The organism is Marinobacter sp. F3R08 (assembly GCF_018860425.1).
Lineage (GTDB): Bacteria > Pseudomonadota > Gammaproteobacteria > Pseudomonadales > Oleiphilaceae > Marinobacter.
Genome location: NZ_JAHKPI010000014.1, coordinates 1,251,510 through 1,301,068, shown reverse-complemented (window position 1 = coordinate 1,301,068; position 49,559 = coordinate 1,251,510). Strand labels below are relative to the sequence as shown.

The following is a 49,559-nucleotide window of genomic DNA, read 5'->3' as shown; positions in this document are numbered from 1 at the left end:
GGCCGGCACCCTGAGGCAGATGATCCATGTACCCGGCAAACTGTTTTCGGTCAATCCGGTAACGGCCGAAAATGTTCCGAACCTGTTCGCCCGAAATGAACGGGTTGTTTGCATCTTCGACACCGAATCCGGCCCCATGGCCCTGGTGCTGGTCGGCGCCATGATCGTTGGCAGCGTGGAAACCCGATGGGCCGGCGTTGTTGTGCCCGGCAGCAAACAGGTTACCTCCACCAGCTATGAAGGCGAGCAGGCCATAGCGTTCGCAAAGGGCGAGGAAATGGGCCGATTCCGCCTTGGCTCCACCGTCATCATGGTTCTGCCCAAAGGCGCCGTTAGCTGGAACAGCGACCAGGTGGCGGGCAAAGTCGTTCGCATGGGCGAGGCATTTGGCGCTCTGGCCTGATCACGATCGTTCGAACGGAAACGCCAGAACTTCGTCAATGTTCTCAACCCCGAGCTTTAGCATAAGCAAACGATCCAGTCCGAGTGCTACACCTGAGCACTCGGGCAATCCTCGCTCAAGCGCAGCGAGAAAGGCCTCATCGAGCTCCATTTCAGGCTTCCCTGAGCGCCTGCGTTGTGCGTTGTCGGCTTCAAATCGCAACCTTTGCTCCGCCGGATCGGTCAGTTCCCAATAGCCGTTACAGAGTTCCAGACCATCAACATAAAGCTCAAAGCGATGAGCCACTTCATAACCATCCAACTGCGACGTCTTTGCAAGTGAAGCCTGTGACGCCGGGTAGCCGGTTATGAACACGGGCCGATCCCGCCCAAGATTTGGCTCAACAACAAAGCTCATTAGCAGATCCAGACAACCATCCCGGCCAAGGCTCGCCAATTGCTCTGGCTCCAGCCACTTCTCGCAGCGTTGCGCCAGTTCGCGATCGGTTGCCGAAAATGGATCAATACCTGCCCAATACACCAATGCGTCACGATACTGGATGATGCTGGGCCGCTGGCACTCCAGCCAGCCACAGACCAGATCCGAGACCTCCTCCATGAGCATCACATCATCATAATCAACCCGATACCATTCCAGCATGGAGAATTCAGGATTGTGGCGACGCCCCTGCTCCCCATCGCGGAACACCCGTGAAACCTGGTAAATGGATCCACAGCCCGTCGCGAGCAGCCGCTTCATATGATATTCCGGGGACGTCTGAAGCCACCCCCCGGTCCGGGAGCCGACAGCAACCTGCGCATGTATGCCATCAAGATGGACGTCGGTGACGCCACACCTGCCAATTATCGGTGTCTCGACCTCCAGCAGCCCCTTTTTCGCAAAAAAGCCGCGCACAAAAGCAAGCTGTTGCGCACGGCTCTTTAGGGCAGCCTGCGAGGCAGCGGGCTGCCAGACAGGTTGACAAGTCATGACTCGATCAACTGCTCTTGACCCGGTTCATGTATTCACCGGAGCGGGTATCAACCTTGAGCACTTCGCCGATAGTGATAAACAGCGGCACATTGACCACTGCGCCCGTCGAGAGAGTCGCAGGTTTGGAACCACCCTGGGCCGTGTCCCCTTTCATTCCCGGGTCAGTATCAACCACTTCCAGTTCAACAAAGTTGGGGGGCGTCACCGACAGCGGCGAACCGTTATAAAGAGTCACGGTGTAGATATCCTGCTCTTTCAGCCACTTCATGGCATCACCAACCGCCTTCGCATCCGCCGGGTATTGCTCGAAAGAGCCATCTGTCAGCATGAAATGCCAGAATTCACCGTCGGTGTAGAGGTACTCCATGTCCAGATCAATAACATCCGCGGCTTCCAGACTTTCGCCGGACTTGAACGTGCGTTCCCAGACCCGGTTACTCATGAGGTTACGCAGCTTGACGCGATTGAAGGCCTGCCCCTTTCCGGGCTTGACGAACTCGTTCTCAAGAATGATGCAGGGGTCACCATCAAGCAAAACCTTGAGACCGCCGCGAAATTCGTTGGTAGAATATGAAGCCATGAAATGTCCACCTGACAAAATGCTGTTTAGAATTCGAAGGGCGTTATGATACAGCGAACCCCCGCCCGTATAGAAGCCCACCTTTCCGACCATGAACATCGCAGCTGGCAGCAAGTGCTGTCGGAGTCTGTGACATGCCCGGAAGAGCTGCTTCGACGTCTGGAGCTGCCCGCCGAATCATGGCTTTCTGCCGCACAGCAGGGTCACCAACTGTTTTCGATCCGTGTACCTGAACCTTTTCTTGCGCGCATGAAAAAGGGCAATCCTGCAGACCCTCTGCTCCGGCAGGTACTCCCTCTGGCTGACGAAACCGATCACGCACCCGGGTTTGTCAGCGACCCGCTGGAAGAATCAGCAGCCATCGCCACCACAGGTCTTATTCGCAAGTACCGCAGTCGGGCCCTGCTCATGGTAACCGGGCAGTGTGCAGTCAACTGCCGTTACTGTTTTCGCAGACATTTTCCCTACGAGGACCAACGACTGAGTCCAGACGATCGGAAGCGGGTAATTAACACCCTTGCGGCAAGCCCGGAAATCAATGAAGTCATTTTCAGTGGCGGTGACCCGCTTGCGGTCAATGACCGATTGCTAGCTCAGTGGGTAACGGCAATCAGTGGCATACCCCACATACGCAGGCTGCGCCTGCACACACGCCTGCCTGTGGTTATCCCGCAAAGAGTTTGTGACGAGCTCCTGACCTGGCTTTCGGCGACGTCACTTCAGGTCGTGATCGTGCTGCACGTAAACCACCCGGCGGAAATAGACACCGCCACACGCCGGGCCCTGGGACATCTGCGGGCAGCGGGCGTAACGCTGCTTAACCAGAGTGTCATCCTCCGCGGCGTCAATGACTGTCCGTCAGTGCTGGAGCAACTGAGTGAGACGCTCTTTGATGCCGGCGTTCTGCCCTACTACCTGCATGCATTTGATCCGGTGGCGGGTGCCCACCACTACGACGTCCCGGACGAGGAGTCCCGGCATCTGGTTCGTGAATTACTGACCCGGTTACCAGGATTCTTGGTACCCAAGCTGGTAAGAGAAGAGCCAGGCAAGGAATGCAAGACGCCGATCAACCTGTTCCCGTGACAGGCATCCCAAAAAACGACCTGAATTCACTTGTCAAAAATTGTCAACTCATGATCTTCTCGCTTTTTGCGTCTGGTTTGCTACCTTAAACTCCAGTAACGTTTAAGTTAAAAATATGTATTTACGGCGTTTTCCTGACAGGCAACTACACTCGGCAATCGCTATCAGGGTAACTCCCGCAATACCACCTGTGGCCCAGACACTGGCATGCATTCATGGAAGCTAAGACTCTGAAACCTGACCTCCGCGTTCCCGAACAGAAAACAGCCAGCCTGTCTTTCTGTGACACAACACCCAAGGCCTTCCGGGCCTGGATAGGGCAACTGCCAATGGCCAATATCGGCGAGGTATCACGGCAGCTCTACCATGCCATTATCGAACTGAATCATCTCTTTCTGGCGCCGCAGCAACGCATGCAATTCCTGGAGCTTATTCGGGAAAAGATCCATTTCGTGTGTAACGAACTCTCCCGACATTATCTTGGCCTGGCCGTAGCTCTTCCTGAGAAGCAGCGGAAAATCGCCAACCTGGCCCAGGCTCTTCAGTTGCATCTGGCCAGCGGCTACAAACTCTGCGTTCTGGAGTTCATCGACAACGGGGGGGTGGACAAAAATCGCCGTCAGATTGCCACCGCCGCACACCGGGCCATCTCCGAACTATCGGCAACCATCCTGAGGTCACATCAGCTCTATTGCCCGAGTCCTGCTCAAAGTTGGCTGGAGTGCCACCGCCTGTTCCGGTTTGCGCATCGCAACAAGCTCGCCGTGGTTCAGATAGAAGACGATGCTCTTCAGCACCGCCACACCAGTTCGGTCGCCGACAGCTACAAGCGAATTCTCCTGCTCGGCTGCGCGCGGCCCAATCAACTGCGCCAAGCTGAACTTCTGCACGTTTACGAACTGTTCGAATCCTGGACAGACAATACCGAGTGTGGGCCAGATATCGGTGACGACAGCCTGTTCGTGATTAATATGGAACGAGACAATCCGCCACTTTACCGCAGTCTGCTTGAGCAGAGCCCCGGAGATGAAAGCTTTGGTTTTGATACCCGAAAGCTCTCGGCGATGCTCTCCGACACACTCCACGCCCGCCACACCGCCGGCGAACCACCGCACGAGCTGAGGGTGCCGGCAAAGGTAAGCGAGACCTTGCTCACCCATCTAAGTCAGGCGTTGGGCATTCTCGCAAAACGGAACTTCAACCGAATTGCGAGCCAGGGTTCCCTCGAGATTTGCGTCGGCCTGACCGCCGCGCACTACTTCATTGCGGGCGAGAAAACCTTCACTGAATTCGTGAATGGCAACGACGACGGCCACCACGACGACGAGAATCTGTTTGTGCGGTCTTCACGCTCAAAGCAGGATGCCTGGCAGGGTGCCTACGACACAGGCCCCAACGACGAAAAGCTCCACTCTGCCGACACGCCGATCAATTTCAAAGGCCTTTACGGCAACTCTCAAGCGCCTTCCACTGACAGAAATCGGCCACGGTCACATCAATCCCTGCTGATCAACACCAGTCCCGGCGGCTATTGTGTCGGCTGGGAGAGCAATGTCCCTTCCTCGCTGCAGGCCGGCGAGGTTCTGGGCGTTCGCGAGCAAAGCACCCACCCCTGGAGCCTGGCCGTCGTGCGCTGGATCCGTCAGATCAAGAATCAGGGCACCCAGGTGGGAATTGAGCTGCTGGCACCCAGTGCGTCCCCCTGTGGAGTTCGCCTGATTCAGAAAGTGGGCAATAGCAGCGAGTACCTGCGAGGCTTGCTGTTGCCGGAAATCAGCGTAGTTAACCAGTCTGCCACTCTGATTACGCCTCGTCTGCCATTCCAATCCGGCAGCCGCATTTCCCTGCTTCATGATGGCCGCGAAGATCAGGGTCAGCTGTCCCGAAAGGTTTCATCTACTGGCAGTATCAGCCAGTTCGAGCTCAAGTTACAAAATGCCACACCGCTGAATGCTGGAGCGCCGTCGCCGTCATCCGGAGCCAGCGAGGATGAGTTTGACTCGCTGTGGCCATCGCTTTAAGGCCTCAAAACTGAGAAACCGGACGACTACAGAGGGTTGTTATTGATTGAGATCCCCTGCATCATTCAGCGTTAGTGAATGAACCGTGTATCACGAGACGCCCTTCGAATGCAGAAAAAGAACGCGACCGTACACCTGCTGATTCTCGACCCATCACAAAACGATGCCGAATCACTGGTCAGCCTGCTCCGGAACTCCGGCAAGGCCACCCGAGCCCACAGAATCACCTCAGAAGAAGATCTTGAAGAGACGCTGAAAGCCGGAAACTGGGATCTCCTGCTGGCCCGCGATCTGGACCAGGAGTTCTCGGCCGATGACGCCCTGTCCATGATTCGCAGGATGGACAAGGACATTCCGTTTATCCTGTTGACGGAAGAGGAGAGCCGCGAGCGTACTGTCAGCATCATGAAGGCCGGCGCCCAGGGCACCGTGTTGTTCGAGCACACCGACCTGCTTGTACTGACAGTAAATCGCGAACTGATGGCTCTGGAGGAACGCCGGCGGCGACGTATTCTAGAGTCCCATCTTCGGGAGGCGGAACAGCGCTGCCAATTGCTCCTCGAAAGCTCCAAGGACGCTATCGCCTACATCAACGATGGCATGCACATCTACGCCAACCAGTCCTATATGGAGTTCCTCGGCTACGAGGATATCGACGATCTCATCTGCATTCCGGTGCTCGACACGCTTACCGCTGAAAGCCAGACCAAGTACAAAGAGTTCATGAAGTCCTTCAGCGAAAAGGGCGAGGACGGCATGACCATGAACTGCACCGCACGCCGCAGCGATGACCACGAACTGAACGTTACCATGTCAGTTTCGGCTGCCACATATGACGGCGAGACATGCACGCAAATTGTGCTTCAACCGGAGCACAGTGATGCAGAACTGGAAGAAAAGCTGCGTCAGATCAGCAGCCAGGATCTGCTTACCGGCCTTTACAACCGTCAATACCTCATGGACGCCCTGGCCCAGTCCATTGCCAACGCAGGCAAAACGAACGAAACCGGGGCTCTGGCCTACATCGCTCTTGATAACTTCATGAGCATGAAAGGGCAGGTCGGCATCTCCGGCGCAGACCTGCTTCTTGGCGACCTGGCCAAACTCCTTGAGGAACAGACTGGAGAAGAGCTGGCTCTGGCCCGGTTGAGCGATGATGCCTTCAGTCTGTTATCCCAGCCCTGTGATGAAACAACCATGGCTGAGCACGCAGAGCGCATCCGCAAGGCGGTTGAAGATCATCTGTTCGATATCAATGGCCGAACGGTTCAACTGACCGTAAGCATTGGTGTCGCCGCGATTACCGAGAATTCGCCGAAGGCCGAGGAGTTAATGGCCCGGGCCCACAATGCGTCTTCGGAAGTCCGCAAACTCGAAGGCCATTCCCAGGGCAATGGCGTGGTCGTCTACAACCCGGCGGATTTTGAAACACTCGATGAAAGCAATTCGGTGGAAGCGATCCAGAAGGCTCTGGACGAGAACCGCTTCAAGCTCTTGTTCCAGCCTATTATCAACCTGCGTGGTGAAGGTGAAGAGCACTACGAAGCCTTTGTGCGCATGCTCGACAAGGACGATAAGGAAGTCTCGCCCTACGACTTCCTGCCACCAATGGGGCCGAGCGACACCGCGATCAAGATTGACCGCTGGGTTATTCTGCAGACTATCAAACAGCTGTCCAGTCATCGCTCACGAGGCCATGACACGAGACTGTTCCTCAACGTGACAGCCGAGACCCTGCAGGACAAAACCTTCACACCCTGGCTGAGCGTTGCCCTGAAGGCCGCACGACTGCCCGGCGAATCGCTGATCTTCCAGATTCGTGAAGGCGATGCCAACAAGTACATGAAGCAGGCAAAGGACTTCACCAATGCCGTTCATGAACTGCACTGCAAGGTATCTATTGCCCAGTTTGGCTGCGCGCTGAATCCCTTCAATACGCTGAAACACATTGATGCGGACTACGTGAAAATCGATGGCTCCTTCACTGAGGAGGTACAGAAGAGCGATGAGGCCAAGGAGCAGGTCAAAGAAATGGTCGAGAGCCTGCAGGCCAGCGGCAAGCTCACGATCATTCCTCTGGTGGAAAACGCCGCAGTTCTCGCCACCCTGTGGCAGGCTGGCGTGAACTACATTCAGGGCTATTACCTGCAGGCTCCGGTCCCTGAAATGAACTACGACTTCGGCGAAAACTGAGCCTCAACGGCTCAGACGTCGGCATGTCCGATACTCTGATTGGTTTCGCTCTCCCGGAAACCAATCAGGTAGAGAATGGCATCCAACCCGAGCGTGGAAATTGCGTGGCGAGCTGATTCCTTTACCAGCGGCTTTGCCCTGAACGCGACCCCCAGCCCTGCCTGGCTAAGCATAGGAAGATCGTTGGCCCCGTCACCTACGGCAATAACCTGCTCACGCGAAATGTGCTCTTTTTCAGCGATCTCCAGCAGCAACTCTGCTTTCCGATTACCGTCGACAATTTGCCCCGACACCCGGCCAGTCACCTTGCCATCTTCAATTTCAAGCTCATTGGCATAGATGTAATCAATACCCAGTTTGCGCTGCAGATGGCGCGCAAAGTAGGTAAATCCACCCGACAAAATGGCCGTTCGATAGCCCAAGGACTGGAGGCTACGAATCAGATGTTCTGCCCCTTCCGTCATTTTCAACCGGGAAGCAATGCCCTCAAGCACCGTCTCATCCAGGCCTTTCAATAGCGACAGACGTTCCGCAAAACTCTGGCTGAAATCCAGCTCACCTTGCATCGCCCGCTCAGTAATCTCCGCCACCTGCTCCCCGACACCGGCTTCCGCCGCCAGCTCGTCGATCACTTCGGCCTCGATAAGAGTGGAATCCATATCGAAGACCACGAGGCGACGGTTGCGACGAAAGATGGAGTCCTCCTGAAAGGCAATATCCACGTTCATTTCGCCGGCGATATGCAGAAAGTCCGCGCGCAGTTGTTCAAGATCCGAGGGCGTCCCACGGACCGAAAACTCGACACAGGCAATCCGGTTGTCCGCCGCGTTGAGTGAGGGCCTTGCGGATAGCCTCGATATGTTATCGATATTCAGTCCGTGGCGCGCTGTGATGGCGGAAACCCGGGCAATCTGTTCGGCTTTGATATCCCGGGACAGTAGCGTCACGATGTAACAGGCACGATTGCGGGCCTCAGCCCATGACTGGTATTCCTCCTCGCTAATCGGCGCGAACCGGACCTGAAGATCCAAAGAATGGAGCCGGAACAGCAGATCCCGAATGACAGGGGAGGATTGGGATTCATCCGGAATTTCAATCAGGATACCCCAGGTGAGATGATCGTGAATGACAGCCTGGCCAATATCCAGGATCCGTACATCGTAGCGCCCCATGATGCCGGTTATCTCCGACGTCAAACCCGGTTTGTCACGACCGGAGACATTAATCAAAACCAGTTCACTCACTGTCGGCATCCTCATTGTCAGAGCCAGCCTCTTCCTGCGCCCGGGCGGCGGAAGGAATCACCTCAATACCATCAACCCGCTGGAGCCCTCTGGGCAGCTTGTGGCCGCGACGACCCCGCTCACCAAGATAGTGTTCAAGGTCGCTGAATTGCAGTCCCATCTTGCGCTTCCCGGCACGAATCTCCAGTTGGTCGTCTTCGGCAAATACAGCCACTGCAACCACATACTCTTCACGGCTCTGGACACGGGCGGAAGGAATACTAATGATCTTGTTGCCCTTGCCTTTTGCCAGTTCCGGCAATTCGCTCAGCGGAAAGACCAACATACGTCCTTCATTGGATATGGCCCCCAGAAACAGGGTTTTCTCGGTGTTCGGTATGACCACCGGAGACATGATCTTCGCACCCTTGGGTACACTGACCACCGCCTTTCCATTGCGGTTCTTACTGATCATGTCATTGAGTGACGTAACGAACCCATACCCACCGTCAGTTACCAGCAGAGCCTTGCGGGACAAGTCCCCCATCAACAGGCCAGAGAAACCTGCACCCGAGGGCGGGCTTATTCGCCCGGTAAGCGGCTCACCCTGCCCTCTGGCAGAGGGCAGGGTGTGGGCCATCAACGAATAAGCCCGGCCGGTGGAATCCAGGAAAATTGCCTGCTGATTATTGCGGCCTCGTGTCGCCAGGGAGAATCGATCACCGGCTTTGTAGCTCAGGCTTTCCGGTTCGATATCATGCCCCTTCGCTGCGCGGACCCAGCCTTTTTCCGACAGCACGACGGTAACAGGGTCGTTCGAAACCAGATCCACCTCACTGAATGCCCGGGCCTCTTCACGCTCGACAATGGGGGAGCGACGATCATCGCCAAAGGTTTCGGCATCCGCTTTCAGCTCATTCTTGATCAGCTCACGCAGACGATCCTCGGAGCCCAGAATGGATTGGAGCTCATCCCGTTCGGCTGACAGCTCATCCTGCTCACCACGAATCTTCATTTCCTCGAGCTTGGCCAGGTGGCGCAATTTCAATTCGAGGATGGCTTCAGCCTGATCGGCAGACAACCCGAAGCGGGCCATTAACTCGGCCTTGGGTTTGTCTTCCGTTCGAATGATCTCGATCACCTCATCTATATTGAGGTACGCGATGAGCAAGCCTTCCAGAATGTGCAAGCGAGCCAGAACCTTGTCCAGGCGATACTGAAGCCTGCGAATAACGGTGGTGCGCCGAAACGTCAACCATTCAGTAAGGATCTGCTGCAAACCCTTGACGCCGGGGCGACCATCATTGCCAATCACATTGATGTTCACCCGATAGGTTTTTTCGAGATCAGTACTGGCAAACAGGTGCGCCATCAGGCCATCAAGATCCACCCGATTGGACCGCGGCACAATCACCAGGCGGGTCGGATTTTCATGATCGGACTCGTCACGAAGATCAGCCACCATGGGCAGCTTTTTGGTTTGCATCTGATGGGCAATCTGCTCCAGTACCCGATTGCCGGACACCTGATGCGGAAGGTCCGTAACCACTATCTCACCGCTCTCCCGAATCCAGCGGGCTCGCATACGCAACGATCCCCGGCCGGTTTCATACATCTGCCGGATGTCTTTACGAGGGGTAATGATTTCGGCCCGAGTTGGAAAATCCGGTCCCTTGATGTGCTCACAGAGTTCATCGACCGTCGCCTCGGGCTGGTCCAGCAACCGAATGCAGGCGGCAGTGACTTCCCGCACGTTGTGCGGCGGTATATCGGTGGCCATACCTACAGCAATACCCGTCGTGCCGTTCAACAGTACATGCGGTAGTCGGGCGGGCAGCACCGAGGGTTCTTCCATGGTGCCATCGAAATTGGGAAGCCAGTCCACCGTACCCTGCCCCAATTCGCCCAACAAGACATCCGCAAAGGGTGCCAGACGGGATTCGGTGTAACGCATAGCGGCAAACGATTTCGGGTCATCAGGCGACCCCCAGTTACCCTGTCCGTCCACCAGTGGATAACGGTAAGAGAAAGGCTGAGCCATCAGGACCATGGCTTCATAACAGGCACTGTCGCCATGGGGATGGAATTTACCAAGAACGTCACCGACGGTGCGCGCGGACTTCTTGTACTTGGACGTGGATTTCAACCCCAACTCGGACATCGCATAGACGATTCGTCGCTGAACCGGTTTCAGGCCATCACCGACATTGGGAAGTGCCCGGTCAAGAATGACGTACATGGAGTAATCGAGATAAGCCTTTTCCGTGTAATCCCGGAGCGAAACCCGCTCGAAGCCTTCATCCGTTGTCTGAAACTCTGGCATGGATGCCTCTTTAATTGCCTGTATTGCCTGATTTGAAGAATGTCCGTGGTTTACTCCCTGAGCCCGGAAGAAACACCGGTTAACAGGAGCAACCATTATATGGAGCGCGACGCCGATACACCAATAACCTGCGGATTAATTGGCTAAAACTCCCCCCCTGCCTCATAGCAGTCTGATTCCAATAGCGGAATTCCCGCATGGAGAGTCTGTAAGGTGGGCCGTATTCTCCCCCGACGTGAATAGAAGACCGTTTTACTTCTCTGACAAGCGGAACACTATGAAACCCAACATCAAAGCCTGCGGGCAAGCCATGGTGACAGCCATGGTAAATGCGGTTCTGGCGGTGGCACTGATGCTTCTTGTAGAGTTTGCAATCAGTGGCAGCTTCCATGTCCCCGAGCCCTATCTTTGGGCGGGTTTCCTGATCTGGCTGGTCATCTTTGCCGGCCAGTTCTGGCGCCAACGACATCTGTGCAAATCCTGTAATACGCCGGGGGAGACAGCGGACTCCTCCCGGTGATCCGATCTGCTCCTGGCCCCTCCGCTTTTTGCCCGGGAGCAATTTCTCTAATTTTCAAAGATACAAAACCTGTCGCACTGCTATACTCATGAGTTAATGGGTCACTGCGGCAGAGATGTATGAACTTTCGTAAACACTTGGGACTTCGGGCAAAAGTTGCCCTACCTTTCATTATCACGGCGGTTGCGCTGGTGGTTATCGGTCTTTTCGCGGTCAGCACTGTCCGCAACCTTGTCTCCGATACCGATAACATCGCCGATGTCTATCTTCCGTCAGTCAGCGAAATTCTCAACGGTGATCGAGATCTCTACCAGGCTCTGGTCGCCCAAATGACCTATGTTGATGCGCTCCTCAATAACGAAGAGGGTGAAAGCCATCGGACCAGTTTTGAGGAGAACGCCGTTCAAGCCAGGGACCGTTTCAACCAAGCGGTCAGCAATCTTGAGGGAACCGGCGTGTCCGACGTTACCCGCGGATTCGATGCTGCGTATGAGCGCTGGCTGAGCTCTGCCCAGCAGGTTCTCAGGCTCGCAGAATCTGGCAATCCCGAACAGGCAAAATCTCTCGCAGCCAGTGAAACCAGCGACCTGTTCGACAGTCTGAGAAAGTACTTTGACGAGGTTGGCGCTCACGCTGACGCTCAGGCTCAAAGCCGGGCTGGAGAGGCATCCCTGGAAGGCCAGAACAGCTCAGTCACGATCCTGCTGATCACGGCCGCGGCAATCCTGATCAGCATCGTGCTGTTCGTGGCGTTCCTGAAGATGATCATTGGTTCAATCCAAGCGCTCAGAGATCAACTGGACAACATCGCCCAGGGAGAAGGTGACCTGACTCAGCGAATCCCCGTTGAACTGGACGATGACCTTGGCAAGCTCGCGAACAGCTTTAATCTGGTTCTTGAAAATCTGCAATCGATGATCAGCTCCATCCAGCAGCTCACTCAGGAGCTTGGTACCGGGGCTACCGACCTTGCGCGGGCCGCCAAGGATAATAACGACGGCGTTGCCCGACAGACCGACTCCATCTCCATGGTCGCGACGGCGATCAACGAGATGCAGAGCGCTATTGAAGAGGTAGCTGGCAATGCGTCAAGAGCCGCTGAGATCACTCGGGAGGCCGAAGAAAAAGGCACCAACGGTGCGCGCATTATCCGGAATTCTTCCGAGCAGGTGCACAGACTGGCAGCCCAGATTTCAAAAGCAGTAAACGTTATCCGTAAACTATCTGACGATTCCGATAACATCGCTTCCGTTCTGGACGTGATCAGAGGCATCGCGGAACAGACCAATCTACTGGCGTTGAATGCAGCGATCGAGGCCGCAAGAGCCGGTGAGCAAGGACGGGGGTTTGCGGTTGTCGCCGATGAAGTCAGAACTCTGGCGCAACGAACCGGGCAATCGACCGAAGATATTCAAACCATGATCACTACGTTACAGGCTGGCGTCGCCGACATTGTCGAGGTCATGGAGACGGGTAGTAAACAGGCAACCGAAACTGAAACGCTGGCCACCGATGCAGAGACTGAACTCAAAGCCATCCTCGAAGCCATGACAACTATCGCGGATGTGAACACCAGCGTTGCTTCGGCCACGGAAGAACAGACTCAGGTGGTTGATGAGATAAACCGCAGCATCACCGAGATTAACGACCTGGCAACGGAAAGTGCAAAACGCTCACAGGACATTAACGGCATCAGTGAATCCCTTGAGGGTTACGCACGAGAGTTGGAAAGCCAGACTGGCAGATTCCGGGTCTAGGCCCCGGAAACTGCCAGAGACGAAGCCAGACCCTATTACTGGCGAATACCTTCGACAGAAATTTCAATTTCAACAGTCTCGGACGCTTTCCCGAGTTCCATCGGAATACCAAAATCTTTGAGGCGGAGCTCGGTTTCCGCCTCAAAGCCCATGCGGTAGCCTCCCCAGGGGTCTTCTCCATAACCCAGCATTTCGGCTTCGAGGGTTACTTCTTTCGTGACGCCACGGAGAGTGAGATCCCCGATGATGTCAGCCTCACCGTCGTCATCCAGGATTACGCGCTTGCTCTTGAAGGTTGCTTGCGGGAACTCATCAACATACAGAAAGTCTTCGCCGCGCAGATGCTTATCACGCTCCGCATGATTTGAATCCACGCTAGCCGTGTCGATTGTCACCGTGACGCTGCTGTTTTCCGGGTTCTCGGCGTCATAAACGAATTCACCGTCAAAATCGTTGAAACGGCCGTAAAGCCAGCTATAACCCAGATGAGAAATCTTGAAAGTAACAAACTGGTGGGCACCTTTGGTATCGAACGCGTAAGTGCCGCCATGCTCGTTGGCATGAGCTGCACCGGCAAGCGCCATCGACACAGCAGTTGCAAGTAGAACCTTTTTCATCTTTATCTCCCTTTATTTCATTGATACCCGATTCCCGGGTGCTAGATGACGATAAAAAGCGGAAGGCAGATCAGCGCCCCAACATGCGTCGCAGTGTGCGGTCGCGATCAAACAGATGGTGTTTGAAGGCACCCATCGCATGAACAAAGGCCAGTCCCACAACGGCCCAGGTTGACCAGTAGTGAACCATGCCTGCGGTGTCCTCCATCCCTTTTATCTGGCCAGTAACTGAGGGCACTTCGAACCAATCAAATACACTGATTGAAGAGCCATCAGCCGTCGATATCAGGTAGCCGCTAACCATGGCTACAAAAATCAGCACGTAAAGCATCAGGTGAACCAGATGGGCGCTTCGAACTTCCCAGCGCTTGTGGCCAGCCAGAGGCTTCGGCGAAACGTTCAGCGCCCTCCAGACAACCCGCAACAGCATAAGCATCAGTAACAGAATGCCCACACTACGATGAATCTCCGGCGCCCTTCGATACCAGTCGTCGTAATACGACAGACCCACCATCCAATAGCCCAGTCCAAAAAGACCAAACACCGCCAGCGCAACCAGCCAGTGGATTGAGATAGTCACAACACCGTAGCTGACTGAGGTGTTCCTGAATTGCATGATGAGAAGTTCCCCGTTCCCTGGTTAAGACATTAGGCCGAAGTTTAAATCCTTATATCTTTGAAAAACATCTAAAAATTTTGCAACGTTACATCAGAAATTCTGATCATTCTCAAACCTTTACCTTTGGTCGCATACGGGTTTTACGGATTGTTCAAATTTATACCAGCGATAGACTGAGGTTATATTTTGGACGCCCCGTCTGGGGCCTCATTGACCGAGAGGACAGGACATGGAAATCGAATTCGACGAAAGCGTCGTTGTACCGAGCAATAATTGACGCACTGGCGGTCCTTCCGGATCGCCGGTTTGTGCCACTTGCTCCTGAAGACAAAGAAAGCTGGAAACCGTTCCCGGTTTTTTCATGAAATAGTGGCAATAGACACAAATTTTTGGCAGTCTTCTTCCCAACTATCAGTAACTTCTCGATTTTTCGCCCGTTACCTGTACTTTAGGAAGACAGTGCTGGAGCCAGAATAGGGCGGCTGATGCGTTCGCTAATTCAATCAGAATCGCCTATGTCGAAACGCCTCCCTGAAAAGCTGACGGCTCCGGAAGTGGAACTGTTATCCCCTATGCTGAACAGAGAAGGCGATTCATGGACCGCTGGCTTTCGCGGACTCACGCTCCGAACAGCACTGCAACCTATCTACAGCATCTCGCACAAACGTGTCGTTGGTTACGAAGCACTGATCCGGGCCTTTGATAATGACAACTCTGCCGTCATTCCGCTTCACCTTTTCCAGCTACCAACCTCCAAAGCCGAGAATCTGCTCCTTGATCGGCTTTGCCGTTACCTGCACATACGCAATTACAGTTGTGTTCAGGATCAATTGAATTGGCTTTTCCTTAATGTATCGCCGCAAGTAGTAACCAACGGAAGCCAGACCGATTCGTTTTTCGGACAGTTGCTCGCAGAAACCGGGCTTCCTCCGCATCGCATTGTCATGGAAATTGTCGAGCAACCGGCGGACGACGCAGAACGACTCCGGGAAACTGTCGCTTACTACAAGAAGCTGGGTTGCCTTACTGCAATTGACGATTTCGGAGCCGGACACTCGAATTTTGAGCGGATCTGGAACTTGTCGCCGGATATCGTGAAACTCGACCGAAAATTACTGACTCGGGCGACGAACGATCACAAAGCACGCCAAATCCTGAACGGTATCGTCTCGCTTCTGCATCAATCCGGCTGCCTGGCACTTCTGGAAGGCGTGGAAACCCGGGATCAGGCCATGATATCAATCGATGCTGGCGTTGATTTCGTTCAGGGTTTCTATTTCCAGAAACCGAGCACCGACCTGGAGCATCTGCCCCATGCGCCCGCCGATTTCGACTGCCTGTTGCAGGAATACAAAGCACGCAACCAGCTAGCTCTGGACCCGACGCGGCAACTGGTGGAATTTTTCAGTGAATTTTTTGATCGGGCGATCACGAAGCTTTGCAGCGGCATGAGCATGCCACAGTCCTGCCTGGAACTGCTGAACCATCCCGCAGTCTCCCGCTGCTACCTGGTCGACGATAAAGGTATTCAGATTGATGACACCCTGGTCTCCGATGCCGGAAATCGCAGCATGGATCCGCGTTTCAAGCCGCTGGAAAGTACCAGCAGCGCCGACTGGTATCGCCAACAATACCTTCGCCAGGCCCTGATTCAACCCAAAAACCTGCACGTAACAGCCCCCTACCTCTGCATTACCGGAGCTTATATGTGCGTCACGCTATCGCTGGGATATTATCAGAACGGCAACCTCCAGGTTCTCTGCTGCGACATTCTCGCCAACCCGAACTCTACCGATCACCTGTCATAAGCCAGGGCTGATACCGTATACCATGGCAATCGTTACGACCGTGACTGCGCCGATAAATACATTCATTGGCAGGCCCACCCGCACGAAGTCACTGAATCGATAACCTCCTGGCCCGAAAACCATCATGTTGGTCTGGTACCCGAGCGGCGTCGCGAAGCTTGCCGAGGCTGCCATCATAACAGCTATCACAAACGGCTCCGCCGCCACCCCCATACTGGTCGTCATTGAGAGCACAATGGGTATCACCAGCACAGCCGCAGCGTTGTTCGTAATGACCTCGGTAAGCACGGACACCACAAGATAGACCAGCAGGATGGTCAAAAACACATTCCCCTGACTGAAATCGAGAATGCCTTTAGCAACAAACCCTGCTGCGCCGGTCTGCTCAAGGCCTGCCCCCATGGCGAAGGAGGCCGCAATGGTAAGAATAACCGGTACATCCACCGATTTCTGGGCCTGACCAACCGAACAGCAGCCGGTCACAATCATCCCCGCCGCACCCAGCAAAGCCGCGTTAAGCATGCTCAGGGTGCCACAGGCCGCAAGCCCGACCACTAGCAACAGAATCCCCCAGGATAACCAGGCCCGATCATGCCGAGGCGTCTCGGTTTCCAGATCATTGATCAGCAGAAAGTCCTTGTTGTAACGCTGGCGGCTGACAAACGCAGGTCGGGCTTCCAGAAGCAGAACATCACCAGGTTTAAGCCGAATATTCCCGAGATTCCCGGAGACACGCTCCCCTCCCCTGGCTACCGCCAGGACAACAGCCCCGTACCGGTCCCGGAAGCGAGCATCCCGAATCGTCAGCCCTAGCACATCAGATTGAGGCGACAATGCGGCTTCCACCAATCGCCGCTCGGCCCGGTCTTTGCTCAGACTCGGTTCATCTTCGTGTACCGACGGGACGATACCATTGATCCGAAGCAGGTCTGAAATGGCCTGGGTATCACCGGCAAACACGAGACGGTCGCCGCCCCGAAGTCGTTCTTCAGAGGGCACCGCGGTGACTACACTGCCATCCCGTTCAATCTCCACAAGATACAGCCTTTCCAACTCTCGCAGCCCGGCCTCACCCACGGTCTTCCCGACCAATGGCCCCTCGAACGACACGGCCACTTCCAGGGTAAATTCTCTCATGGACCCGAATTTCTGCTGATCTTTGCGATCCGGAAGAACTCTGGGCATTACCAGCAACAACACGGCCACACCGACGATTGCAACCGGCAATCCGACCGCAGTAATCGAGAAGACCGAGAAGCCTTGCTCTCCGGTCAATTGCTGATATTGACCATTAACAACCAGGTTTGTACTCGTGCCGATCAGCGTCAGAGTGCCCCCCAGAATGGCGGAGTAACTCAGTGGAATCATCAATTTCGAGGGCGAAATGCCGATTTTTCGGGACCAGGCATGCACCGCAGGAATCATGGTGGCTACGACCGGAGTATTGTTGAGGAAGCCACTCAGAAGAGAGACCGGAATTGCAATCCGTGCCTGGGCAGACCGAACGGTCTTGGGATTGCGAAGAAGGTGGTGCACCAGCAGGTCGACACCACCGGAATGGTGAATGCCGGACGCAACCACAAACATGGCGACAACGGTAATCAGCCCACTATTGCTGAATCCTGAAAGAGCCTGTTCCGCAGACACAATCCCACTGGCACTGAGGACTACCAGCACGCCCATCATAACCAGATGAGGCGCAAATCGCCCTACACTCATCAGCATCAGCGCTGTACCTGCGAGGCCCAGCGTAAACCAGCCTTGCCAGTCCATCAACGGTTCTTCCCGATCAGAAAACTGGCAGGATAACGAGTTTGTAGAATGCAGAGAAAGAATAAAGAATGCTTTTTATAGCACCACAGAGAATATCAGACTTCAATATCCGCCATGTTTCCGTATGCCTCTAGCCATGCTCTCCGATCAGATGCCCGCTTTTTGCCCAGCAACATGTCCATGCGGCTGTCTGTATCGTCACCATCCTCGATGGTCAGCATGACCAGACGACGGGTGTCCGGAGCCATGGTGGTTTCACGCAGTTGTAGCGGATTCATTTCACCCAGCCCCTTGAAGCGGGTAACCGAAACTTTTCCCCGACGCCCCTCTGCGGCAATACGATCGATGATCCCCTGCTTTTCATGTTCATCCAGGGCGTAGAAGGTTTCTTTTCCAAGATCCACCCGATAAAGGGGCGGCATGGCCACAAACACGTGGCCGGCAGCAACAACCGGGCGGAAATGTTTGACGAACAGTGCACACAGCAAAGTGGCAATGTGAAGACCATCCGAGTCCGCATCTGCAAGAATGCAGACCTTGTTGTATCGAAGCCCATCGAGCTGATCGGAACCGGGGTCCACACCAATGGCGACTGCGATATCGTGCACTTCCTGGGAAGCAAGGATCTCGCCGGAATCCACCTCCCAGGTATTGAGAATTTTCCCCCTCAACGGCATAACCGCCTGAAACTCCCGGTCACGGGCCTGTTTGGCAGAACCACCTGCTGAGTCACCTTCGACCAGAAAAAGCTCGGAACGGGCGGTATCGCTGCCCGAGCAATCCGCCAGCTTACCGGGTAGCGCCGGGCCAGAAGTGACTTTCTTCCGGGCCACTTTTTTGCTGGCCCGCAGACGTCGCTGGGCATTACTGATAAACAACTCGGCCAGCACTTCCGCTACATCGGTATGCTGGTTCAGCCAGAGGCTGAAGGCGTCCTTTACCACCCCAGAGATGAAGGCCGCCGCCTCCCGGGAAGACAGACGCTCCTTGGTCTGGCCGGAAAACTGGGGTTCCTGCATCTTGAACGACAGGACAAAGGCTGCTCGTTCCCAGATATCCTCGGGTGAGAGCTTGACACCACGAGGTAACAGGTTGCGAAACTCACAGAACTCTCGCATGGCTTCGAGCAACCCTGTACGCAGTCCGTTTACATGGGTTCCGCCCTGAGCCGTGGGGATAAGGTTGACGTAGCTTTCCGTAATAGCTTCACCCCCCTCAGGCAACCACTGAATCGCCCAGTCGACCGCTTCCTTGTTACCGGAAAAACTGCCGGTGAACGGTTCCAATGGCACCGCTTCGATGTCTGCGAGAGCGGTACGCAGGTAGTCCCGCAAGCCGTCTTCGTAGAACCATTCGTCCTTTTCGCCGTTTTTTTCCTGGAGAAAGGTCACCGTAAGGCCCGGGCACAGAACCGCTTTGGCCCTCAGATTGTGGCGAAGCCGGCTCACAGAAAAGTTAGGGCTATCGAAGTAGGTCACGTCCGGCGTGAACTTCAGACGGGTACCTGTGTTGCGCTTCCCAACGGTATCGATCACTTCAAGCTCTGAAGCTTTCTCACCATTGGCAAACGTCATTCTGTGCAGTTGGCCATCCCGCTTGATGGTCACTTGCAGATGTGTAGACAGAGCGTTAACAACGGAAACGCCAACACCGTGCAGACCACCGGAAAAGTTGTAATTGCCCTGGGAAAATTTGCCGCCGGCATGGAGCCGGGTCAGGATCAGCTCAACACCAGGCAGTCCTTCTTCCTTGTGAAGGTCCACCGGCATCCCCCGGCCGTCATCTTCGACACTCAGTGAGCCATCACTGTACAACACGACATCGATTCGCTTGGCGTGCCCCGCCAATGCCTCATCAACGCTGTTATCAATAACTTCCTGCGCCAGATGATTGGGCCGACTGGTATCTGTGTACATCCCGGGGCGCTTTCGCACCGGATCCAGTCCACTCAGTACTTCAATAGCGTCGGCGTTATATTGTTGCTGGCTCATGGGCAGGAACTGACTCCGAGATTGATAGAAAAAGCTGAATCATAGCTTAGGGATTCGTAAAGAAAGATCAACGGTTGATTTAAGCACCCCTGGGCGGGCTCAGTTATCTGAGATCCCGGACCAATGGCTTGTCGGTGACACCGACTATCTCAAGCCGTTGCCATTTCGTGGCCGGCACAGCCACGATTGCGCAAGGGGATGTGATGACCTGTGCAACAATCATGTCCGGCTCCGGTTTCCTCACGAACATTTCCAGTGTCAGGGTTTCCCCCGCAAAACGAACATTGTCCAGCGCAACGCTGAAACCCGCTGTCGGCTTTTGGCCGAGTGTTACGAAAACAAGATGCTCGCTGGCAAAATCCACTTCACGAATCATCTTGGTACTGAAATTCTGACCACTGACACCCAGCAACGGCTCCAGGTCCTCTGCAGAAGCAACGTAAGCCACGCCCGGTCCCCTGAGGCCACAGTAGGCCGAATGCGTAATCTGCCGCACTTCGGCAACACTATCGACTGCCACAGAACTGCAGGCAGCAAGTGAAAACGCCATTGTCACCGCGCAGCAGGCGGCTAAACGCTTGAACTTCATTGAGACAGCTTGCTCCCATTCGTTGAAGGGCTATCGCTGTTATCCAGCAAGCGATACCCTGAAAACTCAGGTCTGGGCAGTAGATCCAGCGAAGACCCGGAAATGGTCGGCCGGGTAAAGCTGGTTGTCATGGTAATGTCTTCCAGTCCCTGCCCCGCTTCAATGGTAATGACTTCCCGCAATCCCGATACGGGATATTCGGCGCAGGCTTCGCCGGGCTGACAAATAATTCCGTCGCCATCGATATCAGAGCCAGCAACCAGATAGTAGGATCCGGGCGCCATTTCATACAATTCCTTTGGTTCCACCCCGTCATCCGGTTCAAAACGGAAGGTGTAATTCCCGTTGTTCACTTCCACCGCCACCTGGGATTCAGCCTCATACAGCCCTTCATCATTCGGCTGTGTATTGACCAGGAGCACAAAATGATCGCCCGCTGTTCGAGCAAGCTCATCCGATAGCACCTGGGCAACAACCGGTATACTGAGGCTTCTGGAAACTCCATCTGCGGTGTACGCCACCTGAATGGTTTCCCGGTAGGATACGTTGGCCTCAAGAGCCGATTCCTCGAGGGCAAATTCCAGCGCGATAGTGCCGTCCGGGAGATCGCTTCGTGTGACAGTGAACCACGGTGGCGCTTCCGACACCGAATCGATAACGACCGATCCCTGACCAATTTTGCTAAGGCTTACTGTCTGCGCCAGCGACGTTTCACTACCCAGAAACAACTGAGACGGCGATGGAGAAAGTACCGTGACATCACCAATAGCCTGTAATGCTTTCGAGGCATCAAGAATGCCGAAACCGAACTGGTCCGACCGAACACCTGAAAAATCCGTCAATTCCCCGGCTTCAAGCAAACCCCGGATGTTCTGATAATCGGTCTGACCGGACTCCTGCTTCAGCAACGCAATGACACCGGCAACATGAGGTGCGGCCATGGATGTCCCCTGCAGCCCGATGTAACTGGCCTCAAACCCGTTGCCTCGATCGACCGCACTAGTGCTCCAGACAACATCAGCTCTACCGTCGTTGTTACCATCTCGACTGGCATCACCGCCCGGCGCCGCAAGGTCTATCCAGGAGCCAAAATTCGAATATGAGGCAAGACGCCCGCCACCGTCGACCGAGCTGACCGCAAGCACATTGGGGGAGGCAGCCGGGAAACTTGGCTGGGACGTAGCCGAATTGCCAGCCGCCCCAACAAAGATCATATCCCGCTCATTCACTCCGAAGACAATGGCGTCTTCCAGTTGTTGAATCTCCGGCAGTCCACCAAGACTGAGGTTGACGACCTGCGCGCGCTCCGGACTGTTATCAGACTGCCCGGTAACCCAGCGAATGCCCTCGATCAAGTCATCCGAGGTGCCTGTGCCGCCCTCACCCAGAACTCTGACTGGCACAATGCGACTCCCGTAGGCAACGCCGCCGATTCCCATGGTATTCACTACGGCGCCAATCGTGCCCGCGACATGGGTACCGTGGAATACGCTGGAACCAACGCTGTTGCCCGGATCTTCCGGATAGCTGTCATTGTCGACGAAATCGCGGCCGGGATCGACATTGGCGTCCAGATCAGGATGCCACGCCGAACTGTCGGAGGGACTGAACAAGCCAGTATCAAGCACCGCGACGCTGACACCCGTCCCACCTTCCGGAGCAAGCTGCCAGGCTACCGGGCCATTGATCAGATTATAGTGCCACTGCAGCGCATACATCTCCTCGTCGACCGGCGTGCTCGTGGTGGTAAACCGGTAATTGGGTATCGCCGAGGACACCTCCGGACGCTTTCGCAACTCGGCAATCCAGGCCAGCGTTCTTGCCTCGGAAGAACCATCTGCCGTTGCGCTACCCAGCGCCTGCGCTGGCATTCTCATCAGCCAGTCCGATTCGCCGAGTTGTCGCTCCATAACCGCCGTTTGAGCGGAAAACGCTGCGATACCAGCCGATGGTACTGACTTCAAGGTTACGATCGCTTCCTCTGCTGCAAACTCCTGATCGGGCCAACTCAAGCTCAAAGAACCAAACTGTTCCGTTGTGGCCTTTACAAGTACGTACCGTGCAGGAACACTACCGCCCGTGGTTACCTTTACCGAATAATCCTGTTCCGGATATCCGTCAGCCAGCCTGACCTCGGCGGGCGGGGAATCTCTATCGGTTGTCTGAAAATTCGTACCTGACCCGTCCAGCAGCGAAAGCGTCAATTCCGGATTACCCGCCCGGCTTCCAAGGCTCTCCAAACGCAGTGTTTCTCCCGGAGCCAAAGGGACCGAAAAGATGTCTTCCGGATCGGCCTCAAAACCCAAAAACTGACCATTGGTGCGTCCGTAGCTTCCCCGTGCACCGCTGACATAGCCCGCCAGAATAAAACTCACGGGGAGTGTCTGGCTGCCAACGGAGGGCTCGGCAGCGATCAACGACAATTGATCCATGGTGTCCCAGTCAACCCGGCTGCCGGCCTCAATGGCAATCTGACCGGTCAATGCATTGTCGGGCTCAGTCGCAGGAAGCTCCGGGCTTTCGCTACTACCACCCCCGCCACCGCAGCCAGCCAGAACCAGAAGACCAGAAACAAGCGGAAGGAGTCTGTAACCTGAAAATGTAGCCATGAGAAGAGATCACCATCGCGTTAACTATATCGTGAAGGATAACCTGATCCTGGTATCCTACGCTGATTGATTCTCCTGTCCTACGTTTCTTTATTCACTTCAGATGCAACACACAGAATGCGGCTCCACCCTTCCGACCTTTATCTGTGATGGCGTGTATTCAAACCGCGAAAGTGCAGCTTGAGCGTTGCCAGCCAAGAGATCGTGTTTCGCTCCGCTTCACTTTTTTGTCATTGCCATCATCGCCATCACCTGATCGGTCAGACCATCCAATGTCAGACCTCCCCGTTCTGGTTTGTACCAGGTTACGGTCCAGCTCAGCGCGCCGGTCAACATCCGGCGAACCACAAATGGCTTTGCCTCCAGAGCGCCTTCCTGCTCAAGCGATTCCAGCACATCCAGCCAAAGTTGTTCATAGATGTCGCGTAGCTCCAGCACCTCCGCCTGGGAAGTGACGGAGAGGCTACGCCACTCGAATACCAGTACTGCCATCGCCTCACCGGTCTGGCCATTAATCGACTCAAGTTCAGCACGAACCAAACCACGCAGCTTTTCCCTATTCGTATCGGCGGCCTCCATGGCGGCCTGCATGAGCGCGGTGTTCAACCGAATCGTTTCCACCATCACTGCTTTAAGGATCTCTTCCTTGGTTCGAAAATGGTGAAACAGGCTGCCCGACTGAATACCTACTGCGGACGCAAGATCACGAACCGTGGTTCGCTCGTAGCCTTTTTCCCGGAAGAGCCGGGCCGCCTCTGTGAGCAGGCGTCCACGGGCACTGCCAGGATCAGAGACGAGGTTCTCGGCAATCAGGGACTGGAGAATTTGGTTCTGGCTCACTGAGGCTACCCATTGGCAAAAAGAGGCCATCAATTCTACCTGAAACCTTCCTGTTTACAAACCAAGCGCTTGCTTGGTATCGTCAGCTGCATCGCATCAAAAATCAGCGATTGCCACACGCATGGAATCGGATATCAGAGACAGGGCACAGGAACATGGCTGAATCACCCAAAACTGTTCGCATCGGTTGTTCCTCAGCTTTCTGGGGCGATACAGAAACCGCCGCTTCGCAACTGGTTTACGAAGGCAACATTGACTACCTCGTTGCGGATTATCTGGCCGAAATCACCATGTCCATCATGGCCGGCCAGAAAATGAAGGACCCAACTCAGGGTTACGCACGGGATTTTGTCCAGACAGTCATGGCCCCGTTACTCGGCGACATTAAGGCGAAAGGCATCCGGGTGCTGGCCAATGCCGGCGGGGTGAACCCGGTCGCTTGTCGCGATGCCCTGCAGGCGCTGTGTGAAAAGGCAGGCGTGCAAATGAAGATCGCTCTGGTACTGGGCGATGACCTGCTGATGAAGAAGAAAAAACTGGCGGATATGGGCATTACAGAAATGAGTTCCGGTCAGCCAATGCCACCAATGATGGTCAGCCTGAACGCTTACCTGGGCGCGCCCGGCCTTGTTGCAGCCCTGGAACAGGGCGCAGATATCGTGATCACCGGCCGGGTTGCCGACAGCGCTTTGGTGCTGGCCCCACTGGTGCATGAATTCGGATGGCACTGGACAGACTACGACAAGCTGGCCCAGGGCAGTCTTGCCGGGCATCTGCTTGAGTGTGGTGCCCAGTCTACCGGCGGCAACTTTACCGACTGGGAAGAAGTGGCCGACGGCTACGCAAACATGGGCTTCCCGATTGCCGAAGTGGCTTCCGATGGCAGCTTTTTCATCACCAAGCCCGACGATACCGGAGGTCTGGTCAGTCGTGGCACCGTAGCCGAACAGCTGGTCTATGAAATTGGTGATCCCAGAGCCTACCTCCTGCCAGATGTCACCTGTGATTTTACCAACGTTGAGCTGGAAGAAACCGGTAAAGATGCGGTGCAGGTTCGAGGTGCCAGAGGGCTTCCTCCAACAGACAGCTACAAAGTGTCGGGCACCTGGCCGGACGGTTTCAAATGCACAGTCACGTTTCTTTTGGCCGGCATGAATGCCAAAGCCAAGGCGCAAACCGTCGCCCAGGCCATACTGACAAAGACCTCGCGCATGTTCGCAGAGCGCGGCTTGCCCGATTACAGTGAAACCAGTATTGAGCTTCTGGGCACAGAGGCGACCTATGGCGCCCATGGCCGTGGCGAGAACCGCCGGGAAGTCGTGGTCAAAATCAGCACTGCCCATCAGAAGAAGGAAGCCCTGGTGCTGTTCTCCCGAGAAATCGCCCAGGCAGCAACGGGGATGGCGCCGGGCATTACCGGGATTGTTGGTGGGCGGCCTACGGTCTGGCCGAAGATCCGGCTGTATTCATGCCTGGTACCTAAAAACGAGGTAGCGGTGTCGGTGGATCTGGATGGCAACCGGCAACCGGTCGAGGTGGAAAACAGCGGCGGGTTCAGCCCTGACTTACTTCAGCCACAATCATTCACTGACGAAACGACCGCCACCGACACCACGGTGCCTCTGGTTGAACTGGCCTGGGCCCGGAGTGGCGACAAGGGCGACCACAGCAACATTGGCGTGATTGCCAGGAAAGCAGAGTATCTGCCGTTTATCGAGGCGGCCCTGACGGAATCGGCCGTCGCGGACTGGATGGCCCACACGCTGAGTCCTGAAACCGGCCGTGTAACCCGCTGGGCGCTGCCCGGATTTCATGCGCTCAATTTCCTGCTGGAGCACAGCCTCGGCGGCGGCGGGGTCGCCAGCCTGCGGATAGACCCCCAGGGAAAGGCGTTTGCCCAGCAGCTTTTGGAATATCCGGTGCCCGTCCCCTCCGAGCTGGTAGAGCGTTAGTTCCCTGATGCATGCACTCTGGCTGCTCGCCCCTTCCGGGACCCGCTGTGAATACGTCCCTGTACGCTTGATCGCAGCATCCCTGCTGCACACAGTCCCGGAAGGGGCGAGCAGCCAGAGTGCCCGAACATTGGAAAAGGTCGACAAGATATGAGCTATCAATCTGTTTTTCATCCGGATCTGTTCAAGGACCAGGTGTTTATTGTTACCGGCGGCGGTTCCGGCATTGGCCGGTGCACCGCCCATGAACTTGCCGCCCTCGGGGCGCGGGTTGCCCTGGTCGGCCGCAAAGTCGAGAAAGTGGAATCTGTAAAAGCAGAGATCACGGAAGACGGTGGCATCGCTTCTGCTCATGTTTGCGATATCCGGGAAGAAGACTCTGTAAAGGCGACCGTGAAGGCAATTATTGCCGAGCATGGTGGCTTGAACGGTCTGGTAAACAATGCCGGAGGACAGTTCCAGGCACCGCTGACCGGGATCAACCAGAAAGGCTGGGAAACGGTGGTGCGCACCAACCTGACCGGCGGCTTCCTGATGGCTCGGGAAGCCTACACCCAGTCGCTTTCCAGAACGGGTGGTGCCATCGTCAATATCGTCGCCGATATGTGGGGCGGGATGCCCGGCATGGGGCATTCGGGTGCCGCAAGAGCCGGGATGGTCAATTTCACCCAGACCGCAGCGGTTGAATGGGGCGCCTCTGGCGTTCGGGTGAACGCAGTCGCGCCAGGCTGGATTGCCTCCAGTGGCATGGACAACTACCCCGAACACATGAAGCAATGGATCCGAAGCCTTGGCGACAACGTGCCGATCAAACGGATGGGTACCGAGTCCGAAGTCAGCTCTGCAATCTGTTTTCTGCTGAGCCCCGGTGCCGCGTTTATCAGTGGCGACTGTCTGCGGATCGACGGCGCAGCGTCGCATGGTGGCCGGGTCTGGCCGCTACCAAAAGCCAAAAACAACGAACCCTACAACGGCTTTCACCGCGCCATTACCCCGAACGTTCTGAGCGACGACTGAGGAGCAGCCATGCAGGTACTTGAATCCAGGGTAAGCTCCCAATCTGACACCTTCCGCGCCAACGCCGAAGCCATGGAAGCTCATATCACCGGGTTTCGCGAAGTGGAACAGAAGGTTCTTGATCTGGCGGAAACCGCCCGGGAAAAGTTCACCAGGCGAGGCAAACTGCTTCCGAGAGACCGCATCAACCGGTTGCTCGATCGTGGCACGCCCTTCCTGGAACTCTGTTCCCTGGCAGGCTACAAGATGCATGATGACAAGGACGGTAGCCTGGCAGGCGGCGGGATTATCGCCGGCATCGGCTATGTCAGTGGCATTCGCTGCCTTGTCGTTGCCAGCAACAGTGCCATCAAAGGCGGCACAATTACGCCGGCCGGCCTGGACAAAACCCTGCGACTCCAGCAGATCGCCATGGAAAACAAGCTTCCCGTGGTTTCCCTGTCTGAAAGCGGCGGCGCCAATCTGAACTACGCTACCGATATCTTCGTGCTGGGTGCCCGGGGCTTTGCCAACCAGGCCCGCATGTCCGCCGCCGGCATTCCCCAGGTGACCGTAGTGCATGGCAACGCCACGGCGGGTGGCGCCTATCAGCCAGGCCTCTCCGACTACGTGATCGTGGTTCGCGAGCAGGCCAAGATGTTTCTCGCTGGCCCTCCCCTTCTCAAAGCGGCCACGGGTGAAGTCGCCACAGACGAAGAACTCGGCGGCGCCGAGATGCATGCCACGGTAGCCGGCACGGCCGAGTACCTGGCCGAAGACGATGCCGACGGCATCCGCCAGGCCAGAAACATCCTTGAAGCCCTGCCCTGGAACGAGCAGCTGCCGGTACCGCGGGAAATGACCTGGGAGGAGCCCCTGTACCCGGCCGATGAACTGCTGGGCGTTATCCCGGCAGACTCGAAAAAGCCTTATGACGTGCGGGAAATCCTTGCCCGAATCGCCGACGGATCCAGGTTCATGGATTTCAAGAATGAGTTCGACAACCAGACGGTATGCGGCACCATTCGGATTGAAGGCCATTCGGTCGGCATCATCGGCAACAACGGCCCGATCACTCCAGCAGGTTCCGCCAAGGCAGCCCAGTTTATCCAGCTCTGCGATCAGGCCGGAACGCCCCTGTTGTTCCTGCACAACACCACAGGATTCATGGTGGGCACCCACTCCGAGCAGAATGGCATCATCAAACACGGCTCGAAAATGATTCAGGCGGTGGCCAACTGTCGGGTGCCAAAAATCGCCATCGTGATCGGCGGTTCCTATGGCGCAGGCAACTATGCCATGTGTGGGCGTGGTCTGGACCCAAGATTCATCTTCGCCTGGCCCAACAGCCGAACCGCTGTCATGGGGCCGGCACAGGCCGGCAAGGTAATGAGAATCGTGGCGGAGGATAAACAACGCCGCGGCGGCATAGAGCCGGATCCAAAGACACTGGATTTTCTGGAGCAGGCTACGGCGAAAAAACTCGAAGAAGGCTCAACTGCACTGTTTGGAACAGCCCGGTTGTGGGATGACGGACTGATTGATCCACGGGATACACGACGGGTTCTGGCACTGATTCTGGACACCTGTCGCGAGGCAGATGCCCGTCAGTTGCGGCCTAATACGTTTGGGGTGGCCCGCCTCTGAGCCTTCGAGCTTTGAGCGCGGGAACTTTCTATCAGTAGGAGAACAATAACGTGAAATTCACAGCCGAACACGAAGCCCTTCGGAAAACCGTCCGGGATTTCGTCGAGAAGGAAATCAATCCCTATTGCGACGAATGGGAAGCAGCCGGAGAGTTCCCGATTCACGAGCTCTTCAAAAAGCTCGGCAACCTCGGGATCCTGGGCATCCAGAAGCCGGAAGAGTATGGCGGTATGGGCCTGGATTACAGCTACAACCTGGTAGCGGCGGAAGAACTGGGCATGGCTCATTGTGGTGGAGTTCCGCTGGCCATTGGCGTCCAGACCGACATGTGTACCCCGGCTATTTCCCGGTTTGGCTCCGATGAACTGAAACGCAGTTTCCTGGCCCCCGCCATTGCCGGCGACATGGTGGGATGCATCGGCGTCAGTGAAGTCGGTGCGGGATCCGACGTCGCAGGGCTGAAGACCACCGCAAAGAAAGACGGTGAAGACTACATCATCAACGGCTCCAAGATGTGGATCACCAACAGCCCCAATTCCGATTTCATCTGCTTGCTGGCCAACACCTCCGACGACTCAGCCCACAAAAACAAATCCCTGATCGTGGTGCCCACCAAGACCCCCGGCATCACCTTCAGCCCTCACCTCAACAAGCTGGGCATGCGCTCCTCCGAAACTGCCCAGATTTTCTTTGACGACGTTCGCGTACCCCAGCGCTACCGGATTGGCGCCGAGGGGACCGGGTTCATGATGCAGATGCTGCAGTTCCAGGAAGAACGTCTCTGGGGTGCGGCAAACGTGATCAAAGCGCTTGAGAACTGCATTACGAAGACCATCGAATACTGCCGCGAGCGCCAGACCTTTGGTCAGCCCTTGATCGACAACCAGGTCATCCACTTCCGTATGGCCGAACTGCAAACCGAAGTCGAAGCCCTGCGCGCCCTTACCTACCAGGCCTGCGAACTGCACGTTGAAGGCAAGGATGTGACACGCCTGGCTTCCATGGCCAAGCTCAAGGCCGGACGTCTGGGACGCGAAGTAACGGACAGCTGTCTGCAGTACTGGGGCGGCAATGGATACATGTGGGACAACCCGATTTCCAGGGCACACCGCGATGTTCGGCTGGTGTCTATCGGCGGTGGTGCCGACGAAATCATGCTCGGAATCATCTCCAAGATGATGGGCACCCTTCCGGGCAAGAAACGCGACTGAGGTCTGTTTATTGTGGAGTCATCTATGAATCAACTACCACATTGTGAAACTCTTCTCCTGGAAAAACAGGGCCCCACCCTGTTTATCACCATCAACCGCCCGGACGTCCGCAACGCCATGAGCCTGCAGATGGTGGCGGAACTGTCCGCGGTGTTTGCCCAGATTGCAAATGACCTGCACATCCGGGCAGTCGTCATTCGCGGCGCCGGTGGTCATTTCTGCGCCGGCGGCGATATCAAAGACATGGCCGGTGCGAGGGGCCAGAACGTGGCCGAAGGTGAAACCGATCCCTTCTACCGCCTGAACAGAGCCTTCGGCCAGATGATCCAACAGGTCAACGAATCCTCAAAAGTTGTTGTCGCGGTCACCGAAGGTGCAGTTATGGGCGGTGGCTTCGGCCTGGCCTGCGTTTCCGACGTCGCCATCGCCGGCCCAACGGCAAAATTCGGCATGCCGGAAACCTCACTGGGGGTCATTCCCGCCCAGATTGCGCCATTTGTGGTTGAACGAATCGGCCTGACCCAGGCCCGAAGGCTGGCTTTACTGGGTTCAAGAATCAACGCGAACGAGGCCTGCCGTCTTGGAATCGTTCACCAGGCGGCCTCTTCGGATGATGAACTGGAAGAGATGCTGACCAACGCCTTGGATCGTGTTCGCCATTGCGCACCGGTTGCCACCGCTGAAACCAAGGCGTTACTGCATCGGGTGGGTCATGAACCGATGAGCGGTTTGCTGGACAGCGCGGCTGAGAAGTTTGCCGAAGCCATTCGGGGAAGCGAAGGGACTGAGGGCACTGTGGCCTTCATGCAGAAACGCCCTCCGGCATGGGTCGAATCCAACGACTGAGTTACGGGGGAGCGAGTGGGTGTGGGGAGGCTTTCAGGAAATGTCGGCGGCCATGGATGGCCGACGTCAAGCGCACATGGATGTGCTCGTAGCGGTTTCCTGAAAGCCTCGCCGCACCTGCTCGCGGACTGGCACAAAACAATGAGACCAGCACCATGCTAAAAAAACTATTAATAGCCAACCGGGGCGAAATCGCAGTTCGGGTCATCCGTACAGCCAAAGCCCTCGGTTACCGCACCGTGGCCGTCTACTCCGAGGCCGACGCCAAGGCCATGCATGTGGAACTGGCCGACGAAGCCGTGTGCATTGGTCCGGCACAGGTATCTGCCTCCTACCTGAACAGCGACGCCATCCTTGATGCCGCCCGCAAAACCAGCGCCGACTGCATCCACCCCGGCTACGGCTTCCTGTCCGAGAATGCCGCCTTCGCCAACGCGTGCAAAGACGCCGGTCTGGTCTTTATTGGCCCGCCAGCATCCGCCATCGAACTCATGGGCAGCAAACGCCGATCCAAAATTGCCATGCAGCAAGCCGGCGTGCCCGTCGTTCCTGGCTACGAAGGCGACGACGCCAGCGACGACCAACTCATCGCCGCCGCCAAAGAAATCGGCTACCCGCTGATGATCAAAGCCTCCGCCGGCGGTGGTGGCCGGGGTATGCGATTGGTTGAAAGCGAATCCGGGCTGGCAGAAAGCATCAGACGGGCCCGCTCCGAGTCGAAGCAGGCTTTCGGCGACAACGAACTGATCCTCGAGAAAGCCGTCATCGAGCCTCGCCATGTGGAAATCCAGGTGTTTGCTGATCGCCACGGCAACGTGGTGTACCTGGGGGAGCGGGACTGCTCCGTTCAGCGCCGGCACCAGAAAGTGGTTGAAGAAGCCCCGTCCCCGTTCGTAACACCGGAGTTGCGCAAAGCCATGGGCGAAGCTGCAGTAAAAGCTGCCCGGGCCTGCCATTACGAGGGCGCGGGCACCGTCGAATTCCTTGTGGACAAGAACCGGAATTTCTACTTCCTGGAAATGAATACCCGCCTTCAGGTCGAACACCCGGTTACCGAACTTATTACCGGCCAGGATCTGGTCGCCTGGCAGCTCACCGTCGCCGAGGGGCTTGCCTTACCTCTGGCGCAGGACGATATCTGCCTGAACGGCCACGCCATCGAGGTGCGCCTTTACGCCGAGGATCCGGCATACGGTTTTACCCCCCAGACAGGTCTTCTCTGTGCGTTTGAGCCCGCTGAGGGCGAGGGCCTTCGCTACGATTCCGGTGTGCGGACCGGCGATACCATCACGCCTCATTACGACCCCATGCTGGCCAAAGTCATCGCCTGGGGTCAGAACCGGAATGAAGCTCGACGCCGGTTGATCCGGGCCCTTGAGGACACCACGGTGTTCGGAGTCACCACCAACCGGCACTTTCTCAGCCGTATCATCGCAAACGAAACCTTCGGCGCGGGCGAGGCTACCACAGCCTTCCTGCAACAAACCTTCAGTAACGACCCGTCCCTGCATCCCCAAACACCGGATATCCGGCAACTGGCCCTGGCCGCTTGCGTGCTTGATCATGGAACCTCTGGCCAGAGCGCCTGGAGCAATGCGCCAGCCACCATGACACCGATCAGACTTGAAACCGGCGACACCACCGTTGAGTTACTGGTGACCCGCAACGGTCACCGGTTGTCAGTACTCATGGGCGAGAACCGTCATACCCTGATACTCGATAACCAACACGATGGCCAACTGAGCGTTATCGACAACGGCGTTCGTCAGACATGCCACTATCACCGCCAGGGCGAACTCCTGTTTTTACAGGCGTTCGGGCAGTCCTGGTCGGTGCGAGATGTCACTCACCAACCTTCGCAGGGTGCCGCTAGTGCAGGCAGCGGTCGCATCCAGGCAACCATGGATGGCGCCATTATTAATGTCGTGGTCGAAGCCGGCCAGAGCGTTCGCCAGGGCGATACGTTGGTCATACTGGAAGCCATGAAAATGGAGCATCCGGTAACAGCCGACCGCGACGGCGTTGTCAGTGAGCTATATGCCGGCATGGGTGACCAGGTGAAACGCAATCAGTTACTGGTGGAGATTATCGCCAACGAAAGTTTCGAAAAGGAGAATAACGGATGACTAGCTTGCGTAACCGCACCGTCTTTATCACCGGCGCAAGCCGGGGCATCGGCCGGGCTATTGCTCTTGCCTGTGCCCGCCAGGGCGCAAACGTTGTTATTGCCGCCAAATCGGACACAGCACACCCGAAGCTGCCCGGCACTATTCATACCGTGGCGGAAGAAGTGCACGAAGCCGGCGGTAGGGCACTGGCTCTGGTTCTGGATGTACGGGATGAGAAGCAGATTCGCCAACGCATGGATGAAGCGGGCGAATACTTTGGCGGCATCGATGCCCTTGTGAACAACGCCGGCGCCATCCGACTGACCGGCGTGGAAAAACTCAAGGTCAGCCGGTACGACCTCATGCACCAGGTCAACGCCCGGGCAGTCATGGCCTGCAGTCAGGCTGCCCTGCCCTGGCTGAAACAGTCAGACCAGGCCCACATCCTGAGCTTGTCTCCCCCCCTGAATCTGGATACCCGGTGGTTCGCCCAGTACGGCCCCTACACCACCACAAAGTACGCCATGACCATGCTCAGTCTGGGCATGGCGGAAGAGTTCAAGCAGTACGACATTGCGGTTAACACGTTGTGGCCAAAAACACTGGTTGCCACGGCGGCCATCGAGTTCGAAGCAGGCGGGCCCCAGATGATGGCCCGGGGCAGGAAGCCGGACATCATGGCCGACGCTGCCGTCAGTATTCTGAACCGGGCGCCTGGGACCATGACCGGACAGAATCTGATCGACGAAGACCTGTTGAGGCAGGACGGCATGACTGATTTCGAGCACTACCGGTATGAGCCGGGCGACAAGCCGTTGATGCCAGACCTGTTTCTGGACTAGCCCGAGGCGTTATGGCCGGGATACCCTTCAGGAGCCGACCTTCAGAACGACCTTGCCGGTGGCTCGCCGTTCAGTCAGCGAGCCCAGGGCCTTGGCGTAATCCCCAAATTCAAAGACTTCGCTGATCTTCGGGTCAATCTTGCCTTCACCGTAGAGTTTCATCAGCTCCAACATATTCTGGGCACTGGCCTCCGGCTCACGCTGGGTGAAACTGCCCCAGAAGACACCCACGACCGAACAGCCTTTTAGCAGGGTCAGGTTCGCCGGGACTTTAGGGATGTCTCCAGCGGCGAAGCCGATAATGAGATGCCGACCGTTCCAGGCCATCGCACGAAGAGCCTGCTCCGTAAAGTCTCCCCCTACCGGATCGTAGATGACATCCACGCCCTTACTGTGGGTGAGCTTCTTGATCGCGTCTTTGAGTGGCTCTTCGGAATAATTGATCAGCTCGTCAGCGCCGGCTTCTTTAGCCACGGCAAGCTTCTCGGCGGAGCTCGCAGCGGCAATAACATGCGCCCCCATGGCCTTGCCAAGTTCAACGGTTGCCAGACCAACACCACCACTGGCACCCAGAACCAAGAGGGTTTCACCGGGCTGAAGGTTGGCGCGTTGTTTCAGCGCGTAATAGGACGTTCCGTAAACCATGGTGAAGGCGGCAGCCTTCTCGTCAGACATGCCATCGGGAACGGGCAAAAGGTTCTGCTCGGGTACGATTACTTCTTCGGCAAAGGCTCCGTAACCAGTCAGGCCCGCAACCCGGTCTCCAGTCTTGAACCGGGTGACCTTATCACCGACTTCAATAACCTCTCCTGCCATTTCTCCACCCGGTGAAAACGGCATGGTGGGCTTCAACTGGTACTTGCCTTCAATAATCAGGGTATCCGGAAAGTTCAGGCCCGCGGCCTTTACCCGCACCTTGACACCACGGCCTTTCACCTCGGGGCTGGGCACATCGTCAATGACCAGCTTTTCGGCCGGTCCGTATTCCTTGCAGAGAATAGCTTTCATGGACTCTTCGTTCCTGTTCTGATCGGGTTCCAGGCGAATCGTGCCTGCTTCGTGATACCCGTCACGCTAAACAGAGTCGGGTCATGAAGCAAATAAAGCTCTTTTATCTAAATTTATAAACGATATTTATTCAGTAGCTGTTAAATTGCCAGAACATATCCCCTGCTCGTCCAGAGTTTTCGAAACCTCCCTGCCCCCCTGGGCTCACCCTCCCTCCGACGCTCAAGATGAAAGCCTGACCTTTTTTCGTTATCCTGCGCGCTTGTAAGTGCGGCATAAGGCCAATCCTGGCCTTTTTTGGGGCTAGCCATGTTCGATATCATTTATTCACTGGAAATGATCGGGATCATCGCGTTCGCGATTTCCGGGATGATTGTGGCTCGCTCCAAGAATATGGATCCTGTCGGTGTGTTTACCATCGGGTTTATCACCGCTCTGGGCGGCGGTACCTTGCGGGACCTGATAATGGACAACCACCCACTCTACTGGATCAAACATGAGGAACAGCCCATGCTGATCCTTGTTATGGCGATCATCTTCAGTTACTCCAAGCGGGCAGAGCGACTGAGAGAGTCCAGAATCGTGTTTCCAGATGCGATCGGGCTAGGTGTATTTTCCATTCTGGGTGCCCAACTGGCCCTCGACATGGGTCACTCGTGGTTCATCGCTTCCCTGCTCGGCGTCATGACCGGCACCTTCGGCGGCGCGCTCAGAGACACCTTGTGCAACGAAGTGCCCTACATTTTCCGCAAAGATCAGATTTACGCTTCCATTTCTTTCGCCGGATGCTGGCTCTACTTTCTGTGCCAATGGTTCCTTGATTACGAAGCACTGCCTCTAACCATTGGCCTGCTGTTCATCGTGATTGTCAGAATGCTTGCGGTAAAGTTCGATATCCGCCTGCAACGGGACCCACAGACACACTAATCCGACGATCCGTTTGACGAACTGTCAATCATCCCTTGGCCTGAGGCGGATGAGCCGGTAACATTGCCGTTTTTTCACGCAATAGACGAATTCCGTCAAAATCAGACCTCCAAACACCCACTTTCAGCATCTTTTGAGGCAGACACCCGTCATGCTTGAACGACTTTTCCAACTCCAGGCCCACGGCACCACAGTTCGTAAAGAAGTGGTCGCAGGTTTTACCACCTTCCTGACCATGGCGTACATTATCGTGGTTAACCCGAGCATCCTGTCCTCAACCGGGATGGATTTCGGAGCCGTGTTCGTTGCTACCTGCCTCGCCGCCGTCATCGGCACCCTGATCATGGGGCTGTGGGCCAACTACCCGATTGCCCTGGCGCCAGGCATGGGCCTGAATGCCTTTTTCTCGTTCACCGTTGTTGGCAGCATGGGATACAGCTGGCAGGTGGCGCTGGGGGCGGTCTTCATTTCCGGCTTCCTGTTCTTCATCCTGAGCATCTTCAAAGTTCGAGAATGGATAATAAACAGCATTCCGATGTCCCTTCGTTTTGGCATTTCCGCCGGCATTGGTTTCTTCCTTGCACTGATTGCGCTGAAGAATGCCGGCATCGTCGTGGATCACCCCGCGACACTCGTTGGACTGGGAGAGGTCAAAGTCGCTGAAAGTCTTCTGTTCTTCGGCGGTTTTGTATTGATCTGCGCCCTGTCGTTTCGGCAGGTCACCGGTGCCGTGATGATTGGCATCATTGCCGTTACCGGGTTTGCCATGGCCCTGGGCATGGTGGAGTACAACGGCCTTGTCTCGGCACCTCCGAGCCTGGCACCAACATTCATGCAGCTGGACCTCGCTGGCGCCCTGAACGTGGGCATGATCAGCGTGATCTTCGCGTTTCTGTTTGTTGATCTGTTCGATACCTCCGGCACCCTCATTGGCGCCGCCCACCGGGGTGGCCTGCTGGACAAGGAGGGTAAACTTCCGCGCCTGGGCCGTGCTCTGATGTCGGATTCCGTTGCCACCATGTCGGGCGCAGCCCTGGGCACATCAACCACCACCAGTTACATCGAGTCGACCGCAGGTATCTCTGCCGGCGGCCGTACCGGCCTGACAGCTGTAGTTGTTGCAGCGCTGTTCCTCGCCTGCCTTCTCCTGTCGCCGATCGCCAGCATCATCCCTGCTTACGCCACGGCGCCGGCACTGCTCTACGTAGCCGTTTTGATGGCCAGTGGCCTGAAGCTGATTGACTGGGACGACATTACCGACGCCGCTCCAGCTGTCGTTACGGCCCTGATGATGCCGTTGACCTTTTCCATCGCCAACGGCATTGCCCTCGGTTTCATCACCTACGCGATTCTGAAAGCATTGAGTGGCCGCTGGTCGGATCTGAATGCAAGCGTGGTGATCATTGCCGTTGTCTTCGTGCTGAAATTCATTTTCCTGGATGCGGCCTGATCCGCATCCAGAATAGTAACCGGGACGTTTATGGATTATTTTTCCGAGAGCATCAAGAAGGCTATCCGCACGGTACCAGACTGGCCCAAGCCCGGCGTTGCCTTTCGCGACATCACTACTGTATTGCAGGACAAAACAGCTTTCCGGAAGCTGATTGATGCCTTCGTTCACCGCTACCACGGTCACCAGATTGATGCCGTAGCAGCCGTGGATGCACGCGGATTCATCATCGGTTCAGCACTGGCCTACGAGCTCAACGCATCTCTCGTACTGGTTCGCAAAAAAGGGAAATTGCCGTTCGACACGCTGGTGGAAGACTACGAGCTTGAATATGGCACAGCCTCCGTTGAGCTGCATAAGGATGCCTTCAAGCCGGGTGATAACGTGGTTCTGGTAGACGACCTGATCGCCACCGGTGGCACCATGCTGGCAGCGACCCGGCTGATCCGTCGAATTGGTGCAGAGATCGTAGAAGTAGCCGCCATGATCGACCTTCCTGACCTTGGGGGCTCCCGCAAGCTACAGGAAGAAGGCCTTCAGGTTTATACTGTTTGCTCTTTTGAAGGGGAATAAACACCCGCAAACAGGAGACAACCATGCCGGAGTACCAACATCACTGGAAGGATGGCACCCCCGTTCATCTGCCACTGGGAAAAGTAGTCTGCATTGGCCGGAATTATGCCGAGCATGCGCGGGAGCTCAATAACCCGGTACCGGATGAGCCCCTGCTGTTCATCAAGCCATCAACTTCGGCCGTCCATATTACCCGCCCCGTGAAGTGCCCTCAGAATCAGCGCACGGTTCACTTTGAAACCGAACTGGCAGTCCTGATCGGCCGCCCCCTTACCAATGCTTCGGCCAGTGAGGCTGAAGCTGCCATTCTCGGCTACGGTCTGGCACTGGACCTGACGTTGCGAGACCTGCAGAGCAAACTCAAAGAAAAGGGGCAGCCCTGGGAGCGCGCCAAGGGCTTCGATGGCGCCTGCCCTCTGTCACCGTTTGTCCCGGCTGAGACGTTCACCGGAAACAGGATTCACTTCACGTTGGACATAGACGGCCAACGCCAGCAGACCGGCGATACCGGAGACATGCTCAACCCGATTGTTCCACTGATCGCGCATATCAGCAGTCAGTTCACTCTGCAGCCCGGTGATGTAGTGCTGACAGGCACGCCCAAAGGCGTTGGCCCGCTCAACCCCGGCCAGACCCTTTCCCTTGAACTCGAAGACTTACTGTTCGTAGAGACCAAAGTGGTTTAACGTGCAGGACCGGGCCAAATCCAAATCCGGTCAAAGGCGTACATCTGTTTATGGCAAAGAAACCGGTTACCTCCCGAAGCGGTCGATTTTTCAAACTCGCGGGCATGACAGCCTCTGTGGCCGGTCAGTATGCCGGCGATCGCGCACGCAGACTCTTCCGTTCAGAGAACGATGAAGGGGCTCGGAGTGAAAGCTATTCCCGCATGGCCGATCAGATTGCCGACACTCTGGGTGAGCTGAAAGGGGCCGTGATGAAAGTAGGCCAGATAGCGTCCCAGACCCAAGACTTTCTGCCTCGGGAATTTTCCGATGCCCTGGAAAAACTGCAGAAAGAGGCCCCTCCGATGCCGTTTGAGGTCATCCGTGGCCAGATCGAATCGGAGCTGGGTAAACCGGTTTCAGACCTGTACGAATACCTGCAGGAAGCTCCATACGCCGCCGCCTCCATCGGCCAGGTGCATCGTGCCCGGCTTCATGACGGTACCGATGTCATTGTCAAAATTCAGTACCCCGGAGTAGACGAATCCTGCGATTCGGACCTCAAGCAACTGCGCATGGCGCTGAGACTGGGCGGTCTGCTGAAAATGCCCAAGGAGTCCGTTGACCGGCTGTTCGCAGAGATCCGGGAACGGCTCAAGGAGGAGCTCGACTACGAGAACGAGGCGAGAAACATAGAACTGTTCCGGCAGTTCCACAAAGATCAGCCCTGGGTTCTCATCCCCTCGGTGATTGAAAGCCATTCAACCCGCCGGGTACTGACACTGGAACTGGTCGAAGGCGATCATGTCAGCAAGGTCACCAATGAACGTTACGATCAGGACGCCATCAATCTGATCGGTCATAGGATCTTTACCCTGATGGCCGATCAACTGTTCCGTTTCCAGTGCATCCATGGCGATCCTCATGCCGGCAATTTTGCCTACCGGCCGGATGGTTCCATCATCATGTATGACTTCGGCTGTGTGAAAAAGCTGAAACCGCAGATCATAGAAGCCTACCGGAATGCCCTGGTCGCAGCTCTGGACGAGGATTACGAGGCCCTGGACCGTCACCTGATTGACCTTGGCGCGCGGGTTGGCAGCCAGCCAGCCGTGGATGAAGCCTACTACGCCATGTGGCGGGATATTCTTGTGGTGCCCTTTGAACAACGGGATGTGCCTTATGACTTCGCCGAAGCCGACATCCACAAACGGGTGGCCGAGAAAACCAGCACCGTTTTCAAATACCTGGACTACTTCAAACCGCCCGTGGAAAGCATTTTTATCGACCGGATGATTGCCGGTCACTACTGGATGCTGAAACGCCTGGGCGTTCAGGCCGCTTTCAGAGAAGAGCTGGAGAGATACCTCAAAACCTGAAGGACAAGGTTCCCGATCAGGTCAGCTGAGCGACCCACTCCGCAACGCCCTCTGCGGCACCCTTGCGAATAACCCGAGCCCGGGACACGGAAGCCGGTTCGCCGGGATCAATCACTGTAATAGGCACCCCCCGGTCCACTTCATAGACCAGCCCGGCCGCCGGATAGACCTGCAGCGAGGTTCCCACAATCAACAAATGATCTGCCGTACGCACAACCTCGGCGGCTGTTTCAAGCAACGGAACTTCCTCACCGAACCAGACAATGTGCGGGCGCAACTGACTGCCCCGCTCGCAGGTATCGCCTGTGCTTATATCCCGATATCCGATGTCATATACCAACTCCGGGGAACGGGAGCTCCGGGCCTTGGTGAGTTCGCCATGCAGGTGAATGACATTGCTGGAGCCACCGCGTTCGTGAAGGTCGTCCACGTTCTGCGTGATAACGGTGACCCGGTAGCGCTGCTCCAGCTCCGCCAGCAGGCGGTGAGCCTGATTAGGTTCAGCAGATTCCAGCTGGCGCCGGCGGTCATTGTAGAACCGAAGCACCAGCTCCTGGTTGCGGACAAATGCCTCGGGTGTAGCCACATCGTAAACACTGTGTTCCTCCCATAACCCGCCATTATCCCGGAAGGTGGAGAGACCGCTTTCGGCGCTGATACCCGCGCCAGTCAGAACAACAATGTGATCTTGCATAACTCCAAACTAACCCCTGAAACGTGGTGGCACAACCTGCCATTCAGGTATTCCCGGCCGTGAGTGCAAGGCCCAGCCTGTCAGCGGCATCAACAAGCGCCGCAAGATGGGTATGCATAGTCGCAAGACTCATCCGTGCTTCTGGGGCGTGAACCGCTATTCCGGCAATGACCTGTCCGGAATGACCATAAACCGGCACCGCCAGGGCTACAAGACCTTGCAGGTCCTCTCCGATGTTCTCGGAATAGCCTTGCTCCCGAATTTTACTACATTCTGCCTTCAGGGCTGCGGGATCGGTGATGGTATTGGGCGTGTACTGTTCCAGCGTTATATTTCGAAGAGTCACTGCAAACTGGCTTTCCGGGAGGTGTGCCAGTAATAATTTTCCGATGGCTGTGCAATGTGCCTTGACCTTGCTGCCCGGGCTAAGTTGAACCCGGAGCGGCCAATGACACTCAACCCTATCAATATAGAGTACCTCTCCTTTATCAAGGACTCCAATATTGACAGTTTCCTCAAAGCGATTCTTCAAGTCCTCAAGAATGGCTCTGGTGAATACCGTTTGGTTCTGAGAAAGAATGGACGCAATACCCAGGGTACGCATGCGAGTACCAAGCCTGAATTTACCCGGCTGAATATCTCGCTCCAGCAATTCCATTGATTCCAGCTGCCTGATGAGGCGGTGCGCGGTCTGTTTGGGCAACTCCAGTTCATCAACCACATCGGCAAGTCGAAGGGGTTTCTGATGTTTGCCAAAACACTCCAGAATAAAAAATGCGCGTTCAATAGCAGAGCTCAACGCAACCTCTCCTGTTAATCAGTGAATATGGGCACCAAAGGATCCAGTTCATGAATCAGTGGATAGCATGCCAGACCGAGCGAAACGACAAGTAATACAACCGTCGCCCGATGAAAGTGGTTAGCATTCATTCGAGAGAAGAGCTGTTGCCCTGCCGCAAACCCCATGAACATTGCGAGAAACAACGCACCCACCAGTTTCCAGTCGAGCAATTCTTCCGGGAAGCTGAACATAATGGGAGGGACTGCGAGCACTCCTGCGAAAACAAAGAACAGTGCCATTATGCGTCGCTTCGACGCAATGCCAAGTTCTGAATCTGCATGCAGTGCAGCCAGAATTGGTGGCCCGGAAGCTCCAGCGACACCCTGCATGAAACCTGCACTCAGACCAATCCCCGCCCACTGGACAAAAGACAGGTTGGCCTTGAACGTCATCCGCCGAGCAATGAAATACAACGCAATCAACACCGAGGCGACCAGCATAATCCGAGCAAACAAGGGTGGTAAGAGCAACAGAACCAGCAGACCCGGAAGCAGGCCAATCAGAGCTAAACCAACCAGCCTAAGCGCATAGTCCCATTCGAAACGGGACAGCCCATGGAAGGCAATGGGCAGGCCAGTGATAATCTGGAAGACAAGACTGATCCCGACAGCGCTCGCTGGCTCCAGCACCAAACCCATCATGGGTACGGCCAGCAGCGCGAAACCAAACCCCGTGGCAGTGCGCACCAACGAGGCAAAGAATACCGTCGCAGCGAGAAAAGCCGTTAGCAGTTCTGGCGCGATCATCCGTTGACAGAATCCGGAATCGGTTGTCCCATCAGCTCGCTGACAATCTGCGCAGCCTCCAGCAATCGCCGGTCCTCACCGCGACGGGCTACCAATTGCAGATTGAGCGGAAATCCTTCCCCCCAACCCACCGGCAGGTTCAGCGCTGGCATTCCCAATAACGTCCAGAGTCTCTGGGGGTCTCTGGAACCGGTGCCCTGTCCTATTTTCGGAGGAACCCCGAGTACCGAGGGGAAAACGACAATATCACCACGATCCAGTTGCCCTGCAACTCGTTCCATCATATCCAGACGTGCATTGAGACACGCATTGTACTCATCCTCGGTAATGGACTTACCGTGCCGGAGGAAGCCTTTCAATTCCTCACTGGCGCCCGGATGATGCAGCAAGGTGCTTCCCCAGCTCCGGAACATTTCAAAGCACAAGATCGTATGTACCAGTCTGGCCTCCTGACCGGTTATCTCCTCGTCCAGGGTCAACTCTGCCCAATCATAGCCCGACGCTTCGCACGCCGACTTCAGGCGATGCTGCCGGGCGTAAAACGGCCCGAGCCCGGTGCAATCAAACCATGGCTCTACAAAGACAAATCGGGGTCTGGAATCGGCCTTCTGTATAGGCGACAGACTCGGGTACAAAAGCGACAGAACCTGCCTCATCCGCTCCAGAGAGTCTGCGAAATATCCAACGTGGTCCAGAGTGGCACTCAAAAGGGCCACTCCGGCGGTAGGCCCTACCCCAAGTGAGGGTTTAAATCCGACCACGCCACAATAGGCTGCCGGACGGATAACAGACCCGATTGTCTGTGTTCCCAGGGCAAAGGGCACCAGGCCCGCTCCGACAGCAGCGGCAGACCCGCTTGAGGAAGCACCGGGGCTGTGCTGGGAAGACCAGGGATTCAGGGTTGAGGTTTCCCCCGCGATGGCCATTTCAGTCGATCGCGTTATGCCTATAATCTGCGCGCCCAGCGCCTCCAGCCTTAGGACTATCTCGGCGCTGGCATCCGCTATTCTCCCAGCGAAGGCACCACAACCACGGCCAATAGGCGCCCCCGCAACGTCGATCACCTCCTTTACAGCAACAGGCAACCCGGCAAGTGGGCGTTCTGAAAGCTCACCCGCCAACGCCTCGTTCTCGAAAACAGCAGGCGTGCACTGAACCCAGGAAAAGGCATTTATCCCAGATGTCTCTATTTCCTGAAGAACCTGGCGGGTCTGTTCCTCAAGCTCCCTTGGGGTGACAACTGCAAGGTCAGAATTATCGATTACATTTGATGTTGTCATCTCAATCCGCCGTCAGGACTTGGGATTGGCCACCATAAGACTTTGCGATCTCATCAGTCAGCTGATCAAGAATTTCCGCCTCAAGCTCACGGAATGCGGCAGATTTAAGATCTCGGGGATAGGGAAGATCGACTTTGATATTCAGTTTTACCCGTCCGGGTCGGCTTGTAATGACAACAATGCGATTGGCCAGCACAAGAGCTTCCTGCACCGAGTGTGTAATCAGCATGACGGTCTTCTCATACTCCTGCCAGATCGACAAAAGCTCCTTCTGAAGCATGCTTCGAGTGAGCGCATCCAACGCGCCAAAAGGCTCATCCATGAGAATGATTGACGGGTTGGTACAAAACACCCTGGCCAGTGCCACTCGCTGTTTCATACCTCCCGACAAGGAATCTATGCGAGCGCTGGCAAAATCCTGCAGCCCCACCAACGTAAGGAACGAAGTGACGATTTCAGTGCGTTCCTTTTCCGGAACATTAAGCTGCTTGAGTCCAAACTCGACGTTTTCCTGAACGTTTAGCCAGGGGAAGAGTGCGTATTGCTGGAACACCATGCCACGGTCGATGTCGGGTTTAGCCACTCTTTCCCCATCCACCAACACGCTGCCTGCCGTTGCCTGTTCAAATCCGGCGACAATATTGAGCAGGGTACTTTTGCCACAGCCTGAGGGGCCAATAACCGCCACAAATTCGCCGGGTTGGATATCCAGATTCACTGGTTTCAATGCCTCAACCGGCTCACCATTGGCAGGAAAAAATAGCTTGCTCACATTCTGGATCAGAATGCCTTTTGCTTTGCTCTTTGTTTTATCAAATACCGTTGTCACGATTGCGTCCCCCAGTTCACTTTGCGACCGACCAGACGAAAAACCGAGTCAATCATCACACCCAACACGCCTATGACCACCATCCCGGCAAGGACCAGATCCGAACGCAATATTTCCATGCCGTCAGAGATAAGGAATCCAAGCCCCTCCTGTGCGGCCACCAGCTCCGCTGCGATAATTGCGGCCCAGCCAGTACCGAAAGCTATTCTTAATCCCACCAGAATGGTCGGCATCGCTGCTGGCAAAATGACCTTGAGGAACAGTTTGAGGGAGGTGTCACAGCCCAGTATTCGACCCGCACGAATCATCACCGGATCAACGGCTTTAACTCCAGAGACGGTATTAAGCAGAATCGGGAAAAACGTTGCGATAAAGATGATGAAGATCTTTCCCGATTCCCCGATACCGAACCATAGTATTGCGAGCGGAATCCAGGCCAGCGGCGAGATTGGACGAAACAGTTCGACAACAGGATCAAAAACACTTTCAAAGCGACGATTGGTGCCCTGAATCAGTCCCAGCGGGATGGCGATAACCGCAGCCAAGGCCCATGCAGATAACACCCGGGACAGACTCGCAAACACATGGGTGAAAAGCTCACCCGTTGCGATCAGCGTCCAGAGTGTGCTCCCTGTAGCGCCCGGTGTGGGTAAAATGGCGGCGCTGGGGTTCAGAATTTCGATAGCGCCCTGCCAAACCACGATAATCGCAAGGCCTGCCAGGAAATAGGGAACAACGCCCTGCAGCTGGTTTCGTACGTTGACCATTTAGGGTCATCCTGTTCAGTGTAAAATCTACAAAAGAATCTGCCGGCCCCTGGTGAGACCTTTTTCAAGGCCGCTACCAGGGGCAAAGCAAACAGTTCAGTTGGCCAAAGCCTTGGCAGCAAAGCTGGAGTTGACCTTCGGTGCGTCACCCTCCATCAGGATTTCGGCGTCTTTCAGGAAACGGGTGTAGGTCGATATCGTCTCCTCGCCTGGCACAACATCAGGATCGTAAACCGAGATTTCTTCGTTCAGAGAGAAGGCAATAACCTCCGAGGGGAAACCAATTTCGTCGCTCCACATTCCGATGGCAGTTTCCGGCTCGCTCTTGATAAGTTGAATGGCCTGTACCAGAGCACCCATGACGTCCTGCACAAGAGGCTCATTGTTTTCGATAAACTCGGTACGACCATAGAAGCCGTTGCCAATGTAGTGTCCGGACTTCAGAGGGAGTATCGACTCAGCCTTCAGCAGTACTTTTGCATCCCCAGAAGCAAGCGCTTTTGATACATGCGGATCCCAGGTAATTCCGGCGTCCACATCTTTCTGGGTTACCAATTGCGTGACATCAGACCCTTTTGTCTTGAACAGCTGGACATCCGCTACCGTCATACCTGCATCCGCCAGGCCTTTGACGAGCAATGGATATTGCTGTGAGCCTTTGCCCGGATACGCAATCTTCTTGCCCTTTAGATCTTCAACAGAAGCAATCCCGGAATCTGCAGGCACAATAATCGCTGTCTGTTCAAGAATCGTGATACCAAGGAGCTGGGCAGGAAGTCTTGCGGAAGCGACAATCGCCGGCCCCATGCCAGCCGAAGCAAGATCTAACGCACCAGTCGCCAGTGCCTGGTTCTCAGGTGCGCCGTACGAGAAACTATGGAAAACGAAAGAAACATCATATTTTTCTTCGATGGGCGCGAGATACCCGGCGGCTTTGGCAATATAAATAGGCTGTGTGGCGGGTTGTACGCCGATATTAACTTCGGTTGCTGCCTGAGAAACTACAGGAAGGAAACACGCGACAGCACTCAGGAACCATCGACGATATTGGTGTGTGTTAACAAGCCTCATAGCGCTTTCTCCAAAAAATGGGACGAAATGTCCCGATATTAAATGCACGAATGAGGCCAATCCTGGTAATCAAAAAATAGTTGTGTACTTTCAGAAGCCTAGAAATTGCTCCCAAGGCATCTGACGATGCACTCAGGGCTGAGGTGTGAAAGGTATGCACTGATGAGTGGCGCGACTATCGCAAAACGCACCAAAAAAGGGGGAAGGCGTGTGACGTTGGCAGGGAGTTGCCAGGGAGTTGCCAGGGAGTTGGCTTCGGATCAGCGGGGTGATCCGAAGCCTGGTTCAGGTATTCAGTCGAAAATCTTGCCCGGATTCATGATGCCGTTGGGATCGAAGACCTGCTTGATGCCTCTCAGGTAGGCAATCTCTGCCTCACTGCGGGTGTAGTGCAGATAGGGTTTCTTGGTCATCCCCACGCCATGCTCGGCAGACACACTGCCCTGATAGCGTTCGACAATCTCAAACACCCATTTGTTAACCTGTTGGCATTTCTCAAAGAAATCCTCGTTGGCCATAGCCTCTGGCTTGAGGATATTCAGATGCAGGTTGCCATCACCAATGTGACCGAACCAGATAATTTCGAAGTCCGGGTAATGCTCGGTCACCACCGCGTCGATTTCCTGAAGGAAACCCGGCACTTTCGAGACCACCACAGAAATGTCGTTCTTGTAGGGCGTGCGCGGAGCAATAGACTCGGAGATACGCTCACGAAGCTGCCACAGGTTCTGGGCCTGGGTTTCGCTCTGGCTGATCACGCCATCAAGCACCCAGCCACTCTCCACACACTGCTCGAACAGGGACATGGCATCGTCCATTACCTGATCGGAGACCGATTCAAACTCCAGCAATGCGTAGTATGGCGCTTCCGTTTCGAAAGGTGCCTGCACCTGTCCATGAGCCAGCACATGCCCCATGGCCTGGTGGGAGAAGAACTCATAGGCGGTCAGATCAATCTTCTTCTGGAATGTCTGCAAGACGTCCATGGTATTGGTCAGGTCATTCAGACCCAGAACCAGTACCGTCAGGTTTTCCGGCTGACGGGAAAGCTTCATGGTGGCTTCGGTGATAAAACCCAGAGTACCTTCTGCACCAATAAAAAGATGACGGAGATCGTAACCGGTGTTGTTCTTCTCCAAGTCTTTGTTGAGATCCAGAATATCACCTTTACCGGTCACCACCTTGAGACCGGAAACCCAGTCCCGGCTCATACCGTACCGAATCACCTTGATACCGCCGGCGTTGGTGGACAGATTACCTCCGAGCTGGCTGGAGCCGGCGGAGGCAAAATCCACTGGATAATAGAGTCCGTTGTCCTCAGCGGCATTCTGCAACTGTTCCGTGACTACACCAGCCTGGCAGCGCACCGTGCGGTCACTGGCGTTGAATTCCAGGATCTGGTTCATGTTGTCAAACGCTACAACCACTTCTCCGTTGGCAGCAACCGCACCCGCACTCAGTCCTGTCCGGCCGCCGGAGGGCACCAGTGAGACCTGGTTCTCGTTAGCGAACTTCACGAGTGCCTGAACCTGCTCGGTGGTCTTCGGCAACACAATCGCCAATGGCTTAGGCGGGTAGATTTTGGTCCAGTCCTTGCCATAGGTATCCAGATCCGCCGGGTCGGTCAGTACCTTGCCGGGAGCAACACCGGTGGCCATCAGGTCTTTGAGGGAAGCAATGATCTGTTCGGAATTCATGGATTTCTGGGTCTCGTCAGGTTTGGGCCGGAGCATCTTGCAACAGGAATCACAGACAGTTGATTCAGGCAAACCGGCGCACTGTGAAAATCTCTGTTTATGGTATCATACCGCCCCTGTTCTGTGAGCCAGCCCTGACGATCACTGGCCACAGGTCATTTCACGTGACGAAAGGTTCGGAAGCAAGCCCATGTCAAATACGTCTCTTGAGAAGAGCAAAATTCGGATTCTGTTGCTGGAAGGCGTGCATCAATCTGCGATTGATACCCTGAATGCTGCGGGCTACACCAACATTGAGTATCTGACTCACTCGCTGGCCGAGGAAGAGCTGATTGAGAAAATTGCCGACGCACACTTCGTCGGTATTCGCTCGCGCACCCAGCTGACCGAGAAAGTATTTGAAGCCGCCAGGAAGCTGGTGGCCGTGGGTTGTTTCTGTATTGGCACCAACCAGGTGAATTTGCAGGCAGCAACCCGACGCGGTATTGCCGTCTTTAATGCGCCGTTCTCCAACACCCGGAGCGTGGCCGAACTGGTTCTGGCCCAGGCAATCCTGCTCCTGCGGGGCGTTCCAGAGAAAAACGCCAAGGCCCACCGGGGTGAATGGTTGAAGTCCGCCAAAGACAGCTATGAAATCCGCGGTAAAAAACTGGGGATCATCGGCTATGGCAATATCGGCACCCAATTCAGTGTCCTGGCCGAAAGCCTGGGCATGGATGTGTATTTCTACGACGTGGTTTCCAAACTGTCGATCGGCAACGCCACCCAGGTAGGCACACTCCAGGAGTTGCTCAACATTGCCGACGTGGTCAGTCTGCACGTACCAGAAACGCCGGCCACCAAGTACATGTTCAAGGCAGAGCAATTCGCCCAGATGAAGCCTGGCAGCATCCTTATGAATGCCTCTCGCGGCACGGTAGTAGACATTGACGCCCTGGCCGAAGCATTGGCAAGCGGCAAACTGCTGGGTGCCGCCATCGATGTCTTCCCGGTGGAGCCCAAGTCCAACAACGAGGAATTTGTTTCTCCGCTTCGGGAATTCGACAACGTGATCCTGACCCCGCATGTGGGCGGCTCCACTATCGAAGCTCAGGAGAACATTGGCCGTGAAGTGGCGGAAAAACTGGCTATGTACAGCGACAACGGAACTTCCGTCTCTTCTGTGAACTTCCCGGAAGTAGCACTGCCATCGCACCCCAACCAGCATCGCCTGCTGCATATCCATGAAAATGTGCCCGGCGTGATGTCGGAAATCAACCAGGTGTTCTCGGAAAATGGCATCAACGTCTGTGGTCAGTACCTTCAGACCAAGGAAGACATTGGCTATGTCGTGATTGATGTCGACAAAGCCTACGGCGAACTGGCGCTTGAGAAGCTGCTCAAAGTGAAAGGAACCATTCGCTGTCGCGTTCTGTTCTGATTCACGACCCGCAATAAAAAAACCGGAGCATCAGCTCCGGTTTTTTTATTGCCAGCAAAATACCCCGCCTACTGCATGGGCACCAGTGTCAGCTCAACACGGCGGTTCTGCTCACGCCCGGCAGCCGTACTGTTGGACGCCACCGGATAACGCTCTCCATACCCAACCGCTCGAGTACGATTGGGTACAATGCCCTGATTCAGCAGAAAATCACGCACAGAGGAAGCGCGACGCTCACTGAGCAACTGGTTGTAGCTGTCTGAGCCGGAGCTGTCGGTATGCCCCTCGATCTGGATGATGGTCTTATCATACTCTTTCAGAACCAGCGCTACAGACTCCAGCGTGCCGCTGAACGATGGCTTGATGGTCGATTCGTTGAGATCGAAGGTAATATTGCCCGGCATAACAAGCTCGATTTCATCACCATTACGCACAACGCGAACACCGGTACCTTCCAGCTTGTGACGCAGCTCGGCTTCCTGTTTGTCCATGTAGTAACCGATGCCCCCGCCAACAGCCGCACCACCCGCTGCACCGATCAGGGCACCTTTCGCGCGATCACTTTTACTGGAGGTTGCCGCACCAATGGCAGCGCCGCCAATGGCCCCAATAACACTGCCTACGGTCGCATTGGATGTCTTCTCCTCGCCGGTGTATGGGTCATAAGTCATACAACCGCTAAGGCC

The 49,559-nt window shown here is 55.6% G+C and carries 41 protein-coding genes (1 of these 41 only partly in view); 20 read left to right on the top strand and 21 right to left on the bottom strand.

Annotated elements, in window-relative coordinates; translation table 11 throughout:
* Positions 1-403 (top strand): archaetidylserine decarboxylase (gene asd / locus KO499_RS09040; protein WP_215983363.1); only part of this gene is annotated, 403 nt, incomplete at its 5' end.
* Here asd and epmA read toward each other — a convergent pair.
* Positions 404-1,372: an EF-P lysine aminoacylase EpmA gene (gene epmA / locus KO499_RS09035; RefSeq protein WP_215983362.1), complete on the bottom strand. Its 969-nt coding sequence runs from the start codon at positions 1,370-1,372 to the stop codon at positions 404-406. It lies immediately after the preceding gene.
* A gap of 7 nt (positions 1,373-1,379) precedes the next feature.
* Complete coding sequence (gene efp / locus KO499_RS09030; RefSeq protein WP_215983361.1) at positions 1,380-1,955, bottom strand: elongation factor P; 576 nt, start codon at positions 1,953-1,955, stop codon at positions 1,380-1,382.
* 45 nt (positions 1,956-2,000) lie between these two features.
* On the opposite strand from efp, the gene epmB reads away from it, so the two are divergent.
* From epmB to KO499_RS09015, 3 genes are all read left to right on the top strand, one after another.
* Positions 2,001-3,041: an EF-P beta-lysylation protein EpmB gene (gene epmB, locus KO499_RS09025; protein WP_215983360.1), complete on the top strand. Its 1,041-nt coding sequence runs from the start codon at positions 2,001-2,003 to the stop codon at positions 3,039-3,041.
* 215 nt (positions 3,042-3,256) lie between these two features.
* On the top strand, positions 3,257-5,062 hold the full coding sequence (locus KO499_RS09020; RefSeq protein WP_215983359.1) for a GTPase: 1,806 nt from the start codon (positions 3,257-3,259) through the stop codon (positions 5,060-5,062).
* A 108-nt stretch (positions 5,063-5,170) separates the two neighbouring features.
* A complete protein-coding gene (locus KO499_RS09015) occupies positions 5,171-7,255 on the top strand; it encodes an EAL domain-containing protein (protein ID WP_215983358.1) in 2,085 nt (694 codons plus the stop codon).
* An 11-nt stretch (positions 7,256-7,266) separates the two neighbouring features.
* On the opposite strand, the gene serB is transcribed toward KO499_RS09015, so the two are convergent.
* Both serB and parC read right to left on the bottom strand, forming a co-directional pair.
* A complete protein-coding gene (gene serB / locus KO499_RS09010; RefSeq protein ID WP_323133330.1) occupies positions 7,267-8,499 on the bottom strand; it encodes a phosphoserine phosphatase SerB in 1,233 nt (410 codons plus the stop codon).
* Positions 8,492-10,801, bottom strand: coding sequence for a DNA topoisomerase IV subunit A (gene parC, locus KO499_RS09005; protein WP_215983357.1), 2,310 nt, complete (start codon positions 10,799-10,801; stop codon positions 8,492-8,494). The genes serB and parC overlap by 8 nt, the downstream gene beginning before the upstream one ends.
* Before the next feature lie 277 nt (positions 10,802-11,078).
* Between parC and KO499_RS09000 the strand changes: the two genes are divergently transcribed.
* Positions 11,079-11,321 (top strand): hypothetical protein, encoded by a 243-nt coding sequence (locus KO499_RS09000; RefSeq protein WP_215983356.1) that lies wholly within the window; start codon positions 11,079-11,081, stop codon positions 11,319-11,321.
* 119 nt (positions 11,322-11,440) lie between these two features.
* Positions 11,441-13,078, top strand: a complete 1,638-nt coding sequence (locus KO499_RS08995) for a methyl-accepting chemotaxis protein (protein ID WP_215983355.1) — start codon at positions 11,441-11,443, stop codon at positions 13,076-13,078.
* Positions 13,079-13,113: 35 nt separating this feature from the next.
* Here KO499_RS08995 and KO499_RS08990 read toward each other — a convergent pair whose 3' ends face one another.
* Together KO499_RS08990 and KO499_RS08985 are read right to left on the bottom strand one after the other, a co-directional pair.
* The gene (locus KO499_RS08990) at positions 13,114-13,695 is read right to left on the bottom strand and encodes a YceI family protein (RefSeq protein WP_215983354.1); all 582 of its coding nucleotides are present in this window, start codon (positions 13,693-13,695) and stop codon (positions 13,114-13,116) included.
* Positions 13,696-13,765: 70 nt separating this feature from the next.
* Entirely contained in the window at positions 13,766-14,311 is a 546-nt protein-coding gene (locus KO499_RS08985; protein ID WP_215983353.1) for a cytochrome b, read from the bottom strand.
* A gap of 518 nt (positions 14,312-14,829) precedes the next feature.
* Between KO499_RS08985 and KO499_RS08980 the strand changes: the two genes are divergently transcribed.
* Positions 14,830-16,122, top strand: a complete 1,293-nt coding sequence (locus KO499_RS08980) for an EAL domain-containing protein (RefSeq protein ID WP_228339792.1) — start codon at positions 14,830-14,832, stop codon at positions 16,120-16,122.
* Here the strand turns inward: KO499_RS08980 and KO499_RS08975 are convergent.
* The 5 genes from KO499_RS08975 to KO499_RS08955 form a co-directional block, all read right to left on the bottom strand.
* The gene (locus KO499_RS08975; protein ID WP_215983352.1) at positions 16,117-17,895 is read right to left on the bottom strand and encodes an SLC13 family permease; all 1,779 of its coding nucleotides are present in this window, start codon (positions 17,893-17,895) and stop codon (positions 16,117-16,119) included. The two genes, KO499_RS08980 and KO499_RS08975, sit on opposite strands and share 6 nt — an antisense overlap.
* A 95-nt stretch (positions 17,896-17,990) precedes the next feature.
* Positions 17,991-19,886: a DNA topoisomerase IV subunit B gene (gene parE, locus KO499_RS08970; protein WP_215983351.1), complete on the bottom strand. Its 1,896-nt coding sequence runs from the start codon at positions 19,884-19,886 to the stop codon at positions 17,991-17,993.
* Positions 19,887-19,989: 103 nt separating this feature from the next.
* The gene (locus KO499_RS08965; RefSeq protein WP_215983350.1) at positions 19,990-20,475 is read right to left on the bottom strand and encodes a protease complex subunit PrcB family protein; all 486 of its coding nucleotides are present in this window, start codon (positions 20,473-20,475) and stop codon (positions 19,990-19,992) included.
* The gene (locus KO499_RS08960; protein WP_215983349.1) at positions 20,472-23,084 is read right to left on the bottom strand and encodes a S8 family serine peptidase; all 2,613 of its coding nucleotides are present in this window, start codon (positions 23,082-23,084) and stop codon (positions 20,472-20,474) included. The genes KO499_RS08965 and KO499_RS08960 overlap by 4 nt, the downstream gene beginning before the upstream one ends.
* A 219-nt stretch (positions 23,085-23,303) precedes the next feature.
* Complete coding sequence (locus KO499_RS08955; protein ID WP_215983348.1) at positions 23,304-23,954, bottom strand: TetR/AcrR family transcriptional regulator; 651 nt, start codon at positions 23,952-23,954, stop codon at positions 23,304-23,306.
* A 125-nt stretch (positions 23,955-24,079) separates the two neighbouring features.
* Between KO499_RS08955 and KO499_RS08950 the strand changes: the two genes are divergently transcribed.
* From KO499_RS08950 to KO499_RS08920, 7 genes are all read left to right on the top strand, one after another.
* Positions 24,080-25,876 carry an acyclic terpene utilization AtuA family protein gene (locus tag KO499_RS08950; RefSeq protein WP_215983347.1) on the top strand — a complete coding sequence of 599 codons (1,797 nt, stop codon included), beginning with the start codon at positions 24,080-24,082 and terminating at the stop codon, positions 25,874-25,876.
* A gap of 150 nt (positions 25,877-26,026) precedes the next feature.
* The gene (locus KO499_RS08945) at positions 26,027-26,893 is read left to right on the top strand and encodes an SDR family oxidoreductase (protein WP_215983346.1); all 867 of its coding nucleotides are present in this window, start codon (positions 26,027-26,029) and stop codon (positions 26,891-26,893) included.
* Between the two features lie 9 nt (positions 26,894-26,902).
* On the top strand, positions 26,903-28,519 hold the full coding sequence (locus KO499_RS08940) for an acyl-CoA carboxylase subunit beta (RefSeq protein WP_215983345.1): 1,617 nt from the start codon (positions 26,903-26,905) through the stop codon (positions 28,517-28,519).
* A 50-nt stretch (positions 28,520-28,569) separates the two neighbouring features.
* Positions 28,570-29,730 carry a citronellyl-CoA dehydrogenase gene (atuD, locus tag KO499_RS08935; protein ID WP_215983344.1) on the top strand — a complete coding sequence of 387 codons (1,161 nt, stop codon included), beginning with the start codon at positions 28,570-28,572 and terminating at the stop codon, positions 29,728-29,730.
* 24 nt (positions 29,731-29,754) lie between these two features.
* On the top strand, positions 29,755-30,576 hold the full coding sequence (locus KO499_RS08930; RefSeq protein ID WP_215983343.1) for an enoyl-CoA hydratase/isomerase family protein: 822 nt from the start codon (positions 29,755-29,757) through the stop codon (positions 30,574-30,576).
* A 155-nt stretch (positions 30,577-30,731) separates the two neighbouring features.
* Positions 30,732-32,702: an acetyl/propionyl/methylcrotonyl-CoA carboxylase subunit alpha gene (locus tag KO499_RS08925; RefSeq protein ID WP_215983342.1), complete on the top strand. Its 1,971-nt coding sequence runs from the start codon at positions 30,732-30,734 to the stop codon at positions 32,700-32,702.
* A complete protein-coding gene (locus KO499_RS08920; RefSeq protein ID WP_215983341.1) occupies positions 32,699-33,526 on the top strand; it encodes an SDR family oxidoreductase in 828 nt (275 codons plus the stop codon). Before KO499_RS08925 ends, KO499_RS08920 begins: the two co-directional genes overlap by 4 nt.
* Positions 33,527-33,553: 27 nt before the next feature.
* Here the strand turns inward: KO499_RS08920 and KO499_RS08915 are convergent, their stop codons facing one another.
* Positions 33,554-34,534 (bottom strand): NADPH:quinone oxidoreductase family protein, encoded by a 981-nt coding sequence (locus KO499_RS08915; RefSeq protein ID WP_215983340.1) that lies wholly within the window; start codon positions 34,532-34,534, stop codon positions 33,554-33,556.
* Positions 34,535-34,843: 309 nt separating this feature from the next.
* Between KO499_RS08915 and KO499_RS08910 the strand changes: the two genes are divergently transcribed.
* The 5 genes from KO499_RS08910 to KO499_RS08890 all read left to right on the top strand — a co-directional run bounded on the left by KO499_RS08910 (position 34,844) and on the right by KO499_RS08890 (position 39,528).
* Positions 34,844-35,461: a trimeric intracellular cation channel family protein gene (locus KO499_RS08910; RefSeq protein ID WP_215983339.1), complete on the top strand. Its 618-nt coding sequence runs from the start codon at positions 34,844-34,846 to the stop codon at positions 35,459-35,461.
* A gap of 151 nt (positions 35,462-35,612) precedes the next feature.
* On the top strand, positions 35,613-36,911 hold the full coding sequence (locus tag KO499_RS08905) for an NCS2 family permease (RefSeq protein WP_215983338.1): 1,299 nt from the start codon (positions 35,613-35,615) through the stop codon (positions 36,909-36,911).
* Positions 36,912-36,941: 30 nt separating this feature from the next.
* Positions 36,942-37,484 (top strand): adenine phosphoribosyltransferase, encoded by a 543-nt coding sequence (locus tag KO499_RS08900; protein ID WP_215983337.1) that lies wholly within the window; start codon positions 36,942-36,944, stop codon positions 37,482-37,484.
* Between the two features lie 23 nt (positions 37,485-37,507).
* Entirely contained in the window at positions 37,508-38,170 is a 663-nt protein-coding gene (locus KO499_RS08895; protein ID WP_215983336.1) for a fumarylacetoacetate hydrolase family protein, read from the top strand.
* A 50-nt stretch (positions 38,171-38,220) separates the two neighbouring features.
* Positions 38,221-39,528 carry an ABC1 kinase family protein gene (locus tag KO499_RS08890; protein ID WP_215983335.1) on the top strand — a complete coding sequence of 436 codons (1,308 nt, stop codon included), beginning with the start codon at positions 38,221-38,223 and terminating at the stop codon, positions 39,526-39,528.
* A gap of 16 nt (positions 39,529-39,544) precedes the next feature.
* Here KO499_RS08890 and KO499_RS08885 read toward each other — a convergent pair whose 3' ends face one another.
* From KO499_RS08885 to KO499_RS08850, 8 genes are all read right to left on the bottom strand, one after another.
* On the bottom strand, positions 39,545-40,222 hold the full coding sequence (locus tag KO499_RS08885; RefSeq protein ID WP_215983334.1) for an SIR2 family NAD-dependent protein deacylase: 678 nt from the start codon (positions 40,220-40,222) through the stop codon (positions 39,545-39,547).
* 43 nt (positions 40,223-40,265) lie between these two features.
* Complete coding sequence (locus tag KO499_RS08880) at positions 40,266-41,021, bottom strand: IclR family transcriptional regulator (protein WP_215983333.1); 756 nt, start codon at positions 41,019-41,021, stop codon at positions 40,266-40,268.
* Positions 41,022-41,035: 14 nt separating this feature from the next.
* Positions 41,036-41,809: a sulfite exporter TauE/SafE family protein gene (locus tag KO499_RS08875; protein ID WP_215983332.1), complete on the bottom strand. Its 774-nt coding sequence runs from the start codon at positions 41,807-41,809 to the stop codon at positions 41,036-41,038.
* Positions 41,806-43,089, bottom strand: a complete 1,284-nt coding sequence (locus tag KO499_RS08870) for an amidase (protein WP_215983331.1) — start codon at positions 43,087-43,089, stop codon at positions 41,806-41,808. Before KO499_RS08870 ends, KO499_RS08875 begins: the two co-directional genes overlap by 4 nt.
* A gap of 1 nt (position 43,090) precedes the next feature.
* Positions 43,091-43,918: an ABC transporter ATP-binding protein gene (locus tag KO499_RS08865; RefSeq protein WP_323133329.1), complete on the bottom strand. Its 828-nt coding sequence runs from the start codon at positions 43,916-43,918 to the stop codon at positions 43,091-43,093.
* The gene (locus KO499_RS08860) at positions 43,915-44,685 is read right to left on the bottom strand and encodes an ABC transporter permease (RefSeq protein ID WP_215983330.1); all 771 of its coding nucleotides are present in this window, start codon (positions 44,683-44,685) and stop codon (positions 43,915-43,917) included. The genes KO499_RS08865 and KO499_RS08860 overlap by 4 nt, the downstream gene beginning before the upstream one ends.
* Before the next feature lie 96 nt (positions 44,686-44,781).
* Positions 44,782-45,756, bottom strand: coding sequence for an ABC transporter substrate-binding protein (locus KO499_RS08855; protein WP_215983329.1), 975 nt, complete (start codon positions 45,754-45,756; stop codon positions 44,782-44,784).
* A 293-nt stretch (positions 45,757-46,049) separates the two neighbouring features.
* Positions 46,050-47,453, bottom strand: a complete 1,404-nt coding sequence (locus KO499_RS08850; RefSeq protein WP_215983328.1) for an FAD-binding oxidoreductase — start codon at positions 47,451-47,453, stop codon at positions 46,050-46,052.
* Between the two features lie 190 nt (positions 47,454-47,643).
* Here KO499_RS08850 and serA point away from each other — a divergent pair, with 190 nt between their 5' ends.
* Entirely contained in the window at positions 47,644-48,873 is a 1,230-nt protein-coding gene (gene serA / locus KO499_RS08845) for a phosphoglycerate dehydrogenase (protein ID WP_215983327.1), read from the top strand.
* 68 nt (positions 48,874-48,941) lie between these two features.
* Here serA and KO499_RS08840 read toward each other — a convergent pair whose 3' ends face one another.
* On the bottom strand, positions 48,942-49,559 hold the 3' portion of the coding sequence (locus tag KO499_RS08840; protein ID WP_215983326.1) for an OmpA family protein. The gene runs 39 nt beyond the window's last position; 618 of the gene's 657 nt are visible here — the last part of the coding sequence; the start codon falls outside the window, past its right edge — the gene reads right to left on this strand; the stop codon is at positions 48,942-48,944.

Excerpts from the sequence above, each read along its gene's own strand:
- parE (WP_215983351.1), bottom strand. The coding sequence starts at position 19,886 with ATGAGCCAGCAACAATATAACGCCGACGCTATTGAAGTACTGAGTGGA.
- KO499_RS08960 (WP_215983349.1), bottom strand. The coding sequence starts at position 23,084 with ATGGCTACATTTTCAGGTTACAGACTCCTTCCGCTTGTTTCTGGTCTT.
- KO499_RS08940 (WP_215983345.1), top strand. The coding sequence starts at position 26,903 with ATGCAGGTACTTGAATCCAGGGTAAGCTCCCAATCTGACACCTTCCGC.
- KO499_RS08885 (WP_215983334.1), bottom strand. The coding sequence starts at position 40,222 with ATGCAAGATCACATTGTTGTTCTGACTGGCGCGGGTATCAGCGCCGAA.
- KO499_RS08985 (WP_215983353.1), bottom strand. The coding sequence starts at position 14,311 with ATGCAATTCAGGAACACCTCAGTCAGCTACGGTGTTGTGACTATCTCA.
- KO499_RS09020 (WP_215983359.1), top strand. The coding sequence starts at position 3,257 with ATGGAAGCTAAGACTCTGAAACCTGACCTCCGCGTTCCCGAACAGAAA.
- KO499_RS08860 (WP_215983330.1), bottom strand. The coding sequence starts at position 44,685 with ATGGTCAACGTACGAAACCAGCTGCAGGGCGTTGTTCCCTATTTCCTG.
- serA (WP_215983327.1), top strand. The coding sequence starts at position 47,644 with ATGTCAAATACGTCTCTTGAGAAGAGCAAAATTCGGATTCTGTTGCTG.
- KO499_RS08905 (WP_215983338.1), top strand. The coding sequence starts at position 35,613 with ATGCTTGAACGACTTTTCCAACTCCAGGCCCACGGCACCACAGTTCGT.
- KO499_RS08895 (WP_215983336.1), top strand. The coding sequence starts at position 37,508 with ATGCCGGAGTACCAACATCACTGGAAGGATGGCACCCCCGTTCATCTG.
- KO499_RS08975 (WP_215983352.1), bottom strand. The coding sequence starts at position 17,895 with ATGGACTGGCAAGGCTGGTTTACGCTGGGCCTCGCAGGTACAGCGCTG.
- KO499_RS08875 (WP_215983332.1), bottom strand. The coding sequence starts at position 41,809 with ATGATCGCGCCAGAACTGCTAACGGCTTTTCTCGCTGCGACGGTATTC.
- epmB (WP_215983360.1), top strand. The coding sequence starts at position 2,001 with ATGATACAGCGAACCCCCGCCCGTATAGAAGCCCACCTTTCCGACCAT.
- KO499_RS08915 (WP_215983340.1), bottom strand. The coding sequence starts at position 34,534 with ATGAAAGCTATTCTCTGCAAGGAATACGGACCGGCCGAAAAGCTGGTC.
- KO499_RS08930 (WP_215983343.1), top strand. The coding sequence starts at position 29,755 with ATGAATCAACTACCACATTGTGAAACTCTTCTCCTGGAAAAACAGGGC.
- KO499_RS08995 (WP_215983355.1), top strand. The coding sequence starts at position 11,441 with ATGAACTTTCGTAAACACTTGGGACTTCGGGCAAAAGTTGCCCTACCT.
- KO499_RS08850 (WP_215983328.1), bottom strand. The coding sequence starts at position 47,453 with ATGAATTCCGAACAGATCATTGCTTCCCTCAAAGACCTGATGGCCACC.
- KO499_RS09000 (WP_215983356.1), top strand. The coding sequence starts at position 11,079 with ATGAAACCCAACATCAAAGCCTGCGGGCAAGCCATGGTGACAGCCATG.
- KO499_RS08870 (WP_215983331.1), bottom strand. The coding sequence starts at position 43,089 with ATGACAACATCAAATGTAATCGATAATTCTGACCTTGCAGTTGTCACC.
- KO499_RS08965 (WP_215983350.1), bottom strand. The coding sequence starts at position 20,475 with ATGAAGTTCAAGCGTTTAGCCGCCTGCTGCGCGGTGACAATGGCGTTT.
- KO499_RS08855 (WP_215983329.1), bottom strand. The coding sequence starts at position 45,756 with ATGAGGCTTGTTAACACACACCAATATCGTCGATGGTTCCTGAGTGCT.
- KO499_RS08900 (WP_215983337.1), top strand. The coding sequence starts at position 36,942 with ATGGATTATTTTTCCGAGAGCATCAAGAAGGCTATCCGCACGGTACCA.
- KO499_RS08990 (WP_215983354.1), bottom strand. The coding sequence starts at position 13,695 with ATGAAAAAGGTTCTACTTGCAACTGCTGTGTCGATGGCGCTTGCCGGT.
- KO499_RS08920 (WP_215983341.1), top strand. The coding sequence starts at position 32,699 with ATGACTAGCTTGCGTAACCGCACCGTCTTTATCACCGGCGCAAGCCGG.
- KO499_RS08945 (WP_215983346.1), top strand. The coding sequence starts at position 26,027 with ATGAGCTATCAATCTGTTTTTCATCCGGATCTGTTCAAGGACCAGGTG.
- KO499_RS08925 (WP_215983342.1), top strand. The coding sequence starts at position 30,732 with ATGCTAAAAAAACTATTAATAGCCAACCGGGGCGAAATCGCAGTTCGG.
- KO499_RS08980 (WP_228339792.1), top strand. The coding sequence starts at position 14,830 with ATGTCGAAACGCCTCCCTGAAAAGCTGACGGCTCCGGAAGTGGAACTG.
- KO499_RS08910 (WP_215983339.1), top strand. The coding sequence starts at position 34,844 with ATGTTCGATATCATTTATTCACTGGAAATGATCGGGATCATCGCGTTC.
- KO499_RS08890 (WP_215983335.1), top strand. The coding sequence starts at position 38,221 with ATGGCAAAGAAACCGGTTACCTCCCGAAGCGGTCGATTTTTCAAACTC.
- KO499_RS09015 (WP_215983358.1), top strand. The coding sequence starts at position 5,171 with ATGCAGAAAAAGAACGCGACCGTACACCTGCTGATTCTCGACCCATCA.
- KO499_RS08955 (WP_215983348.1), bottom strand. The coding sequence starts at position 23,954 with ATGGCCTCTTTTTGCCAATGGGTAGCCTCAGTGAGCCAGAACCAAATT.
- epmA (WP_215983362.1), bottom strand. The coding sequence starts at position 1,372 with ATGACTTGTCAACCTGTCTGGCAGCCCGCTGCCTCGCAGGCTGCCCTA.
- efp (WP_215983361.1), bottom strand. The coding sequence starts at position 1,955 with ATGGCTTCATATTCTACCAACGAATTTCGCGGCGGTCTCAAGGTTTTG.
- KO499_RS08950 (WP_215983347.1), top strand. The coding sequence starts at position 24,080 with ATGGCTGAATCACCCAAAACTGTTCGCATCGGTTGTTCCTCAGCTTTC.
- parC (WP_215983357.1), bottom strand. The coding sequence starts at position 10,801 with ATGCCAGAGTTTCAGACAACGGATGAAGGCTTCGAGCGGGTTTCGCTC.